Raw genomic sequence first — 57,671 nt, 5'->3', positions numbered from 1 at the left:
TTTGAAAAATATCGGGAATCGTGATCATTGCGGCTAACGAAGTACCCTTTGTCAGCTCCATTGCAACATTACCTAATGCTGGAATAGATGTTCGAAAAGCTTGGGGAAAAATAATTTTGCGAATTACTGTTCCAAAAGATAGACCTAATGCATAAGCCGCATCCCATTGTCCCTGTTCAACCCCTAAAATAGATCCTCGGTAGATTTCGGCAATAAAAGCGCTACTTGTTAAACTAAAACATATACATGCTGTAGTCAATGCATTTAACTGGTAAGGTAAGCCAAAATACACTAGAAATAGCAATACTAATCCTGGAACGCCTCGTAAAAAGGAAATATAAAAACGGGTAACCCACTTTAAAAATTTAGAAGGACGCATTTCTACTACCGCCAGAAAAAATCCAAGAATATTGCCTATTAAAAATGTTATAAGACTAATTCCTAGTGTGTAAGGTAATCCTGTCAGAAGGAACGGCAGGGAGTCAACCATTAACTGGAAATCTAATTTCGGTATATACATTTATTCGCCTAAAGTACTTTCTTCTAGCTTTTCTGAGGGCTTAGTAGAAACATCCGTTTGAAAATACTCTTCAGAAAGTTTTTTCATAGTTCCATCTTTTCGCATTTCTTGCAAGACTTCATTAATTTTTTTTCTCAATGTAACGTTCTCTCTCTTCATTAAAAATCCAGTCTCGTTTGGGTTGAGATAAACACCCTCTAAAATTTTTACGGGAATATCTGGTAATGCATCTATTGACATTTTTTGGAGATAGTAGTCGTTCAAAATAACATCGGTACGTCCTCTAGCCACATCTGTCAAATATTGATTATTTGTGGCATTGTCATATGTCACTAATTTAGCGCCATATTTTTCTGCTATTTTCATATAATTTGTATTGGGTTCTCCAGCCGCTTTTTTGTCTTTTAAATCCTTGAGAGAGGCTATGCCGGAGTTGTCGCTCTGCCTAACAATCATGCTACTAAACGAATATTTAATTGGGGAAGATAAATCAAATTTTTCCTTTCTCTCATTTGTTAAGCTAAAATCATTAGCAGCCAAATCGGATTCACCTTTGGCAACCGACATGATTTGACCATCTACATCGTATTCTTTAAAAGTAGTCTTCAAACCTAAACGTTTGGCGACTTCTGCGATAATCTCTACATCATAACCTGTTAACTCGTTTTCATTGTTATAGTAAGAAGAGGGAAATAACGTTCCAGAGGTTGCAACAACTAATTTTTTTTTATTTTCTACTCTCTTCCAACTTTCATCGTTTGTTACTGTTTTATTTTCATTTACACTACATGCAACCAAAACGAAACCGGATGCAATGGTAGTTAACCAAAAAAATAATTTCTTCATTTAATCCTCCTATGATCCACAATAATATTTCGGTAATAAGAATTTTTGCTCTTCTTCAAACAAGTCCCCTATGTGGAAAAGCAAATCTTCTCTCCCTTTCGACGCCATGAATTGAATTCCTAAAGGTAATCCTAATTTTGATATATGGGTGGGTAGACTGATTGCCGGCTGACCTGTTAAATTGGCGAGCTGAGTAAATGGCGTCATTGCTAGGCTTTTTTCAAACATATTATAAACTAGCTCTTGTAACTGTGTAACAGATAAAGATTTTGCCTTTAGCAAAGTTTTACGAATCTTTTCATTTTGTAAATCAACATTAATTTTAGGTGCAGTATCAGCTGTTGTGGGTGTCAATAATAAATCATACTGTTCAAATAATTGTTCCATTTTATAGGATGCTTGATCCCAGAGTTGAAGTGCTTGTGTATATTGAGTGGCCATTATTTTCAAACCATATTGATAAATACCCCAAGTCATCAATTCCATATCAGAAAAAGTGAGTATCCTTTGAACCTTTTTTTGAATATCATGAAACATTGCAGCAGTTTCTACACCATTCATTAGGTAATAACTATCTATTAACTGGTAACCGTTAAATGGATAACAGATTTCAGTTAGTTCATGCCCCTTTCGCTCCAAAAGTGTGATTGCATTCTGAATCGCTTTTTTCGCTTCATCTGAAACCGTTGTCCCAACAGGAGATTCTGTCAAAAAAGCAATTTTCAATCCCTTTTTTTCTATTGTTGATTGTCGATTCCATTCAGCTTTTGGCGCTTGGTAAGGAGCTGCTTTTTCTGTTCCACGTAAATGATAGAATAACATTTTTGTATCTCTCATAGAAATTGTTAATGCAAAATCAATTGAAGCCCCTTGCCAACTACGCCACCTAACGGGACCTACTGGCATACTTCCTCGCGTTGGTTTTAAACCTATTAATCCACAAAAAGAGGCTGGAATACGAATAGAGCCTCCTCCATCACTTGCACCAGCAATCGGAAACAATCCACTTGCGACGGCCCCAGCAGCTCCACCACTAGAACCTCCAGGTGAATAAGAAGGATTCCAAGGGTTCCTAGCCGGGCCATACATAGTGGAGTCTGAAATGTTTTTGAACCCAAACTCAGGAACATTCGTTTTTCCTAAAGGAATAAAACCTAATTGCTCTAATTTCTTAACAAAGTTATCTGTTGAATTAGCACGATTTTTTTTTAATAAACGAGAACCTGATGTCGATTTCATGCCTGTTTTTTCTTGTCCTAGCATTTTCAAAGGAATAGGCAACCCAAAAAAAGGAGCTTTTGTGTTTTCTAAAATCGGGCACTGTTTTTTAATCATGCGAACATCAAATTCTACAAATGCATTTAATTCAGAATTTACTTTTTTTACTTGTTTTTCTCTATCATCAATCCATTCATTAATTCTTAATTTTTTATTTCGAAATTGTGTAACGTAATATAAACCATCTTTCATAATATCCCTCACTTAAGCTTCGATGTTTTATTATACAATTATTGCTCGATTTTTACGTAAATTTTGCTTACGTAATTTATTTTCCCAAAAGTTCTATTGAAAAATAAAAAGGTCTAGTACAGTTGACATTGTTTTGTTAAGTAAATTTTTTTAGATTCCATCCCCTTATACATGACTAACTTGATAAGCTATTAATAATTTAAAGAGTTTCTCTTCAAAAATGAACGTTGTTTAATTGAATCACTTCAATTTTGGAAGGATTTCTTTTATTGCTTAATTTCTTAAACACTTCTCTGGCATATCTAGCTTAATACTTGATTCATTATATTGAAATAAAAAATTTGTGATGACATGTAAAAGTGACTATATAAAAAATAAATAAATCGCTTGTTTAGTTTACTAAGAATTTTTTATCTAAATAGTTCTTCAAGAACTTTACGAATTTAGTTAATTTGATTATTCTTTTACTAGTTTGAAACATAAAATTTCCTTGTAGCCAGTAAACGTAAGACACTTCCTGTTACTGGGAAATGACAAAAGTGAGGCAATAATCAATAAGCAATTTGGTTATTGCCTTGCTGTTTTTGTGACAGCTACCATGACTAAAAAAATTATTTTTATTAAAGTCTTATCAGAAAGAAAACTATTCTTTGCCTACATTGTTTTTCAAAATCGTAGAAGAATGCTGTTAATTGCATTGGTCATTCTACGTAATTCTTCAGGATATTTAAAGAACAAAGGAAATTCAGTCTAATTGTTTCATGATAACCAATTATTTTTTATTCTATTATTCACCCAATCTACTGAGAGCACCGAATGTAAATTTTTCCGAAGAAGTCTGGTAAATCAGCTGATACTATTTTAAATCTGTACACTCGACAAACTTTCGAGTTTGAAGAGTAAAAAAGTCTTGTTCTAGTTTTTTGAGTACTAAACTATGTTTATCCAATAAAGTTTCCTCGTAATCAGTAAATGTAAGACGCCGATTCTCGTTACAATGAGGTGTTCTTTTTCTATCATACACTAATATGAGAGGGGGTGCATTATGAGAATTTTTTTTATTATTTTGTTCCTATCCGGTTGTTTTTTTACTTGGTATTTTTCCAAAGTGAAACCGGATGAGCCAATGCGGAATCAGTTTCTTGTGTGGGTCAGTGTTGCTTGCCTATATAGAGTATTTTTTTGGTAATCAAGCAAGATATACTTATTTCCTTTTTAGTTTGGGAAATTGTTGAATACTATGGTTTTATGGCATGTTTTCAGAATGAACTGATTGTAAATAATTCACTTGGCTTAAAAGTCAAAATTTAGAAATTTCGATGACTTAACCTGTTTATACAACTAGATACTCTTACTGTTAGTATTAAATTAATCAAAGGAGTAAACTTTTATGCACTTTTTAGGAATATTAGGTTTAATTTTAGTTACAACCTCAGTTGCAGCTCATTTTTCAAAAAAATGTGGAATTCCGGCTGTAGTGGGGCAATTGCTAGTGGGGATATTATTAGGTAACGCTGGATTAAAATGGATTCATCCAGATGTGCTAGTTCATGAGTTTTCAGAAATCGGAGTCATTCTGCTCATGTTTTTAGCTGGTCTAGAGAGTAATCTCTCAATGTTGAAAAAGTACTTCCGACCGGGAATTTTAGTTGCCTTGTTTGGCATCTTGTTTCCAGTCGCAATGGGCGGATTGTTTGCAAAAAACTTCAATCTATCTTTTAATGAATCTCTTTTTATTGGAATCATATTGGCAGCCACCTCTGTCAGTATTTCTGTTGAAGTGTTAAAGGAGTTGAACGTGATGAGTTCAAAGGAAGGACTGACAATACTTGGTGCCTCAGTTGTCGATGATATTTTAGTGGTCTTTCTATTGAGTGTCGGTTTATCCTTTCTCACTGATGGGGAAACAGATGGAGGGGCTCTTGCTATTGTACTTCTGAAACAATTAGGATTCTTTATTAGCTTATTCTTTTTGATAAAGTGGATTATCCCTGGTTTGATTCATTTTTCTCAAAAAATTTATGTTAAGCATTCCACTGTCATTATTTCGTTGATTATTTGTTTAGGTTTGTCTTATATGGCTGATGTTGTTGGACTTAGTGCTGTAATTGGTGCCTTTTTTGCTGGTGTAGCAATTGGGCAGACAACAGTCAAGGAGAGTGTCTTTTCTAATGTTGAGATTTTAGGCTATAGTTTGTTTATTCCAGTGTTTTTTGTCAGTATTGGGCTGGAAGTTAATTTCACTGGGTTTGAAAAACAAGTTTGGTTTATTCTTTTATATATTATTATCGCAGTTTTAACAAAGCTAATTGGTGGTTTTTTGGGAGCTAAGTTAGCTGGCTTTTCGAATGACAGCGCGTTAATGGTTGGCTCAGGGATGATTTCAAGAGGAGAAATGGCGTTGATTGTCTTGCAAATTGGTTATCAAGCCCAACTGATTGATATCGTCTATTATTCACCAATTGTGACTATTATTTTAGTAACTACTTTAATGTCTCCATTGATTATGAAAATTTTTACAAAGAGAATCTATCATTAATTTTTTTGCGTTAGTTATGTTAGTAATAGTGCCATCATTGTTCTTAAAGAAAGATTAAATTTCCTGAAAAATATGAATTTTCCGCATTTGTTCAATCTTGTGATAGTTTTTATGGCTATTAAAAACATATACCAAGAAAGTCGTTGAATTACTAGAAATTATGTTCCGCTAAAAAAGAGAAATGAAAAACTGATAGAGGTTAGTACCTAAGAAAGCATTACAGGTCAATTAGTTATTGAAGGCTCAAACTCCTCCGTGGGACAAACTGAGCTGTCAGATTCTCTTACCACCATCAATGTGTGTTGAGCACATATATAAATAGTTTCTTCTATAGAATAGGATAATGCTTCCCCTTTCCAGTCATTAATACATGGAGGGATTGGAATAGAATGTTTAGCAGAATGTTGTGTCAACTTAGCTGTTCATCAAAAATGCTTGTTGCTTATATGCTGAAAGGGCAAGTGAATCGCAAACGAACAGAAAAAGAAATTGCTACTTTTTCAACGATTATTCCATAGTTATTTTCAAGAGGCCGATAAACAGATGGCCTCTTTTTTATACATAGAAGCCTTCATATAAAGCTGTCAGGTAGTTTTGCTTCGCTTCAAGGGTATATATTTTAGTAACGAACAGAGGATAGTCTTTTTGTATCTAACATTTGGATTATTGATAGGATTGTGTGTTTTAGATAGGTATTAAAAAAATATATATAAAATTAAAATGTGGATTTTCTCTTAATTTTTATGGAAAAATATTTTTTTATCACTTTTCTTTTTCTTAAATTTGATAGTTAGATAGGTCGATAGCTGTTGTTTTAATAACTTTTGTAAGGATTTATATTGTTAACGAATACCTTTTATCCAAAAATATTTAAATAAAAACCTCTATAAGTTCCCTAGGAACTTATCTTATTGTTTGAAATACATTATTATGAATGTCCATTGATAATAATGTTAGATTCAGAGTAATACATACTAACCTTATTTCAGGGAACTAAAAAAATTGAAAGAAGGGATATTTTTGAAAAATAAAAAAATTTTTCAAAAGAGCTTGATCTTAAGTTCAACCGTATTATTAATGAGTAGTACATTGTCTGTGCCAGTACAAGTATTGGCAACTGAAAGTACTCAAGCAAGTGAAGAGAAAGCAACAACAGATTCAGAAGGGAATTCCGAAAATACTGCGGACTTGTCAGGAGATCAAACTCTGAATACAACTCCAGCAACAACTGAGAATTCAACTCAAGAAAGTGAAAGTACTGCCGAAGAAGCACAATCCGAACCCGTTAACTCGGAAAGTAGAGTCGCTGACTCTGTCAATCCGTACCGATTAGGAGATACAACAATTAAAGGAACGACGGATTATTCAGTTACCAAGTATGTGAGATATAGACTGTATGCATCAGCAAGTTCAAGTACTGTATTGTCAACCGTTACAGCTGCTGTTAATACAGATGGAACTTTCTCTATCCCAATTAATCCTGCACTTGTAACTTCAACGAGTATGGTATTGTATGTTGATGGTTCAGGTACAAATACTTTTGTGTTCGAAACCTTAAATAATGCTGTGCAAATTTTGGCAGCAACAGCAGGAACAGTTGTAACTAGCACATACAATATAGGTAACGCTAATGTAACAGGGGCTGTTACAGGAGATGTGACACAAGTTGCATTAAAAGTTAACGGCACACTACAACCTAAAGTTGCAGTATCTGGGACCAACTTTTCAATTTCAGTTTCGTCATTAAATATTACTACAAAAGATACTGTAAGTGTAGTTGGATATGATTCAACTGGGAAACAATTGGATGAAAAAAGTGTGGTTCTATATCAAGGTGAAACGATTAATCCATATCGATTGGGAGATACAGTAATTACTGGGAAAATAAATTCAAATACTACAACTAAATTTGTTCGATCTAGATATTATGCTACAGGGACAGGTGCTTCAACAAATAGTGCATCAGTTGCGGTAAACGCTGACGGAACTTTCTCGATTCCTATTTCGAGTACTTTAATTACTGCCCTTACGCCGGGAGTGCTATATGTGGACGGTTCGACAACTAACACGTTTGTCACTCAAACTTTTAATGATAAAGTTACTCTTTTAGCAGCAACAGCGGGAACGATTACGCCTGATGCGTATACATTCGGTACTCCCAATATCACTGGTAAATTTACAGGAGATGTAGCACAAGTAGCATTAAGTGTGGATGGAGTAACCCAGCCAAAGGTTTCAGTTACGGGGGGAACCTTTACATTACCAGTAGGTGGCTTAATTACTTCTTCAAATGCTAACGTAAGTGTTATTGCTTATGATTCTACAGGGAAACAGTTAGCAACAGCATCTATTGCAATCAAAGAAAATGCCACAGCGGATCCGTATTATTTAGGTGATGCTGTATTAACAGGGCATGTTGGAACAACGGGTGCAAAAGTTGTTTCTGTTTATGTTAACGGTTCTGGGGTAGCGCAGGATGTTCCTGTAAACGCTGATGGTTCTTTCTCAGTAAATGTTGCTGGCAAAATAACCAAATTGACTGATACAGTTCAAGTTAGTGGGCAACTACTGGTTAGTGGAACAACAGCATTTACTAATTTGAGAGTACCAGTATTAGCAGTTCCAGCATCGTTTACAAAAGTAGATGACTATGATTTGGCCAAAGCAACAACGGTTACAGGGACATGGGTTGGTTCAAATGTAGCGAAATCAGGAGTAATCGTTAACGGTACTTTATTGGGTACAAATCCAACATCTGGCGGTAACTTCTCTTACTACACTAAAGGGAAAATTTCGAAACCGACAGATGAAGTCTACGCCGTTCTATACGATGCAAGCGGTACTGAACTAGCAAGAAAACAAGTGAATATCACTGATTCGAATACGGGAACAGTTCTTCCGAGCAGCTATACATTGGGAGGCGCTTCAATTACGGGAACTTACACAGGTGCAGTAGCTCAAGTAGCCTTAAAGGTCAATGGTGTGGAAGGTCAAAAGTCGAATGTAAGCAGTTCAGATCAAACATTTAACGTGTTAGTAAATAATGCAATTACTAATATAAGTGATCAAGCAAGTATTGTTGCTTATGATGAAGCCGGGAAAAAACTGGACGAACAACAAGTAACAATTGTAGAACCATTAGTTGGTACATTAACAGTTAATGAATATACAATCGGAAATCCAGACATTACAGGTACTGCTACAGGAGACATCACCAAAGTGGCTGTATCCATCAATGGAAAACTTCAAAGTAAAATTTCTGTAAATGCAACAGATAATACTTTTAAATGTAGTGTAGCAGGTTTGATTACAGACCCTACGGATATTGTAAAAGTCATTGGCTATGATAGCAACGATCAACAAGTTTCAGAAATTAATGTGACTGTCAATGAGCAATCCACATTAGACGTTGCATCTTATCAAATAGGTGCACAATATGTTACAGGTTTTGTAACGGGCAATATTGCAACAGTTGGTTTAGAAGTAAATGGTGTAGAGAAAGAAACAGTGGGAATTGATAAAACTAGAACCTTCAATCTTACTGGTAAGGGAGTAATAAACAGTAAAACTGATACAGTAAGTGTAGTTGGTTATGATAGCGAAGGAAACAAATTAGTCGAAGAATCTGTTACTTTGACAGACCCAATTGTGACAGCATCGTTTACGCAAGTAGATGACTATGACTTATCAAAAGCAACTACAGTTACAGGAACATGGACAGGTTCAAATGTAGTAAAATCAGGACTAATCGTTAATGATACTTTAGTGGGTACGAATGCAACATCTGGTGGTAAATTCTCATACTATGCTAAAGGCAAAATCACGAAGATAACGGATGTAGTCTATGCCGTTCTATACGATGCAAACGGCACTGAAGTAGCAAGACAACAAGTGAATGTTACTGATTCGAGTACGGGAACAGTTCTTCCGAGCAGCTATACATTGGGAGGCGCTTCAATTACCGGAACTTACACAGGTGCAGTAACTCAAGTAGCCTTAAAAGTCAATGGTGTGGAAGGACAAAAATCGAATGTAAATAGTTCGGGTCAAACATTTAACGTGTTAGTAAATAATGCAATTACTAGTGTAAGTGATCAAGCAAGCGTTGTTGCTTATGATGTAGCTGGAAAAAAATTGGACGAACAACAAGTAACAATTGTAAACTCCGCAGAGCAAGGTCCGTTTACGAGCTTAGACGACTATGATGTAGCGAAATCAACAGCGGTTACAGGGAAATGGACAGGTGCAAATGTAGCGAAGTCAGGCCTAATCGTTAATGGTACGTTACTAGGTACAAATACAACAGCGGGCGGTAACTTCTCATATTACGCTAAAGGGAAAATCACCAAAACAACAGATGTTGTCTATGCAGTTTTATATGATGCAAACGGTGCTGAATTACAAAGAAAACAAGTAAAAGTGATTAATTCTGCAGCTCCTGTAGAAACGGCGTCCTTTACGACAGTAGATGACTATAATATCCTGAAATCAACAACGGTTACAGGGAAATGGACGGGTGCAAATGTAGCAAAATCAGGACTAATCGTTAATGGTACATTGTTGGGTACAGTCCCTGCATCTGGCGGTAACTTCTCATATTACGCTAAAGGGAAAATCACCAAAACAACAGATGTTGTCTATGCAGTTTTATATGATGCAAACGGTGCTGAATTAGCAAGACAACAGGTGAATGTGATTAGTTCTGCAAAATCTTTCTAACAAATAGCAGTTTTTAAAGAATTAGTTGCAGAAATGATAGACTAGTTTTCTAGCCAAAATAAATAAATAATGAATAATTGCTGGACATTACAAGTGAAAGAACGGATTTTCAAATGATCCACCTTGTAATGTCCAGCTAAATTGGAGAGGACCAATTATGAATAAAATAATTTTATGTTCACTTTTTTTGGTGATTTTTTTTGTTGGATGTTCACAAGTTTCAAGTAAAACCACAGAATCATCGAAAGAAAAAGTTAGCAATGTCAAAATATTAGAAAACAAACAACTTGAAGTTAAAGAAGTTTCGAAAGAAAAAGTAGAAAAGAATGATCAAACAGTAAAAATAAATCTTTCAGTTTTAAACAAGGGAAAAAAAGCTGATGGAGTCGGTTCTTTTGAATTCTATCTAGAATCGGAAGGAAAAAAAATAGAAGCTTTGACTGATTTAGAAAGTCTAAATGGAGAGATTGAACCTGGAAAAGAACTAAAAGGCAATATTTATTTTAAAGTTCCTAAAACGTTGGATAAAATCCATTTAGTATATGAGCTAGAAGGTGAAAAAAAAGTGAGTTGGGATTTGGACGTAAAAAATGCTAAATAAATGAAAATATAGAAGGATTGATACATTTTGAAGTTGACAGTATTAGGTTTAGGATACATTGGTTTACCAACAGCCCTAACTTTCGCAAATTATGGACAAGAAGTGGTTGGCGTTGACATAGATGAGACCGTCATTGAAAAGTTAAATGCAGGAGAAGTCCATATTGAAGAACCGGGTTTATACGAAATATATATTGATGTGTGGCAGAACAAACGGTTTAGAGCAAGCGCAACTATTGAGAAATCAGATGTATTTATCATTGCGGTTCCTACCCCGAACAAACATGATAAGTACAAGTCTTGCGATCTCGGGTATGTTGAAAAGGCGTTGATTAGTCTTCTGCCTTATTTAGAGAAGGGGAACACAATAATTATTGAATCAACAATTTATCCGGGAGCGACTGAGAAAGTTTTACAGCCAATAATTGAAGCAGAAGGATATGAAATAGGAAAAGACATATACTTAGCTCACTGTCCAGAAAGAGTATTACCTGGGAACATTTTCAGAGAGTTGGTAGAAAATGATCGTATTATTGGAGGAGTTACTGAAAAGTGTACATGTAGGGTTAAGGATATCTATAACCTCTTCGTTAGAGGGCAACTATTAGGAGCCTCGGCTTCAAGTGCTGAGATGTCAAAATTAATGGAGAATACATTTAGAGATGTCAATATTGCTTTAGCAAATGAGCTGGTTAAAATTTCTGATGAACTAAATTTAAATGCATTAGAAATTATTGATTTAGCCAACAAACATCCACGCGTAAATATTCACTCTCCCGGTCCAGGAGTAGGTGGACATTGTTTAGCAGTAGACCCTTATTTTATCATCGCTGAATCACCTCAACAAGCTCAAATGATATCGAAGGCAAGAGAGATTAATAGTACAATGCCAATGTTTATTGTTGATAAGGTAAAGAGGCTGATGGAAAAATCTAAGGGTAACAGGATTGCATTAATGGGTTTGGCTTATAAAGGCAATGTTGACGATGTTCGTGAAAGTCCAGCTGTTAAAATTTATCAAGAACTAAGCAATCAATTTACAGTGAATGTATTTGATCCATATGTCAAACCGGCTGATTGCAGGAATGATTTACTTAAAACAGTAAGTGGAGCTGATTTAATGTTAATCTTAACAGATCATGATGAGTTCAAACAATTCACTGATGAACACTTGAAGAGGATGAATCAAAAAATAGTGTTCGACACTAGAAATATTTTTCCGGATTTCAGTGAAGAAGTAACCTATTATCATATGGGAAATTTACCGGATTAAAAAGAGCATGTAGAAAGGAAAATATAAAATGAATCAGAATAAAGAATATATTTTTAGGATTTTTGATCTATTTTTTGGAACGATTCTATTGTTAGTTCTTTTTCCAATAATTTTAATCTGCATAGTATCAATAAAATTAGCAGAACCGACAGAGCCAGTTTTTTTTAAACAAAAAAGGGTCGGGAAAAATGGCCGATATTTTTGGATGTATAAATTGAGAACAATGCATTCAAATTCAGAAAAAAAGTTGGAAGAATTGACTAGCGAAAACGAAATGTCAGGACCGCTATTTAAAATAAGAAATGACCCAAGAGTGACGTCTGTTGGGAAAATCTTGAGAAAGTATAGCTTAGATGAGTTGCCGCAGTTAGTAAATGTGCTAAAAGGAGAGATGGGGATAGTAGGTCCGCGACCACCTCTAATTGCAGAATACAATGCTTATACAACTATAGAAAAGCAACGTTTGACTATAAATCCGGGATGTACAGGACCTTGGCAAGTGAGTGGAAGAAATAATGTAGATTTTCATGAAATGGTTCAATTAGATTTGAAGTATATTTGTGAGAGATCAATTGCGTTGAATGTTGTCATTATTTTAAAAACAATTAGAAGGATGACGGTAGATGCGGATGGATGCTGAAATCAATGAGAAAAAAAAAATTTTTAACATCAATATTAACTGTTTGACAATGAAAGAAACACTAAGAATAATCGAAGAGAGCATAGAAAAACGAACGAAGATTCACCATGTGTCTATCAATGCTCACAAAGTCAATTTAATAAACAAAGATTCTTGTTTAGAAGCGATTGTAGATAAAGCTAACTTAGTTAATGCCGATGGAAGCTCAATTTTGTTAGCTGGAAAAGTATTAGGTGTGAATATTCCAGAACGAGTAACTGGAGTTGACCTGTTTATAAATCTTCTAAAAATTTGCGAAACAAACGGTTATCGAGCATATTTTTTTGGAGCAGAAGAAGAGTCTTTGCATTGCATGATTAAGAACATAAAAAGAGATTATCCAAAATTGCAAATTGCTGGTTTTCGAAATGGTTATTTTGAAAGTAAAGATAACGATGACATTGTAAAAAATATGAATGAATCTAAAGCAGATGTTTTATTTGTAGCATTTTCTAGCCCAAAGAAAGAATATTGGATTAACAACAATGAAAGTAAACTTAATATCCCTTTTTTAATGGGTGTTGGCGGGAGTTTTGACATTTTATCTGGAGTAACCAAGAGAGCACCTGGCATTTTTCAGAAGTATGGGCTGGAATGGCTTTACCGATTTATCAATGAACCAAAAAGAATGTTTCACCGTTATTTTTTTGGAAATGGTAAGTTTCTTATTTTATTGATAAAAGAATATGCAAAAAAAAAGAGGAGATCATTTTTAGAAAGGTGCAATTAATAATGAAGATAGTAATGGTTGGTCCAGATAAAAATGCAAAAGGTGGCATCGCATCTGTGATAAACAATTTCGTAGAATATTTTGGTGATCCATCTATAGAAATATTAGATTACATTACTTGGAAAGAAGGTAGTTCTTTTCATCACCTGCTGAACACCATTTTCGGCATTTTAAGGTTTCCATTTTTTATAAGAGCTGAAAAACCTGATATTCTTCACATTCATGTTGCTCAATATGGTAGTTTTTACAGAAAGTCACTCTATTTAATGTTAGGAAAAATGTTCAAACTTAAAATAATTTTACATATGCATGGTTCTCAATTTGAAAAATTTTATGAAAAAGGCTCAGTATTTCGTAAAAAATATGTACAGTATGTATTAAACAAAGCTGATATTTTAGTTGTTCTCAGTGAAAGTTGGAAAGAGTTTTATTCACAAATTACGACAAAGAATATTGAAGTTATTAAAAATTGTGTCTCTGTGCCGCAAAAAAATCTCTACAATAAAGAGGCTAAAGATATAATATTTTTCGGGAACATTGGCGAAAGAAAAGGTGTATATGATATTCTAGACATTGCCTCTGCACTTCAAACAGAGATACCAGAGACTTCTATTTGTTTATATGGCAATGGAGATATTGTTAAAATTAAAAAAATTATTACTGAAGGACATCTCGAGAACGTCATTGTAAAGAGTTGGGTAAGTGAAGAAGATAAACCAGCTATTTATAGAAAGGCTATGATGCATATTCTACCCTCTTACCAAGAAGGGTTACCTATGGCAATCTTGGAAACAATGGCACAAGGTATCCCTAACATCAGCACTTTTGTGGGGGGAATTCCTGAGCTAATAGAAAATCGGAAAAATGGTGTATTAATAAGACCTGGTAAACAAGAGGATCTGAAGGAAGCGATCATTGAGTTAGCAAATAATAAAGCTATGCGTGTTGCTTACAGTGAAGAATCATTTAAAACAATAGAAAATCAGTTTTCAATCAATAATCAAAAGAGTCTGTTTTATAAAATCTACAATGATTTAATGAGAATTGAATATTCTAGTTGAGCAAATAGGTTCAAAAAAGTAAGATATTAAATTTAATTGAATATATTAACAAAATTAAATAATACATATTATATAAAAAGATAATATGTAGTACATATTTTGTTTTAAATGAATGTTTGGTGAACAAGCAAGTATAAGATTATGAAGTATTCGTGGAAGGTGATATAGTGAAGCTAGACTATAATTGAGGTTTAGGAGAAGGAAGGAGGGAGGGAATTTTTGAACAGAAATAAAAATTATGAAAAATATTTAAAACCACTTTCATTATTATTAATCACTTATTGGCTATTTTCTAATGCACTAAATACTATATTTCCTTTTTTTGGGAAATTACCAATAGATGAAATTGTCTACACGATCATAACTGTATCAATTTTCAGGAAATTGGTTGTGAGGACGGTAAAAATAGACAAGAAAGAAAAAATCATTATTATTATATATTTTGTTTTTATTTTTACAGGCTGGGTAAGTTATGTATTAAATGGGCAGCAAAGTTTACAAAGTGTAGTTTTAGATATAATTCTACTTAGTAGATTTATTGTTTGTTATTTTTTTGCAAGGATGTGTTTTAGCGAAGGCTTTTTTATGGATTTGCAGCATAGTTTAAATAAACTAGCACAAATCATTACAGTAGGGTTATTTTTATCATTAATTTTAAATTTTGTGATTCGAATCTGGCCCACAAATTCAATCAGATTAGGTATTGAGACCCAACAACTATTTTTTTCTCATCCAACCTATTTAACAAGTGTAGCTGTCTTTTGTTTAATTGTTTTTTACATGAATAGAAATTCAAAAAATTATGTTTTTATTACGCTTGCAGCAGTGATAGTTATTTTTGGAACGCGTGATAAAGGATTTTTATTTTTAGGGATTTATTTAGTTCTTTTGATACTAAGCAAGATAGGTATTAAAAGTAATATTACATTCCTGCTGGTCAGCACAATATCCTTGATTCCTATCTTTTGGGATACAATAGCTTACAAGCTTATTTCTTCAGACACATCTGCGCGATCATTGTTATATAAAAATGCCCTTCAGATTGCAAATCTCTATCTGCCGATAGGTGCGGGTTTTGCAATGTATGGCTCAAATCAATCAATCAAAAATTATTCACCGATATATAATGAATTGGGTATGAATAAAATATTTGGATTTACAATGGAGAATCCGAATTATTTAACAGATAGTTTTATTGCGATGGTTTTAGGCCAATTTGGATATATAGGTATTATTCTAATGATTGTTATTTTTCTGTTTTTTTTGCTATTGGTAAAAGGGAATAAACTGCGCAATGAATTTGGCTTATTGATATTGATTTATGTTATTACTTCTACGATAACAGAAAATTTTATTAGTTCATCTTTTGGAATGGCCTTTTTCTTCACATTAGGCCTTTCAATTAACAGCGGAACAGAGAAAGATTATGGAGGCGAAGATAAGAAGATGCAAGACATGATAAATTTTGAAAAAATGTATAAAATAGTTATGGCAAAAAAAAAATTATTGCTGACGCTACTTTTTGCAATGACTGTAGCAGGAATGACTTTAACGATATTTGGAATTAAAGGTGAATATAAGTCTACAGTTCAAGTTATTGTTAGACAGAATTTCGAAGGGGAAACAATACAAAATACCGAAGTTCAGGCGAATGTACAACTTGTTAATACATACAATGAGATAATAAAGAGTCCTTTTATTCTAGAAAAAGTGTCGGATCAAATAGATAAGAAGTTTGACGTTCTTCAACTAAGACGAATGATTAAAGTGACAAATGCAACGAACTCCCAAGTAATCAATATTAGTATTTTAGCAAATAATCCTAAAACATCTTCGGAACTTGCCAATTTGGTAGCAGAAACATTTAAAGATAATGCTGCTAAGGCAATAAAAATAGATAGTGTAACAATTCTATCAAAAAGCGAATATGATACAGTTTCGACAAGGAAAAAAAAGAGTGTATATTTTTTGATTGTTTTTTCATTAAGTTTACTGATTTTAGTAGGGATAGTAATTTTAATAGCCGTTTCAGATACAACATTGAAAGTAGAGGAAGATATTATCAATGGGCTTAACCTTGCAGTATTAGGAAGTGTTGTGAAAATTGTGCCTAGAGAGCCTGAAAAAAAAGAGAAGAGGGGAAAAGATGGCAGAAGAAGAAGAAAAAAGAGCTAATATAGAGGAACAATATGTAACATTTCGATCTCATGAGTTCAAAAGGAATAATAGAGAGGAAGGAGATAAATTAGTACTAGTTACAAGACCTCTTTCCGTTGCGACAGAGCAATTCCTTAGTATCAGAACAAGTTTAGATTTTATAGTAGAAGAAGATGCTGTAAAAGTTATGGTAGTAACTAGTTGTGAACAAAATTCGGGTAAGACATTAATTTCAGCAAATCTAGCGATTTCTTTTGCTCGGGGTGGAAAGAAAACGCTAATTATTGATGGCGATTTAAGGAATCCCTCTCTTCAAAGGTATTTCTATTGTGATAGAAATAGAGGTCTCTCGTCAATAGGTGACATATCTCAATTAAAGGATAATATTTTTGAGACAGAGCAAGAAAATTTATATATATTACCTGCTGGTAGTATCAATATTAACCCAGCTGATTACTTTAAAAGTTCAAAAATGAAAGAAATTTTTAATGAACTTAGAATGCACTTTGATATAATAATTGTAGATACGCCTCCTTTGTTGGCAGTTTCTGATGCTTCGGTAGTATCTAACTATGCGGATGGTATAATAGTTGTTTTTCGAAGTGGTAAAACTAAGTTGAAAAATGCAAAAAAAACATTAAGAATTTTGGAACAATCACCGACTCCAGTGATAGGAAGTATTTTAAATGACACGAACGAATTTCGAGATGACTATTACTATAATTATAACTATACAAAATCTTTTTAAGTAGGATAAATTTAATCTGGTAGAGAGTAGAGGACAGTAAAGAATGAACATATTAATAGAAAATGCCGTTCCTTTAAATAACGGAGATGCCGCGCTGATATTTGCGTTAGGTGAAAAATTGGAATCTCTGGGACATTCTGTTATGTATAGTTGTTCAGAATATAAAGTAGTAAAAAAAATGTACCCAGAAAAAAAATGGATACCATCTATTCTTTCCTATAGATGGGTGAACAACATGCCAGTTTTTAAACAGATTTATTATTATTTATCTGTTTTATTTAGAAAAAAGTTAAAAAACCAAGATTTGATAATATCCGCACCAGGAGGATATATTAATAGCTATTATGGATTTGAGAATAAGATGCTTATATTAAATCTATATAAAAAACTGTTAAATAAACCAATAATCATGTTTTCGCAGTCAGTTGGTCCTTTATCAAAAAATGACGAAAAATTACTCGTAAAATATCTACCTATTTTTTCAGAATTTTTTGTTAGAGACTCAATTTCATATAACAGAGTAAGAAGTGTAAGCACCTATTCTAATCTCTTCCAAACCTATGATGCGGCTTTAATGCTTGGGATGACAGATTATCATAATAAAAAAGTTACTAATAGAATAGCAATTTCAGTTAGAAAATGGCAATTCGACAAAAGAGATGAAGTTACTTATCATAATCTAGTAAAAAAAGTTATAAAAATATGCATAGAAAAAGGCTACTCTGTTACCTTTTTATCTACTTGTCAAGGTATTCCAAGGTATGTTGACGATACCATTAGTGCAAAAAAAATTGTTGATTCATTACCAAATATGATGAAGCAATATGTTACAGTTGATGATAGACAATATACATTAAATAGTTTGCGAAGGAGACTGGAAGGTTTTGATTTTATTATAGGAACACGTCTCCACATGTGTATTTTAGGTTGGTTATCAGGGACTCCTGCTTTTAATATTTCTTATGAAGAAAAAGGAAAAGCTTGTTATGAATACCTGCAAATGGATGAATTCTCAATTGATTACAATGAAAGCAATGATTTTTCAAAAAAATTAAATAATTTTTTAGATATGGAAGAAAAGTTGAAAAATAAATACTTTGCTAAAATTAGGGAAATAAACAAAGAAATGGATTTAGCTACAAAAAATATGTTAGAACGTATTCAAAAAAAGGAGGGGGTGGAATAATGATTGACATCCACTGCCATATGTTACCTATGTTTGATGATGGAGCGAGAACAATTGATAAAGCCTTGATAATGGCGAAAACTGCTGTAGAGAATGGTATTACAAAGACAGTAGTGACTCCTCATCACAAAAATGGAATGTATGATAATGAGAAAAGAAAAGTGGAAGCTGGAGTGTTTACTTTGCAAGCAATGCTAGATAAAAACAACATTCCGTTGGAACTGATTCCAGGTCAAGAAGTTCGGATAAATGGCGATATCTTATCTGAGATTGATCAAGGAAAGATTACGTTTATTGGGAAAAGTTCAAACTATTTGTTATTAGAGTTTCCACCGATGTTTATTCCTACCTACTCAGAATATTTATTTGTGAAACTAAAAGAGAGAGGAATTATTCCCATAATAGCACATCCAGAGAGAAATCAAGTTTTTATAAATAATCCAAATAGATTAATTCAATTTATTAATGAAGGTGCTTTAGGACAACTTACGGCTCATAGCTATTTAGGGATAAGAGGAAAGAAAATCAAAAAAATAAGCCGTCAATTTGTTGCCGAGGGATTAGTTCATATAATTGCAACAGATGCTCATAATGAGAAAAAAAACAATTTTTGTTTAGGTGAAGTATATACGGGTATAAAAGATGAGTTTGGTTTGGACAAAAAGCTTCGATTTGAACACAATGCGCAAGCAGTTGTTGCTGGTGATAGGGTAAATAGATAAGGAGGAGATCACTTGAAAATTTTTATAGAAAAGAAAAAAACAATTCTAGTTTCAGTGTTATGTGTGCTGCTTTTAATAACAGGAGGTTTTGTATATTCACTTTATCAAGAAATAAAAGAGAGTGTCGAGAAAACGTATAAAGAAGTTGATTCGAAAAAAGTTCGAGCTCTATCACCAGATGTTAGTCAGAAAGAATCGTTTAATCTATTAATTCTTGGAATAGGTCTAAATGAATTGAGCAATAATGAACATAAATATGCAGATTCAATTAATTTGTTGAGTGTAAGTCCAGAAAAGAAGCAGACAATTGAATTGAGCATTCCTAGCTATTTAAATATTAAAACTCAGGACGGCGAGAATGAAAATATTGCTAGTTTTTATTCTAAAGGAGGAACGGCTTTAGAAATTAATACCATTCAAGATTTTTTAGACTGCCCGATAGATTATTATATTGAAATTGATATGGCAGGAGTTGAACAAGTTGTTGACATAATAGGAGGCATTGAAATTAATAATCACATTGAATTTACTTATCAAGGGACTCACTTTCCGATAGGAAAACAACAACTTAATGGGGAAGACACTATGAAATATATTAAAATGCTTGCCCAAGATCCTCATAAAGAAATAGGAAGAGCCAAAAGGGAACGTGAAGTAATTACGGGGATTTTAGATAAAGGTCTTTCGTTTAAAACTTTGGCGAAATATAAAGATATTTTGGAAGTAGTTTCTAAACACATGAAAACTAACTTATCTTTTAATGAATTATATGATATACAAGTTAATTATAAAATTGCAGCAAATAATGTCAAGCAGATACAAGTGCAAACAAAGAATGAGGAAGTTGATGGAAAGGTCATCCAAGTTCCAGAACAAAATGAAATTGCTAAGCTGTCCGAAATGTTAAAAAATAATTAAAATTAATAATGAATCAATATTCTACAGAGAGAAAAACTGCTTAGCGTGTTTTGAAGTAAGGGAGTAATATTATAGCTTGTTGGTATTGAATTTTACTTTGTAGGGAAATTTATAAACACCAGATTTGTTTAATTATTGAAAGTAGTGAGAGAGTTTTTAAGTTTTTTTCAAATGTATTTTCGCTATTTGTCTAGAGTGAGAGGAATAATAATGAGTTGAAAATTATCTTAACTAATTAATGTAAGGGAATATTTATGAATACAAAGACTAAAAGAAATTTTGCTTATCAGGCGCTATACCAACTATCTCTAATGCTACTCCCCATCGTTTCCATTCCAATAGTTTCTGAAGCGTTAGGTCCTTCAGGGTTAGGTACTTGGAACTATATTAATTCAATAGCCAATTATTTCATTTTATTTGGTGGTTTAGGACTAGCGAATTATGGCGTAAAGGAAATTACTATTGTAAAGGAAAATAACATAAAGCTATCACAGAAATTTTGGGAGTTGCAATTATTTAACTTGTTTTTTTCACTAGGTTCATTAACACTGTACCTAATGGTTGCGAGTTTTACAACCGAAAAATATCTCTTTTTTGTTCAAGCTTTTGCTGTGCTAAGTACGACATTTGACATATCATGGTTTTTTGCGGGAATAGAAGATTTTAAGAAAATTTCGATAATTAATATTTTGATTAAAGTTATTTCATTGTTAGGGATCATATTATTTGTTCATAAGGCAAGTGATGTATCAATCTATTTTTGGATACAAACATTAAGCTTACTTGCATCACAACTTTTACTATGGCCTTTTTTAGTAAAAAAAATTTCTTTCCAAAAAATAGAATTCAAAAACATTTGGGTTCATTTTAAACCATCGCTAGCGTTTTTTCTAGTAAAAATAAGTCTAACTATTTTTACTAATCTAAATAAGACTATTCTAGGTCTGTTTACTTCTTCAACCATAGTAGGAATTTTCTCTAATTCGTTAGTTTTGGTTTTAATGTCTGGAAGCATTATTAATGCTCTTAATGTTGTTATGCTACCTCATATGAGTACTTTAAGTAAGCAGAAAAGGAATGAGGAGATGATAGCAGTATTAAAAAGGAATTTAGATATTCAATTTTTTTTAACAATAGCGATAATGTTTGGAATTATTGCAATAAATAATAAGATGATTCCGTGGTTTTTTGGAGATGAATTTTCTCAGATGAAGTATGTTGTACCCTTAGTAGCACCAACCGTTATTTTTCAACCTATTTATGGTAGTATTTCTCATCAATATTTGATTCCGAAAGGACGGATAGCGGTATATAATACATCTATGCTAATTGGGGCAGGTCTACTCACTATATCGGGACTTATTTTAGTGCCGATAATTGGCATTTACGGGGCGGTAGCTAGTAATTTTATTGGACATTTTTATATTTTTTATTCGAGAATGAGGCATTTAAAGAAGGAAGAAAGCATAGATATTGAAATAAAAAAGAAGATATTATCAGGGATATTAATGCTTGTTATTGTTGTTTTGAGTACAAAGTATCTGCAAGCTACATACATTACAACGATAGTGCAAGTAATGATAGGAATTCCTGTATATTTTATTCTGACTTCTTTGTTGAAAGTAAACCCATTTTATAAAAACGTTACATAAAATAATTGAAGAAATACTATCTATTTGAGTGCCTTAGGTTATAAGGTTTATAAGTGCAAGTTTACCTACTTTGAGTCAGACATATTGTCAATTATAGTGTAAATAAGATATTACTTTGTTCCTATTAGTAATATCTTATACCAGTTATAAAAGAAGATCTGTTTTATTACAAACAGTTCAGGATGAATATACGAAGATAAATTTGTTCTCCTTGTTGACTCCTGTATAATAAAAAAATTGAACGCTAAAGCCAAACAATTTTTTGAACGATTGAACAAGGATGCTATTTGCTCTGTATTAACAGTTGGCTAGCTAGTTAATTGTTCTAAAGCTTTAGCTGGAACTTCTTCTTTAGGGACTTCTTCATAGGTGATAACATGAGCGCCTTTATTTGTTATTTTTAAGTAATGATCTACTTTTAATTCACTGAGTCCCTTGAAACGGATTGTACGAGTCTGACCGTTCTCTTCAGAAGCCAGCTGTTTATAATCCGAAGTACCATATTCATTTACATGTATGGGTTGTTCTGTTTTTACGTAAATATAACTTTCTTTGACTAAAGGGTTTAGTTGATCCAAAACAGCAGCCATTTCCCCTGAAGAATCTTTGGTAAAAATGGTTAGACCAAACAACCCAACGCCTATTAAAAAAATGCCAATTAAACTTTTTTTGATAAAAGACATCACTAAGTAACCTCCTAACTTTATTAGTAAGTAAATTTTAAAGGAATTACTTCTGATTTTTATCCGCCCTAAGGACTATTTTTTCTTACATTTTTGTTATGTGTATAGCGCTTAAGTCTTGAGGGAAATCGAGTGTAAAGAACAAGTAGAGAAAAGAAAACGCTTGACATGGGAATGTTCCCATAGTGTATGCTGAAAAAGATAAAAAGAATGGAGTGAGTATTTTTGAAAATATTAGTTGGAAAAAATTACGAAGCAATGAGTGAATTGACAAAAAATATTTTATTAGGCTATATGTCAAATGATCGTCGAGTAAACATGTCCATTACAGGAGGAAAAACACCTGTTTTGGTTTATGATAAGCTTGTAGAAGTCGTTAAAGATAGTCCTAATTACGATAATGTACATTATTACAATTTTGACGAAATTCCTGTTTCTGGACAAGCAGAAGGGATTACCATTAGCGATTTGAGAAAATTGTATTTGAATCCAGCCAACATTAATGAAGAAAATATTCATCCGTTGACGGTGGAAAATTATACTGAACAAGACCGAGCTCTTGCAGAAGTTGGTGGATTAGATGTGATGTTGATTGGTTTAGGCGGCGACGGGCACTTCTGTGGCAACATGCCTAACACGGTGAATTTCAGTAATTTAACGTATCGAATTGAGATTACAGGAGAAGAATCATGGTTTGAGCCTGGCATGGGAGACATTAAAGAATTTGTCACAATGGGTCCTGTTAGTGTGATGCGTGTTAAACATCTAATTTTGATTGTCAATGGTTCTGCGAAAGCGAAAATGGTAAAAACTGCTTTAACGGGTCCCATTACAGAAGAAGTTCCAGCTTCTATTTTACAATTACACCCGAATTTAACAGTTATTTTAGATGAAGAAGCAGCCAGTGAGTTATCGCTGTAATTGCTTTGCAACTAAGTAAAGAATGAGAAAAGAAACGTAGGTTTATTTTAGACCTACGCTTTTTTTTGTCGAAAATGAGTTAAACTTCAAAAAATAAGACAGCTGCAAATGCTAAAAAAGCAACCAAATCAATTGCCATAAAGCAATATATTTTTCTTTTGAGTGTTAGAAATTTCTGTTTAGTACTATTACTTAGCAAACTAGAGGAATTTCGACGTTTAAATAAATAGAGAATGAAACCACTACCATTTTGACTAGAGCTTGCAATAGCTGACCAGAATTTTGGATGGGAAATCCCTCGATTCGTAGCGTCCAGCAAGACTAATTGATAAGTATAATAAACTAAAAAGAAACTGCAAATGACGATAGTACTACCACAAATAAGTTGGATAATGAATGGGTTCATAAAAAGTCACTCCCTATATTTTCTTTATAATGAGGTAAAAGATTGAAAGTGTGTTGATGCTGATTAGTGAAAAAATAAGATAAGCAATAAGCTGACTGAGGTTTTGCTTCGTTAAAACCAGTACCATCAAAAAAACATTAATTAGTAGCAATAGAGCAAACAATTTTAAAAATCGATTAACTGTCGTGTTTGCCTTTAAATGATGAACCATTTCCTGATCTCCTTTCAATAATTCGTCCAATGACAAGTTGTAAAGCTCAGACAAACGAATGATTCGTTCAATGTCTGGATAGCTACGCCCGTTTTCCCAATTTGAGATTGTTTGACGAGTAATTCCTAATTTTTCTGCAACAAAATCTTGTGTCAGATGCAACTCATTTCTTCGCTCTTTTAATCGTTGGCCAACTTCCATCTTTTACACCTCTATTTTCTATTAGAACCTATATTTATTAAAGCAAATTTCTTTCCCCACACAATCAAAAAGGTTTTACTATCAACGTCAAAAAGCTTTTACGTACTAGTATTGCACTTAGTTTCCATAGAATACTGTTTAGTAAAAGGATAAATGAAAAATTTGTTGGTGTCACGCTATTTATGGTGTCTGATTCAGCCGTGTGATGAAATGGAACGGCTGTGAAGGATGTTCATGATTCTTCTTATCCAGTTAATAGGAGTGATCTCCTAAAATTAGAATATTAGGGGTGGACTCTATGTGATTTACAGTGACTATTTTTTGATTTAAATGGTAGGAGCTAAACTAAACACCTTAAATAGAATATCCTATTTTGAAATCAGCATATGCAAATTATGTTTTGTGTGATACTATTTAGTTGAATACAGAGGAGGAAAAAAGATGAAGTTGATTGTTGTTAAGGACTTTGAAGAAATGAGTCGGGTAAGTTCAGAGATAGTTTTGGGAGTAATGCATCGAAATGAAAGGGTTAACATAGCTCCTACTACAGGAACGACACCAGTAGGGTTATACAAAATTATTGTTGAGAGAATTAAGAATAAGTCCTATTTTAACCATGTACACTACTACAATTTTGATGAGACCCCTTTTAGAGTTTCAAAAAAAGAAGGACGGATCATCACCAATTTGCGCCAAATGTTCTTAACACCAGCAAATATTCAAGAAAAAAATATACATCCCTTAGATCAAAGCAATTTTATGACTAGGGATCAAGAATTAGCTGAATTTGGTGGGTTGGATTTGGTTATTTTAGGACTGGGGGAAGATGGTCATTTTTGTTGTAATTTTCCGGGATATGCCAAATTTTCACAAAAAACGGTGGAAATCCCACTACAAGGGAAACTGTACGAACTTTACAAGGGGGTTTTTGCTGAGGAAAAAGAGATTCCTGAAGCCTTAATCACAATGGGTCCATCAGCCATTTTAGCTTCAAAAAAATTATTGTTGATGGTCAGTGGAAAAGCAAAAGCGGAAATTTGCAAACAGGCTTTATTTGGTGAGATTAAGGAAGACGTACCAGGTTCAATTTTAAGAACTCATCCTGATATTACAATTGTTGTTGATGAAGACGCGGCATCGCTATTCTAAAGTTTAATAAGGAGTGAAAAAAATGAAAAATAAAATAATGACTTTCATGGAAGAAAAAGTGTTGGCATTTGGTAGTAAAGTTGCCTCTCAAAGGCATTTAGCAGCGATTAAAGATGGGATGATGCTGTCCATTCCATTCCTAATTGTCGGTTCCATCTTTCTAATTATTGCGAACTTACCGATTGCTAGTTATATGAATTATATGCAAACAGATCCTCAAGGGATGGTTTTCAAGCAGTGGCTAACCTATCCTGTCACGGCAACTTTTGATATGATTGCGATTATTTCGTTGTTAGGAATCTCTTATAACTTAGCAAAGTCTTACAATTTGAACACGATTATCTCAGTCAGTCTTTCTTTTATCAGCTTCGTTCTAGTAACGCCACTAGTTCATGTCGTAGGAGATACAACCTTAATTGCATTATCGACAAAGTATACTGGGAGTCAAGGACTGTTTGTAGCAATTCTAATCTCCCTCTTCTCGGTAGAAATGTATCGAATAATCACTAAGAAAAATATTGTCATAAAAATGCCAGAAAGTGTACCAGATGCTGTCTCGAAAAGTTTTGCAGCATTGATTCCAGCAGGGATAATCGTTATAATCTTATTAGCGGTAAAAATTGGCTTGGAACAAACGGCTTTTGATAATATCCATAATGTCATTGCTACCTTATTGACGGAACCTTTAACAAAAATAAGTGGTAGTTTCTGGGGAGCTATTGCTATTATTTTATTTATGCAAATCATGTGGTGCTGCGGTATTCACGGTGCAGCGGTCGTTTGGGGTGTAATGTTACCAGTATTGAATGTAATGATGGATGCCAATCGGGTAGCTTTTGAAAATGGACAAGCAATCCCGAATATCTTAACCAAAGAGTGGTTTAACGTGTTCGTTATGATAGGGGGCTCAGGTGGTACGTTAGGGCTAGTTGTATTAATGGTCTTTTTTGCCAAGAGCACCCAATTGAAAGAAATTGGGAAGCTATCCATTGGAGCAGCAATCTTCAATGTCAATGAACCAGTCCTGTTTGGCTTACCAATTGTGATGAATCCTGTTTTGATGATTCCTTTCATTTTTGGACCTGTGATCGTGACTATGATTAGCTATGGAGCAATGTATTTTAATGTCGTCGCTCGTGTTGTAACCGTTGTGCCATTTACGATGCCAGTAGGAATCGGTGGCTTCTTATTAACAGGTGGAAACATCTCTGGTGCGGTTCTTCAAATAGTTAATTTATTGATTTTAACTCTGATCTACTATCCGTTTTTTAAAGCGTATGATAAACAATTATTAAATGAAGAAAATGGAATCACGTCCGTTTAAGTGTAAGTGATTTTCGACAAAATTAGGGGGATAAAATGGCTAAATATAAGCATATTGCTGACGAGATTGAACAAAAAATAATATCTGGACAGTATTTGCTAGGAGCACCCTTGCCAGATCAAGTGAAATTAGCGCAGGAATATGATACAACGAGGGTTACTATTCAAAAAGCGATAAAAATTTTGGTTCAAAAAGGATTAGTGTACAGCAGACAAGGGTCAGGGATGTATGTTAAAAAGAATGCGTTGATTTCAGATCACAGTATGGTAGGCGATTCTGTTAAAGGAACTTCTAAGCGCTTAAATGATGATCGCACAATCAGTACAAAAGTAATAGCTTTTGAAGTGAGATTTCCAACCGAGACAGAGTGTGAATATTTAATGATAAAAAAAGAGGTACCAGTATACGATACCATCCGACTGCGCTTTGCTGACAAAGAGCCCTTTAAGCTAGAATATAGCTTGTTTCCAGCAGATTTGATTTCAGGTATGACACAAGCAACACTAGAGGGCTCTATCTATGATTACATTAGAAATCAATTGCACCTGAATCCAAGTGGTGTGAATCGAGTGATTCGTGCTGCGAAACCTAATGATAAGGAAAAAAAATACCTATCTTTAAAAGAAGAAGACCCAGTTTTAGAAGTGGAACAAATCGTTTATTTAGAAAATGGCACCCCTTTTGAGTATTCTATTTCTAAAAGCCCCTATGATAAAACGGAGTTTGTTATCAATAGAAGCTCATTTAACGATTAAATTGAGGGGGAATCTCTGAACGATAAGTGTTACTATTTTTTATAACCCAAACTTTATTTTTGGGGAATCCTAGCAAAAAAAATGATTGCTTCTTTTCAATGAATAAAGAAATAAAAAAACGTTTACACGTTTAAACTTTTTTGCTATAATTACTGTGAATTGAAGGGGTAGTTACTGAATAGGACATTTAGGCTATACCTTAATAGAGCTGTGCACAATATGGTGTACGGTTGTATTAAGGTATAGCCTTTTTTGAAGGGGGATGCAGTGTTGAAAATAAAAAAAATATTAAATAATAATGCTGTATTGCTTAAAAAGGATGGTAAAGATTACATTTGGTTAGGAACGGGAATTGGATTTAAAAAAAAGGCGGGTGAATCTGCTGATGTAGAAAAACTTGAAAAAGTATTTGTTATGCAGCAAAACACCACAGCAGAACGCTTTTCAGAATTATTGGAAAACATCCCATTAGAGTATATTAAATTATCGGACGATATTATTGAAATGGCCAAAAGCAAACTTTCAATTGAAATGAGTGATACGATTTATGTCTCACTTACAGATCATATTGATAATTCAATCAAGCTTCATAAAGAAGGAATAAATATTGGCAATCAGCTTTCTTGGGAGATAAAAAAATTTTACTCAAAAGAATTTGATGTCGGAATGAAGGCAATTGAAATGATTAAAGAACGTACAGGAGTTGAATTCTCACAATTTGAAGCAGGAAATATTGCTATGCACTTGATTAATGCTCAACTTGGTACAAGTTTTAATCAGTCTGAAGAGGCCCTGAGTATTGCTAAAAAAATCAAAGATATTTTATCGATTATCAGAATGCACAATAAAGTGGAAATAGATGAAGATTCTCTGGCTTATGATCGTTTTATCACTCATTTACGTTTTTTCTTTAAGCGATTGACACGAACAAACAAACAAGAAGAAACGAATTTATTACTCGCTCATATTATAGAAAACTATTCAGCAGCGTATGAAACAGTTTTGCTAATTGAGCAATATTTGAAAGTAACGCTCAATGATGATGAAAAAATGTATCTTTCGTTGCACGTTCAAAAATTAATAACCAATAATTAAGGTGTTACTGGTAAAGCAGGCAAGACTTAAATTAGCTACTTTTTTAGTAGACTAATTTGGTCTTGCCTTTTTTATAGTCTAAAATGAGAGGGAGAAAAAGGATGCAGTATGAAGAATTGATAAGAGGGATCTTGGAAAATGTTGGTGGGAAAAAAAATATTAATGGATTGACGCATTGTATTACAAGATTACGATTTAAATTAAAGAATGAGTCAAAAGCAAATACAGAAGCAATAAAAAAAATTAAAGGAGTCATTACGGTTGTTCAAAGTGGGGGACAATATCAAATAGTGATCGGTAATCATGTGCCGGAAGTCTACAAAGAGTTTATTGATTATACTGGAATAAAGGTAGATTCTTCTGAAAATATTGAAAAACCCAAAGGATTTGTAAACCAATTTATTGATATTATTTCGGGTATTTTTACACCGATTATTGGTGTTCTAATCGCTTCTGGTATGATTAAAGGATTGACAGCATTAATGGTTGCATTCGGTTTAATTAAGATTGGTTCAGGCACCCAAATCATTCTACAAGCAACAGGAGATGGTCTCTTTTATTTCTTTCCGATTTTTTTAGGTTACACAGCTGCAAAAAAATTTGGAGCAAAGCCGTTTATTGGCATGGGAATTGGTGCTGCTTTAGTCTATCCAGCGGTAGCAATGAATGTAGCAAATATGGATCCTTTGTATACGTTGTTTTCAGGGACGATCTTCCAATCGCCAGTCTATTTAACTTTTTTAGGAATTCCAGTGATACTGATGACCTATTCTAGTAGTGTAATCCCGATAATTATTGCCGTCTATTTTAGTGCTAAACTAGAGAAATTGTTGATGAGAGTTATTCCTCGCATAGTAAAGAGTTTCTTTGTCCCTTTTTTGACATTATTAATTACAGTTCCTCTAACTTATTTAGTTATTGGGCCTTTAGCGACTTGGGCAGGATTATTACTGGGGCAAGTTTTATTATCAGTCTATAATTTTAGTCCGATTGTTGCAGGAATTGTGATTGGTGGTTTTTGGCAAGTATTTATTATGTTTGGGTTGCACTGGGGTCTGATTCCAATTGGGATGAATAATATCATGACGTTAGGGTATGATACAATCTTGATTGCAGGTTCTGCAACTCCTTTAGCAACAGCTGGCGTCGTCTTAGGAGTATTCTTAAAAACGAAGAACAAGTCTTTGAAAGAACTATCTTTTCCCGCTTTTCTATCCGCGTTCTTTGGTATTACTGAACCAGCTTTGTATGGGATAACGTTACCAAGAAAGAAAACTTTTTTTGCAACCTTGTTCTCAGTAGCTGTAGCTGGCGGTATTATGGGATTTTTCGGATCAAAATCTTATATTGTAGGAGCTACAGGAATCTTTGCTATTCCTAATTTTATTAATCCTGAAACAGGAATTGATAAAGGATTTATAGGTTATGTTATTGCAGTCAGTGTGGCATTCATTTTGGGCTTGATTTTATCATTGACGATTGCTTATGATCCTAAACAAGACAATTTAGAACAATTAAAAGAAATAGAATCCGAAGAAAATGATGGACTCAATTTAGAGTTAGGAAAAAATGTATTGTATGAGTTACAATCACCCATTAAAGGTCAAATTCTTCCTTTAAATGAAGTGAAAGATGAAGCTTTTTCTTTAGGATTGCTTGGAAAAGGGTTGGCTATTGCTCCAGAAGAAGGTTCTGTCTTTGCGCCTGCAAACGGAACGGTAACTACTTTGTTCCCAACGAATCATGCTTTAGGAATTACAACAGAAGATGGTATTGAAATTCTTATCCATATTGGATTGGATACGGTGAACTTAAATGGTAAGTATTTTTATCCTGAAATAAAGCAAGGAGACGAGGTTCATCAAGGGCAATTACTTTTAACTTTTGATAAGGAAGCTTTAGAAGAAGCAGGCTACTCTTTAGTGACGCCTGTTATTATTTCTAATACCAAAAATTATTTAGATGTTGTTGAAACAGAAAAAAATATAGTGGATTATTCAGATAAATTATTAACCATTATTGCTTAGGAGGAATTATTTTGAAAAAGAATATATTTTTATTTGTTGCTGACCAAATGCGCTCGGATTCAATGGCTCATAGGGGGAATCCAGCATCCATTACCCCTAATTTAGATGCTCTCGTAGAAGAAGGAGTTTCTTTTGAAAATGCCTATTGTCAAAATCCAGTTTGTGTACCGTCTAGAAATAGTTTTTTAACAGGTTTATATCCTCATACAAACGGTCATCGAACCATGCATTATTTGCGACGCGAAGAAGAGCCAAGTATTTTGAAAGAAATGAAAGAGAATGGTTATGAGGTCATCTGGATTGGTAGAAACGATTTTGTTCCTGCGGACAAGCCTAAAACAGAGCATTGCGATGAATACTATGATGGCGAAACTGACGAAAATACGAGAGATGTCATTAGTGATGGAATGAGTCTTTCAATCGATATGAATGAAGATACAAAACGACTATACAAAAAAATGCTTAGTGGTGATACACACTATTCATTTTATATGGGAAAACTTCCCGATAGAGAAGGTTACGGGAAAGCGGACTGGAATTGTGTAGAAAAAGCATTGGAGTACATTGACCGAAAAGGCAAAGAAAAAGAAGGAAAACCATTTTTTGTATACTGTACACTGATGTTTCCACATCCACCATATGCTTGTGAAGATCCATGGTACTCCAGTATTGATCGAAGTAAATTACCAGAAAGAAGACCGAATGTTAAGGACATCCCTAATAAAGCAAGTATGCTGTATGGAATTAACGAAAAGCAAAAACTCAATGAGTGGACAGAAGAACGTTTTGATGAGTTGAGAGGGACTTATTTAGCTATGGTTTCACGTTTTGATTACCAGTTGGGTCTAATTAAGGAAAAACTGAAAGAAACAGGACTGTATGATGAGACAAATCTACTTGTCTTCAGTGATCATGGAGATTATACCGGAGATTATACAATTACAGAGAAAGCCCAAAATTGTTTTGAGGATCCAATTTCGAATGTTCCATTGTTAATTAAGCCTGCTAAAGGAGTTCCAGTTAAACCCAGAATTTCTAAGGCTCAAGTAGAGTTAGTAGATATTCCAGCAACAGTAGCAGAATTGGGCGGATTTGATTTATCTTATACTCAGTTCGGAAAATCATTACTAGCAAGTGTAGCGGGGGCTGAAGAGCACAAAGATGCTGTTTTTTGTGAGGGAGGTCGTATTCATGGGGAGACCCAAGCGATGGAAAGTGGACATGGTCCAGAATCACCTTATTGGCCACGATTATCTACCCAATGTAGTGAAGGACCAGAACATACGAAAGCATTGATGTGCCGTATGGGAAAATACAAATATACTATGCGTCTCTATGAGCAAGATGAATTATATGATTTAGAACAAGATCCAATGGAAATAAAGAACCTTGCAGAACTGCCAGAATATCAAGAAGTTCTTGTTAAGATGCAACAACGAATAACAAGGTTTTACATGGAAACAACTGATTTTGTTCCTAACAAAAGAGACAAGAGATAAATAATTTATTTAGAAGAGGGTGAGACAGAAGTCGTTTTGGGGCGAGAAATTAGACCGAAAAGCACACCATACGCTTTATGGATTGCGTGATTTTCGGGAAATTTCCGAAGACCCAGACTTTTGACTACCGTTTATTCGGATTTAGAGGATGAAACAAAACTGATTATTAGTTTTGTCCCATCCTCTTCATTCTATCTAAAAAGGTTCAAAACAATCAAAAAAATGTGAACATAAAAAATAAATCTCAAAGAAAGTAGGGGAAATGATGCAAAAAATTTTGGGAGGGAGCTACCAAATCGGAACAAATTCCGGTGTGGGGGTACCAACAGATTTGGAAGGACCAGCAATTCAAGTAACGATAAACGATTTTTTGATAGATTCTTTGACCGTGACGAACCAAGACTTTTTATCATTCGTCGAAGCAACAGGTTATGTTACAGAAGCGGAGCGATTAGGTTGGTCATTTGTTTTTCATTATTTTTTAGATGAAGTGACAAAGAAGCAGTCGCAAACAGTAGGGGGATTATCATGGTGGTATGGGGTGAAAAAAGCTGATTGGCGTCATCCAGAAGGAGCTAATTCTACGATTACTGGTCGAATGGATCATCCAGTTACGCAAGTTTCTAGAAATGATGCAGTAGCTTATTGTATCTGGGCTGAAAAAAGATTGCCTACAGAGGCGGAATGGGAAATTGCCGCTAAAGGAGGAAATAATTTTGATCAATATCCATGGGGCAAGGAGTTGCTGATTAATGGTGAACATCGTTGCAATATTTGGCAAGGTGATTTTCCAGATAACAATATTCACGCAGATGGTTTTGACGGTACCGCTCCAGCAAAGCACTACCTTCCTAATGATTACGGCCTTTATCAAATGATTGGTAATGTTTGGGAGTGGTGTGTCAACCCTGGTAGGATTTCACTAGAAACCTTTAACAATATGGATGGCAAGACTTTTTGGAAACAACACCAGCAAGTTGATGATCAATACTATGCAATTAAAGGGGGATCTTTTCTCTGTCATCATACCTATTGCAATCGCTATAGAATAGCCGCTAGAAATGGAAATACAGGGATGTCTGCAAGTAACAACATGGGATTCCGTTGTGTAAAAGATATTTAATCGATAAATGGATTGCTGACCACGATATCGGGCGACAGTCACCTGAAAACGCTAAATTTGCTATACAGTTATTTTTTTCAAAACTACTGGTTTTTCCTGTTTTATGCTAAAATAGAAACATATGTACGTAAAAAGTGTTAATTAGGAAAGGTGAAGGAATGTACGAGTATATTATTGGTCGAGTGACGTTTATTAGTCCTTATTATATTGTGTTGGAAACAAATGGAATCGGTTATCAGGTTTTAGTCAGTAACCCATACCGTTATTCAGGAAAAACAGATATAGATAGTAAAATTTATCTTCATCAAGTTGTAAGAGAAGATGCTCATTCTCTATATGGATTTAGTGATTTAGAAGAAAAGCAGCTTTTTTTAAAGTTAATTAGCGTTTCAGGGATTGGTCCGAAAAGTGGCTTGGCTATCATGGCGTCAGAAGATCATGGCGGTTTAATCAATGCTATTGAAAATGAAGATGCGACATACCTTACAAAATTCCCAGGAGTTGGGAAAAAAACCGCCCAACAAATGATCCTAGATTTAAAAGGAAAACTTGGCGATTTAGAAGCTTCGGAAGCTGCAGTCAAAGCGATGGCGCAAGATGTTCCAGTGCCAACGAGCAATCAATCATTGGCTGAAGCCCAAGAAGCTTTAAGTGCATTAGGCTACAGTGATAAAGAAATTAAGCGAATTACACCGAAATTGGAAGAATTAGGTGTCCAACCAACCGATGAATATTTACGCAACGCATTGAAATTCATGATGAAACGATAAGGGGGCTTTAAAATGACAGAAGAAGAAAGACTACTTTCAGCTAAAAGTAGTGAAAGTGAAGCGTCTCTTGAAAAATCATTAAGACCACAACTTCTGGCACAATATATTGGTCAAGAGAAAGTGAAGCAAGAATTGACCATCTATATTGAAGCCGCCCGCAATCGTGAAGAAGCCTTGGATCATACGCTTTTATATGGACCACCGGGCTTAGGGAAAACAACAATGGCAATGGTGATTGCCAATGAAATGCAGGTTAATATCCGGACAACAAGTGGACCAGCTATTGAGCGACCTGGGGACTTAGTGGCCATTTTGAATGAATTAGAACCAGGCGATGTTTTATTTATTGATGAAATTCATCGTTTACCAAGAGTAGTAGAAGAGATGTTGTATTCTGCAATGGAAGATTTTTTTGTGGATATTATGGTGGGTCAGGGAACAACTGCTCATCCTGTCCATTTCCCTTTGCCGCCATTTACCTTAATTGGCGCAACGACACGAGCAGGGATGCTTTCTGCACCATTACGGGATCGTTTTGGGATTATCTCACATATGGAATATTATAATAATGACGATTTAAGAGAAATTGTTCTTCGTTCTGCCGATATTTTTCAAACAGAGATTGTTGAAGAGGGGGCTTTTGAAATTGCTAGACGCTCTCGGGGAACACCACGGATTGCCAATCGTTTGCTAAAAAGAGTACGAGATTTTGCGCAAGTGCAGTCTGATGGGATTATTAATCGAGAGATTGCGGATCAGGCGCTGACGTTATTGCAGGTGGATCATCAGGGGTTAGATTATGTGGATCAAAAATTGCTGAAAACAATGATTGAGCTATATGGTGGTGGACCAGTTGGGTTAAGCACGTTGTCTGTCAATATCAGTGAAGAAACAGAAACGGTAGAAGACATGTACGAACCTTATTTAATCCAAAAAGGCTTTATAAAGCGTACACCAAGAGGTCGAATTGCTACGTCATTAGCTTATGAACATTTTGGGTATGATTCATTTTATAAGGAATGATACAACGATAAGTGCAGTGACAAACTGTTTTTGAATCACAATGATTCGTTGAGAGGGAGACTATGCTGAACAACAAACTAGGAATTAAGAACCAGGTTCAGTCGGCAAAAATGGAAGAAAAACTTAGTAAAGCGAATGCAAAAAAGCTTTATGATTCAGGGGATATTTATCAACTAGAAGTAGGTACTTATAAAGGTTTAGCAGAAATCCACCGCTACCATTTTGATGATCTCTATGAATTTGCTGGGAAAACTCGTACAGTGGACATTTCTAAAAGATGTTCAGGCATCGTTACAAGTTAGGTAGGAGACAATCTATGGGAAGTAGAAGAAGGTTAGGGAGAAAAGAAGTTAACACCATTGAAAGAGACTTAAAAAAATTTCAAATTATTATTATAGTAGGATTAGTATTTGGAACACTAGGAATATAAAGATAGTAACGATTATCGCTTTAGTGTTCTTAGGATATGGCATTTTTTTAGCACTTAAAGCATGGCATTGTTTAAAAAATCTTAGAAATCATAAGTAACGATAAAAAAGATCAGTAAATTCAGTAACTTAAACATTGTTTAACTATTGAAGAAATACAGCGAAAGGATTTTTTCTTTTCGTTTTTTTTTGGTATTATTAGCATATCAACAAGAAGTGGGGAAAAATGATGAGCGAATCACAAATTACTAAAAAGGCAATTGCGAAGGCATTAATTGATCTATGTGATCGAAAACTATTCAGTAAAATTAGTGTCCAAGACATTACGAAAGAAGTGGGCTTGAATCGCCAAACTTTTTATTATCACTTTACCGATAAGTACGATTTATTGCGCTGGGTGTATATGCAGGATTCTTTGGTCTATTTGGATTCCACCGATTTAAATTTAGACAATTGGGAAGAACAAGCGTTGAAAATGTTAAAAGCAATGAAAGAAAAAAGTGATTTTTACTATAACACAGTTAGTTCAGATTCGGATATTTTAATGAGTGCTTTTTCTGAAATTACCATTAAATTATTCAGTAATCTTTTCGATCAAATGGATGAAGAAAAACAATTATTACCAGAAGATAAAGCCTTCTATGCACGTTTCTTTTCTTATGGTTGCAGTGGCGTTTTAAATAATTGGATTATTGAGAACTATAAAGAGACGCCATTAGAGATTGCGACGCAACTATTTCGTTTAGCAAAGGATACTGAATTTTTTTCTCATCGTTTATATCTGCAAGAGAATGAATAATTGTGACACATTGAGCAAACTGTCTAAAAAGGCGACAGTTTGAAAGTGCTAACAGAAGACTTTTACCGGGAATCGTTGTACTCTAAGTTCAGAAAATGAATCGGAGGGATTCTCATGAAAAAGAGAAACATTGGCTTATTTGCTGTAGGTGCATTAGGTGCGGCTTACCTGACTAAGAAAGTAAAAGAAGAAAAAAAAGTAACTAAGGAAATGGAAGTAGAAGAAGAAATTAGCAGTCGCTATTATGGGGATAAACAAGTCTACCTAATCGGTGGCGGAATTGCTACGATGGCAGCTGCTGCATATTTGATCCGAGATGCTAATTTTAATGGGAAAAATATCCATGTGATTGAAGGCATGTCAATTCTTGGTGGTAGTAATGATGGAATTGGTTCTAATGAAACAGGTTTTGTCGCTCGTGGTGGACGGATGTTAAATGAAGAAACCTATGAAAATTTCTGGGAACTTTTTGACAGCATTCCCTCATTGGAATGGGAAAATCATAGTGTAACAGAAGAAATTTTAAACTTTGACCATCTTCATCCAACACATGCGCAAGCACGTTTGGTGACAAACACACAAGAAATTCTAGATGCCCATACAATGGGATTTGATAACGAAGATCGCATGGCCATGACTAAACTGATGTCAACGGCGGAAGAAAATTTAGATGGCCTCACAATCGAAGAATGGTTCGGTCCTCATTTCTTTGAAACGAATTTCTGGTATATGTGGCAAACAACTTTTGCTTTCCAAAAATGGAGCAGCTTGTTTGAATTACGTCGTTATATGAATCGTATGATTTTAGAATTTTCTCGTATTGATACTTTGGAAGGTGTTACACGAACACCATTGAACCAATATGATAGTTTAATTTTACCATTACGTACTTTCTTAGAAAAACATGGAGTGGATTTCACTTTAAATGAAGATGTAGTTGATTTAGAGTTTGCGTCAGGTGAAGAAATAACAGTCACAGCTTTGAAGCTAGGCAATGGAGGAATGATTGAACTGGCTGAAGAAGATGTGGTTATTATGACGAATGGAACGATGACCGATTGTTCTACTGAAGGAGATTGGAAGACACCAGCCCCAGAAGTAACCGAAGAATCACGCTCCGCTCGCTTATGGCGAAATATTGCTAAGAAAAAAGAAGGCTTAGGAAACCCAGAACCATTCTTTGGGAATGAAAAAGAAACCAATTGGGAAAGTTTTACAGTGACATGTCGTGGCGATAAATTATTGAAGAGAATTGAAGCGTTTTCTGGAAATATCCCTGGTTCAGGAGCTTTGATGACGTTAAAGGATTCTAGCTGGTTAATGAGCACTGTTGTAGCAGCACAACCTCATTTTAAAAACCAAGATGCTGATACGACTATTTTCTGGGGCTACGGAATTTACACTGATAAAGTCGGTGATTACGTGAAAAAACCAATGCGTGATTGCACTGGGGAAGAAATTCTTTACGAATGGATTTGCCAAATGGGTTGGCAAGAGGATTGGGAAGAAATCAAAAAAGATATTGTAACCGTCATTCCTGTTTATATGCCTTATATTGATTCACAATTTCAGCCTAGAAAAATGACAGATCGTCCACAAGTTGTTCCTGCAAATAGTACGAATTTTGCCATGGTTAGTCAATTTGTAGAAATACCAAAAGATATGGTATTTACTGAAGAATATTCGGTCAGAGCAGCAAGAATTGCAGTGTATACATTGTTTGAAATTGACAAAGAAATCATCCCTGTAACGCCTTATAATCGCGATCCTAAGGTTTTAGCAAAAGCTGGGAAAACAATGTTTAGGTGAAATTTAAAATGCGAAGAGAAGTTGGGATAGAAGTGTCTAGCTCCGAAGAACCTTATCAGTATTCAGATGACGGAGTAACATGTCGCTTGCAGTTACGCCTTATTCTGTTCCATTAGCTACTCCATAGAATGATTGCAGTGAATTAGTTTAATTGTATGTAATACTTAGAAGTCAATGAAATCTAAGCGAAGTGCTACTTCTTCCTCACCGTCTATTTGGGTTTCGAGAGGGTAGAAAAAAACTTACGTAATTTTTGTTCCATTTTTCCAGATTCGTTAAAAATTGAAATCATTTGAGAAGTTATTTAGAGTCTTTCAGGGCTTTAAATAGCTTTTTTTGTTTAATAAAAAAAAAAAGTTAAAAATATGAATTACAAACTAAATATACCATTTTCATTTTATATTGATTGCGTTAATTTTATTGGAATGTATAAATAACATAATTTCGGTATTTATATCCAATATGTATGTTTAAAAATGTGTTATTTTATGTTAAGAAATAAAATTATCTAAAGATTGAATACCCATACAAAAAATGAGGTTTTATCGTTTTTTTAATCAGGAAATTGTTCTTGATCCTTCTATCTCTATTTTGGTTAGGAAGAAATATAAATGAGTTTTAATAAAAAACAAGAGATGAATCCCTGTTTGATATTACTAATTTTTTTTTATAAAATACCGAAAAAATATTAGTAAAATAAATTTTTTTCTGTAAAAAAATGAAATAAAAAACTTTATTTATCTATAGATTATCTATTTTTTTTTTGATAAGATAAGGTCGAGGTTGGAAAGTAGCTGAGAAAAATCACTGAGGAATAATTTTGCGATTTTGCTAAGGGTAATTAAACTCATCTGTAGAAAAATTTCTTATGTGTTACATAGTTTTAACTTTCTATCCCAATATTGCCGCTATTTACTGGAAAGTTACATTTGCTTTTTAGTAATTATAGTGACATTATTTTTAGAAATTAGAAATATTTTTTTTGTTGTTTTCTATAGATAAAAAAGTGAAAGTAATTAATAATTTCACTTTTTTGTGCATCATTACAGGATGATATGGGAGGGAAATATCTTTATGGGAAGTCCAATCCATTTTAGGAAATGCAGTCTTGAATCAACTAAAGAAAAGAGGAAACTTTTTGATTAGGATGAAGATCACTTAGTGAAATGATAAGCATTTTTTAAGTGGAGACTGCAGAAACTTGTGGTTTGAAAGAATGACATTAAGTTAAGTATTTAGTTAAAAGTAGGATCAGAAAGATATGGTCTTAATGATTTAAGGCGATACAGTATTTTATCTAGCGATATTATCATAAACATTCTTGTTTTCGATCTAACTTTAAGACAAGTAACTCAAAGGAGGTGTTGCGATGAGAGCTTAGATAAGAAGTTGATTTGAAAATAAGAGAAGAAAGGAGAAGAAAAGTTGAGTATTCCAAAAAAGAAAAAGGGTTACTATATTGTTGGGTTACTTTTATTAATGGGATTATTAATAGGAACATTATATGTTCGATCTAACCAAATTCTAGCGAAGCCTGAAAAAACTCTTCAGTCTAGCAGTAAAAATAGACGTGGCACGCTGCCTGATCAAGAGTCAGCATCAATCAAAAAATTGGATGAAAACTCTAAGAGTTCATTGGAACCGTTGGAGCTTGTAGAAAATGTTGAAGGTTTGAAAGCCAAGGCTAAACCACTCATTTTAACAAAAGAAGCTACATTTCCTGATTTAGCAAAAGTAGCTGAACGTGATCGTCTTTTTTCAGAACTGGTAATTCCTAATACTAAACAGCAAGCCTCTTTTGATTACGTCGATGAAAATGGTTCTCCTATTAAACCTAAAATTGGGACAGTGGGGTTCTATGTTGTCTATGTAGAAATTTCTGAAACGAACAGTGATTCTAGTATTCGTGTGCCGATTCCAGTGACTGTTGTTGATGAAACGACCACGACACTGCTAGAGGAGAGAGTTGCTCTTCAAACAGAAGGTACCGTAGAGAACAAAGTCACGTTATCTTTAGAGGAGATAGCAGGCAAAGCACCAGAAGAGTTAAAAGAACTAGTAAAGAAACGAGCTAAAATCAGTGCGTGGGAAACAGAGACTGGGGCAGAGGTTCCAGTAGCGATCTCTGAAACGACAATTGAAGAATCCGTTGGAACCTATCAGGCTACTTTTGCTGTTTCAGTTGGCGAGGGAGATAAGCAACAGACTGCTACTATGGAAAAAGAGATTGTTGTACAAAAAGCGACTTCCGAACCAGTTGCCAGTCTTAACTCAACAAGGGCTCATCCAACTCGTGAAACTGTTGAGGTTGACTCTAAGGCAGGGATGAGTTATAACTTACCATTTTTGAAAGTCAGTGAATTGACAGGCAAAACAACTGTCGAGATACGAAATTTGATTCAAGAGCGGTTGGCTTTGAAAGCTTGGAGATTAAGTAACAGGAATCCATTAAATCCAAAAATTAGAAGTTCTAACGTTACATCTTCTAGTCAAGGTGAGTGTGTAGCTGATATTGAAATTGACTTTACTGGGCAAAAACTTATTCATAAAGTCAAAGTTTTAGTTGTACCAGATATAGTGTTCGATAAAGATTCTGCAGTAGGATGGGAAAATATTCCTGGAGGAGCTAAGGATGGATTTGTTACGAATCCAGTGAATGGCTCTAAAATAGGTTTCCTTACAAGAGGTTTGAATGACGATATGGATCTTTGGAAATGGAGTGATATAGGTTTTAGGGTTGAAGATAAGGCTGGAAGAGGCTACGTTTACAAGGATGGAAATTATCGTGTAACAACAATTCCCGGTATTAATAACCAAGTCATATATTCCAAGCCTGATGATTCTGCAGAATTGCCACTAGGTATTTGGGGGCGAAATAGAGGTCTGGGACGTAAAGATGAAGACAAGAAGGAAATAACCACTAAATATTTCTTACGAAAAAATAATCGGCTGAAAGAATTGTTGTTTGACAGTAAAAATCAAGTGTTATATGTCTACGACTTAGGTTTAAGTCGTAATTTAAATTTTTTCGTCAGATTGGACATGTATAACTTATCTAGTGATGTGAAGAGTTTTGCTATGTTAGAGAATGTTGATACAGACTATTATACTGATAATGTGCCAATTTATGCTTTGGAAAATAATGGCGGGTTCTATCTGGAAAAAAAGGGAGCTACAGATGCAGATAATAAGCGCTTTAGTATTAGGTTGAAAAATGCTAAAGGTGATTGGCTTTCAGATTATCAGAAGTTTTATGCAGGAGATTATCACGCCATGAAGATGTTTAATGGGTATAATTATTTTGGGAACGACTTTAGTAAAGCTGGTCTAGAAAATAAAAAGTATAATCAGGGAGACGTCATTATTACGAACACAGATTCAGCATATGCACTCGGAGCACCTTGGAAGGATATCCAACCCAATGAAGCATTAAAAACCGGTTATGAGGTTTTTGCAGGAAATGAATTGCCTTATATGAATTTACAATTGAATCCGAAAATTTTTAATGTCTATCGAGATAGAGAAGGTTCATTTGATGTGAATTATAGCTTAAGCCGAATTCCGACAAAAGATGCTACAGGTAAAATTTACGCAGTATATCCAAATGGGGAGGAAGGAAGTTTTCCTTTTGTAGGAGATGATGAAAAAACTGCAGCGGGAAAGCTGACAATTCCAAGAAATGTCTTGCCAAATGAGATGAACGGGGAACTAGGCTCAGTTAAAACGTATGCTACGAATTTAGTGGCAGTACATGAAAATCCTAAATCATCAATGGATGGCTTGCCATCGCAAGATCAAGCTGTCGTAATCAACGTTTATAATTTAGGCGGTAAACCAATTGGACAAGTAGTTAAAAAAGGTAGTACCTGGAATAAAACTGCGGAGTCTTTAATTAAAGATCCTGTCGTTCTACCTGGACATAAGGCGAAGTTTGAGTACGAAGATTCGAAAAATCCTGTGGATACCTCTAAAGCAGGTCTTCAACTTATTAAAGTTCGCATGACCGACCAAAATGAACCGACACAGACTGTTGTTATGGAAGTTCCGGTACTTGTAACGGAAGAGACACCACCAACTACGGGATTGGTTCTTGAAGCCAATGATTTTTCTTTATCTAAAACAGAAGTGGCAGGTCTAGATAAGCAGAAATTAGACGCTTTCATCTTGAAGAAATCAAATTCGGTTACTTGGGACATTGCAACTGGGTTAAATGATGGCATTGAATTATCAGTTAGAGAAACGACTTTAACAAACAATCCAGATCCTCTCAAGAGTTATACAGCGACGCTTCAAGCGAAAAAAGGATCTGTGGTTAAGACGAAGAAGATTCAAATTTATTTAAGTGCAAAGTTAACGGTTGAGTTTGTCGATGAAAAGGGAACTTCACTTGAGACAGCATATACCGATGTCAGAGAGATTGGGACTAGTGTGGATGTCAGCCAAATAAGTGGAGTGGCAACGATTTTAAAGAAACTCAAAGATAATAACTATGATTTAGCACAAAATCCAGAAAACGAAACAATCACAATTGCAGTTGGTGAAAACAAGGTGATGTATCAATTTAATGGAACTTTAAAACTGCTTTCGGCACCAACTGTTTTGGATTTTGAAATGAAACAGGCAACGATTAACGCAGTCCGATACAAAGCACCAAAAATTATAGGCAAATCGTTAGTTGTTTCAGATACACGGGCTGAGAAAGTTAAGTGGAATCTGAAAGCTAAAGTGAATCAACCTTTGACAAGCTTAGAAGATAAGCAAGTGAAGATGCCAGAAGCTATTAAGTACCAATACCAAGAAGAGGTCTTGACTCTAACCGATGAAAATACCACTATCTTCAGTCATTTGAATACTGTATCAGGACTTTACGATGTGACGAAAGAACGCTGGTCCAAAGGGGACGGCTTTATGTTGGATTTAGCACCAGGTGCGGTTAAAGCTCTTGGGAAATATCAAGGTAAAATAACGATTACTTTAGAAAATGCAAAGTAGAAGGAAGGAAAAACAAATGAAAAAACTCAATGTACAACGCATATTATTTACCTTCCTTCTTTTCTTTCTGGGTTTAACGCTATCTAATGGCATTGTTCATGCTGAATATGGAGCAGAAGTTCCGACCAATGGAGAAATTGTCTTGTATGACAACGCAACTTCAGAGTCAACTAAAGAACCGAAAACTTCTACTTCTACTGGTACGTCTACTTCGGCTGTAAAAAAACCGAAAGGGAAACTCCCTTCTACTGGTGAACTTGTTGGAAACGGGCTAGTGATAGGCGGGCTTATGCTGGTTTTAGTTGTCGGAGGCCTCTATTTCTGGAAACGAGGGTATCGAAATGAAAGAAAGGAGCCGTGATGAGATGAAAAAAAATCATTGGATTCTTTCCCTAGTACTTTTAACGACTGGACTAATGGGGGTATCTTCTTCTGTTTATGCAGAGACTAAAGAAGCAGGCGAGATGGGAATTTCATTTCAAGGTCTCATTGATCCCAATTACGGTATAGTCGACCCAGAAAATCCCAAAAGTGATTTGAAGCTTGATGGCGAGTATGGTCACTCGACTGGACCGTTACGGATTGATTTTGTACCGAGCCTTTCATTCAGTCGAAATAAAATTGCTACAGATGAGGTAAGTTACGCTTCTGATGCGTTAGTCTTCAAAGAAATGCTAGCTTGCAGAGGTCAATTTATTCAAGTTTCGGATTATCGAGAAAAGCAAACAGGCTGGAGCTTACAGGTTCGTCAAGAAACACAGTTTACGAATCAAAAGAAAGCAGATAGCCAGCTTGATGGGGCGGTTCTTTCATTTGATAACTCCTGGGTGAATACTAGAAATGGGACGAGTCAACCACCAGATGTTTCCAAAGAAGTAATTCGGTTGAGTAACATAGGAGAGACGTACACCTTAGCGAAGGCAGACAAAGGTACGGGTGGTGGAACATGGAGTGTTTCTTTTGGAGCCTCTATGGATTACGAAGACGCAACGTCAACTGTTAAACCTCGCTTAGATGAACAAGGAAAAGCGATAATAGATGCGACTAACAATAATCAAGCAGTCTTCATGAATCAGGCCGTACGGCTAACAATTCCTAGCGGAACCAAGAAGGAAGCAGGAACATACAAAACGGTGTTAACTTGGATTATTTCCGAGTTGCCATAAATAAAACAAAAAAATAGGAGGAAACACAAATGAAATTCACACACAAATTATGTAGCGTTGCTTTGCTGGCAACTGTAGGGGTAGCGATAGCTGTTCCAAGTATTACGAAAGCGGATGATACCACTTTTAAAGGTGATATGGACATCCAATTCACTAGAAATACAGCGGACGATACAGATACAACGAGACCTACTTTAACAGATTCAAATGGTAGCTTAGATACAGAAATTATCTCTGGTACGATTACACGTCCATTGAAACCAGTTGTTTTTGGGATTCAAGATGTAACACCTTTAAGCTTTGGGAAAAATGCAATCGTAACAGACGGAAATGACCGTGTGTTCTGGGCGAAAAACTATACTGAACCTAAAGGAATTATGGCTAACAACGTTGCAATCAAAGATGTTCGTAGTACGTTAAACCATAACTATACATTAACAGCTCAAATTACTAAACCAATGACAGTTAAAGTAAAAGAAGGGTCTGAAACAGTTGATCGTAAATTAGATGGGTCAACATTGTTGTATCGTAACATCGGACGTAAAACAAACGTAGCTGAGGAAATTGCGTTACCAGCGAGTGCGGTTGTTGCGAAGGCAGTAGTAACCGAAGATGAAGCTACTACAATTGTAGACAACAATGGAGCAGATAAAGACAAAGGACAAGGGCAAACATACATCCATTTTGGTAAACTGAACGCAGCAGGAGATCTTAATTCTACTAAATCAGTGAGCTTAACTGTAGGTAAAGAAAAATCTATCTTCGAAGGAAACTACACAGGTGAAGTAACTTGGGTAATGACAGCCGCTAAATAATCAAATAAACAAAATGTAACAGATATGACATGTGTATCGATTCTGTAGAATTGGTACACATGTCATATGAAATTATGAAGCAAGAGGGGAAATTAGTGATGAAACAACAGGTTAAAGTTAGCTTAGTGGGATTCTTATACATAATATGTCTTTTACTGACAGTACCACAATTAACATATGCTAAAGAGGATGTGCCAGCGATTGGGTATAGCTATAAAATCATTAAACCAGAGAACCAGATTGGTGGGGCTGGATATTTTGATTTACGCATGACTCCTGCGCAACAGCAAACCGTTGAAATTGAATTATACAATATCACAGATAAGGAATTAGTCGTTAATCTATCTGTTCATAGTGCTAAAACCAATAGCAACGGTGTGATTGAATACGGACCAACGAAACTTCCTGTAGACCCTTCTCTAAAATATGATATTAAAGATATTGCGAAGGTAGCAGATAAAGTGACGCTTGCAGCCAAAGAAACGAAGCGTGTGCCTGTTGAAATTACGATGCCAAATGAAAGGTTTGATGGATCTATTTCAGGAGGTATTTACTTACAAAAAGATGAGACAACAGAGGAAAAAAAAGCAGAAAAATCCGCTAAAGGCGTTGTGAACAAGTACGCATTTATCGTAGGGCTATTACTAAGTGAGACCGATGTCAAGGTTCAGCCAGAGTTAGGTTTTAATAAAATTGAAGCAGGAACTACCAACTATCGAAATGCCTTTCTGCTTAATTTCTCTAATACTCAGCCAACGTATGTGGAAGGGATGACTGTCGATACTCAAATTTTTAAAAAAGGTTCAAATGAAGTTCTCTACGAATCGAAAAAGGAAAATTATCGCATGGCTCCTAATTCGTCTATGACGTTTCCAGTACATCTAAATGGTGAATCTTTTGTAGCAGGTAAGTATATCGGTCGTATTTTAGTGACAGCAGGAGATAAGAAGTGGTCATGGGAAGAAGAATTTGAAGTCACCAAAAAAGATGCTGATAAATATAATGCAGAGGATGTTTCTTTGATACAAGACAGAGGTATCAATTGGAAATTGATTCTTATCGTCGTAGCAAGTGTTCTGTTCTTGCTAATAGGCAGTTACTTCATAACGCGAGTATTCTCGAAAAAAATGAAAAAGAAGAATCGCAAACGTAAAAAAGTAAAAAAGCGGACTAAGTGAGTGAGGAAAGGAATTAGAAGATGACGATACTGAGCTGGATTTTTGTGGTCTGTCTTTCTACTTTTCTCATCATGTCCTGCATAGGGCTCTTTTCTATCGGACTTTTTTTTAAAGCAACCAAACGATTAGAGATATTAAAACTAAAGCGACCTAAAAAAAAGGCACAACGTAAACGGTGGTTGCGGGAAAAACATAAAGAAGAAAAAAAGAAAAACAGACAGTTGAGACAAGGGATAATTCTGATTTTAGTAGGTGGGCTTTTGCTGGGTGGAGGAATGTATGCACGGTATTATGAGCAGACCAATCTTTCGTCAACAGATGGGACTATAATGGTGCAAACCTATTTTATTACGAATGAAGTGAATAAACAGTTAGTGGATCTGCAAAATGGAACACCTGGAGAAGAGAAAAAAGAAAAGCTGATGGAATTAAGTTCATTATTAGCCTCCTATGGAAGTTCTTCTCCTTCTAGTAGCTTATCCACAGAAGGGCAACAGAGTTTAAATCGTTACTATGTACAACTAAGGGAGTTTGGTACGAATCTCTATTCATTAACGATTCCCCAATTAAACAATGAAGACACGTTATCGGCGTATTTAGAGGATTTAGTGCGTATCAAGCAAACCCAGAAAAAAGTTTTTAAACAATTCAGTGTGAATGAGGATGCCTTAAAACAGAAAAAATAAAAGGGGTTTTATCATGAGTGAAAAAAAACAGATGAGTTCTCACTCACGCCCTAATAAAAAAGAAAAACAGAAGAATCGTGTGAAAGCTAGTTCTTCTCATAATCGTAAAAATAAAGTACGAACGAATCAATCAAATAAGAATTCAGATCTAAAAAAAAGGAAGAACGTAAAAAAAAGAAAAAGGCCACTGGGGAAAAATAAAACGATTCAAAAGCAAAAAAGAAAGAAGCGCATGAAACGTACTTTGGTAGAGCTTGCGGTAAGTGTAGGGATTTTTGGTGTTCTTTTAACCCTTTTCTCGATTTTTGTCTTTTCATTTACTAAAGTACAAGGTTATTCTATGACGCCAACTTTGAGTGATGGAGAGTGGCTTTTTATTAATCGGTTGGCAAAACCTAAGCGTTTTAAAATGGTTATTTACAAAGATCCTAAAAGTCGAGAAACCTCTGTCAGGAGAGTGGTGGGATTGCCAGGAGAGACAATATATTATAAAAAAGATCAATTATATGTGAATGATCGTGATGTGTATGAACGCTATTTAGAAATCGAAGTTCAGCGAGCAAAAAATAGCAAAAGCTTATTTACTGAAGATTGGACTCCTTCTGAATCACCTATTCCTAAAGGAAAGTATCTTGTGTTGGGGGATAATCGTCCCTATGCATCAGATAGCCGTGAGTATGGCTATATTGATGAGAAAGCGATTGTTGGTGTGGTAGAAATGAGAGTAATGCCTATTCATCAACTTCAACAATTCTAAGCTCAATAAATGGAAAAAGAGAGGAGACTGATTCAGATCAGAATCCAACGTTTAAAAGAGAAAATACCAGTATCAAAAGACAACTTAAAGGATCTGTTAAAAAATGGCCTCTTTCTATTCATCCTTTTTTTCAGTATCCTTTTTCTGATAACCATAAAGACACATTTAGTTAGTGGGAATTCAATGTTGCCAACTTTACAAAATAAGGATCGTTTGTTTGTTGTTAAAAACAAGGAACCAAAACGTTATGCTTTAGTGACATTTCAACCAAGAGAAAAACAGGGTGAATCTTATGTAAAGCGGGTCATTGGTATCCCAGGAGATCGAATTTGGATGGATCAGAATACTGTCTATCTGAATCACCAAATGGCAGCAACAAACCCGACTCCTCCTAATGAAAAGAACCTTTCAGGTGTTGAATTGCCAGATGGTACGCTGAAAGTAAGGGTGACGTGGGAAGTTGCGGCTAAATTAAAGGGAATGTCAACGATTCCTTCTAATTCTTTTTTTGTTTTAGGAGATAATCGTAAGAATTCCACTGATAGCCGAGAATTAGGGCTGATTGATCAAGATAAAATCGAGGGAGTCGTGACCTTTAGGTACTATCCATTGGCTCGACTAGGCTTGATAGAGTAAAGAAGAGTGAGGGAACAAATGGAGCAAAAACAAGAAAAAAATTTTGTGAAAAAGAAGCTTCTAGCGATAGCGATTTGCTTTCTTCTTCCAATTATTATCGTAGCAATCAATTATTATCGGATAGGGATTTATCCAACTAGTGATCGGACGATTTTAGCCAGTGATGGGTTTGGACAGCTGGTCAATTTTTATTCAGGCTTTAACAATCTTTTGCACGGAAAGCAGTCTGTTCTTTATACATGGAACGGTTCGTTAGGGCTAAATTTTATTTCTCTGATGAGCTATTATACCAATAGCCTGTTCAGTTTTTTAGTTTATTTTTTTGACAACCTCTATATGCCTGATGCAATGTATGTCATTTTGCTTACTAAAATTGGTGCCATGGGTGTGGCTTTTTATTGCTTTGCTCAGCAGGTTTTTCGGGTACCTCAATGGATAAAAGTTTCCATGAGTGTTTGTTATGCGTTAATGAGTTTTACTGTAGCCTATTCAATCATGTTAATGTGGATGGACGCAATGATCTATCTACCACTTATCTTGTTGGGCATTCATCGATTGATGGATCGTCACAAACCAATTTTGCTATTTACTGCATATTTATTATTATTTATCACAAATTACTACATGGCCTTCATGGTGGGCGTATTTAGTTTCTGCTACTTTGTGTTTCGCTTGTTAACGGAGTGGCAACAATATAAAAGTTCAGTAGTTCCTTATTTAGTCACTTCCTTTTTAGCTGGTGGGGCCTCAATGATTATTATCTTGCCTTCCATTATAGATTTACGAACAAATGGAGAAAAACTAGATACGATAGACACATTTTTTACAAACGATGTGGGACCGTGGGATTTTATCATTAAAAGTATGTCTGGTGTTTACGATACGTCGAAGTTTGGCAGTGCTCCATTTATTTACATAGGACTTTTACCGCTCCTATTTTGTCTTTTTTATTTTGTCAGTAAAAAAATTCCGTTAAAGAATAAACTGCTGTATGGTAGTTTCTTGTTGTTTATGATAGCGAGTGTTTATATTCAGCCCCTGAATTTATTCTGGCAAGGAATGCATTCCCCAAATATGTTCCTATTCCGTTATAGTTTCTTATATTCTACCTTGATTTTGGTTTTAGCAGGTTTTGGGCTAGAGAAATTTGAAAAGCAGGATATTAATTTGTTAGGAAATCTTGCTTTGGGTCTTATAGGAGTTTTTGTTTTAGCCGCTGTTCTATCGAATAAAAAGAAATACGGTTATATTACACAAGAATCTTTAATTTTGACGCTAGTTCTTTTAGTTATTTACTTGCTACTCCTTCTATTAAAAGAGAAAGTGCCTCGAAATAGTTGGTTGGTTCCATTTTTATTTATGTTGTTTATTAGCGGTGAGTTGTTTTTTAACACACAACAAATGATGGCAGGAATTGACAAGGAGTGGGGATATACAAGTAGAAAACAGTATACAAAAGCCTACATGCGGGTAGCGCCACTGGTACAAGAAATCCAATCAAAGGACAAAGGGTTTTATCGGTTGGAAAATCTAGATGCAATCAGTCGGACGGATAGTTTTAATTATAATTATTCAGGAGTAACAATGTTTTCTTCTATTCGTAATCGACACTCTTCGCAATATTTAGATAAATTAGGGTATCGTTCGCCAGGGACAAATCTAACTATTTCCTATAATAACAATACGATTTTGATGGATGATTTGTTGGGGGTAAAATATAATATAGCGAAAAACGATCCTAGAAAATATGGGTTCAAAAAAGTAGCTAGTAATGGGAATTACGCTCTTTATGAAAATAAGCAGGCTTTGCCGCTAGGCATAGTGACAGATACAGGAATTTATGAAACAAAGAACAACACGAATCAAACCTCTTTGGTTCAATATCTTTCCCAGCGTCAAGCACCGTTGTTTCAATTTACAGATTTGAAAGAGGTCGCTCGTAAAAATATGTCCATTCGTGAAGCGGGAGATTTTACTTATTATTCGGAAGAAACCAATATGGGAGAAGAAAGAACAATTACATGGGAAGTGAATGTTCCTGAAAAAACACAAGCCTATTTGACTTTAGATGCTAGAGAATCTGGAGGGCTGGATGAAGGACTTGTGACTGTTAGTATTCCAGGTTATAAAACAACGGATAGGCTGAATTCTAGTGGTTCTTATTATAATATGGGGTATTATGAAAAAGCTCAGAAAGTAACAGTAACAGCAACCTTTAAAAAAAGTTCTCTCACTATGTTAATTCGCCCTTCAGTGCTCATTTTGAAGACGGATAAGCTTGATGAGGCAATTGAATCAATAAAACAATCAGAAGTTGTATTTAAGGTGAAAGGAAATCAGGTACAAGCAAAAGTAAATGTAGATAAAGAACAGGTTGTTTTTACAACGATTCCTTATGATGAAGGGTGGCAAGCCAAAATAGACGGAAAACCAGTCAAGATTAAGCCTATTCAAGATGCCTTGATTACTGTGAAGATTCCTAAAGGAAGTCATAAATTAGAATTAACGTATTATCCAAAAGGGATAAAATTGGGAAGTTTCTTATTTGTTATCTGTCTTGTGCTATTTGCCTTTTATACCCATTGGTATCAGAAAAAGAAGCAAAAAATAAGTAGTGAGGAGATTACATCATGAGAAAAATGAAACTGAAACTGACCATCCTCCTTTTAGGTGTGGCTATTTTTCTTTTAAGTGGTTGCACGCAAAAATTAGATAAAGCAAAGCAATCATTTGATCATCAAGGTATTTCTTATGAAATGCAGCTTCCGGGGGGATGGAAAAGGGATAAAGAAGTGAGAAGTGACTATGGACTTCAAACAGTCTTAAGTGCAGAAGATACGAAGAGTAATTCCTATTTATTTATCACTAGTATTCCTGTTAAGGAAGTTCAGTATAAAGGTTTTGGAGAAGAAACGAGAGAAAAAATAAAAGAACGGTATAATTACAAAAAAACCGAAGATGTATATATGAAAGAAATAAAAATTGGCGATGCTCCAGCATATAAATATACTGTAAATACGTCCTATAAGGATAAGAGCGTGTGGGCTCATTTATACTATATTTGGACTGAACATGGCTTTGTACAGATGACGTTTTATTCAGCAGACGATAATTCCTATGAAAAACGTTCAGAAATAATTGACGAGGCGGTAGCTACTTTTAAAGAAGTTGATTTTGATGAAACGAAAGCTCAGAAGGGCTTAATAGATCAGGAAAAAGAAGAGGGAGACGTCATCACTATTGAAAATAAGAAGTTGAAAATGGAAACGACAGGTGTTCGTCAAATCACAGGAACCGATAATAAGAAATTATTAGCTATTCGTTACACCTTTACCAATTTGGCACTTGAAGCCGTCCAGCCCGCTGTTTGGAAAGAATATGTCGTAGCAAAGCAAAATGAAAAGCCCCTTAGGTTTGGTGAATTGCCAGAGGATACTTCATTTCTAGATGTGAAGGAATTGGTAATGGCACAATCTAAAGAACTCAAACAAGGAGAACAAGTTGAAAGCGTCGTTTTATACGAATTGTTAGATAAAAGCAGGATTGAGTTGAGCTTCTCTCAAGAAGAGTTTCCAGAAAAAGAGCCTGTAGGGGTGGTGATTCCAGAATGAGAAGGAAAAACATAGTTTTAAGTGTTTTTGTTTTCTGTTTTTTATTAATGATTAGTGCTTGTGGACAAGTTAATCGCTATAAAAAATTTTCTAAGGATGATCAGAATTTAAGTTGGTCAGGTAAGCGGAAACGTTCTTTTGGTGATTCAGATTATTCCAATCTAAAAAATGAAAAAGAGGCATTGGCGTTACTCCAAGATAAATATCAACTAGTTCTTCCAGAGTATTACGAGGCAACAAAAAAAATGCTTGGAAAAGAACTAACTTCAGACACAGTTAAAGAGGGAACCGCCAAGTATTCGTTGTTTACCAGAAATAAAGAGTTGAAGTTTCATACCATATATCCATACTATAAGGGAGAGGAACTACAAGCTTTTTCAGAAGTTATTATAACGTATGCTTATTTAATCGATAAAGAACAGGCTTACGTAAAATCACAAGTCGTAACGGTTAAAATTTCTCAAATCAATGGGAAACTACCTAATGATAATTTGAATGAGTTAATTAAAGCAGTTGGTACAAACATGAAGCTAACAGATAAGCAAATCACTTCTGGTCTAGCCGGGTATGATTTGAAAATAAAGGAAAGTAAGACACCTATCACAGATGATTACTTGCCTATTGTTTCAAATTCAAGTGGATTGTACAAAGATCAGGAATTATTAAAAGAAATTGCTGCAGTCTATGACCAGTCAGGGAACTTCAGAGAACTGTATGCAGAAGTTTCGGATCAAATAGATTAAACGAAGTTAGTGAAAAAATAAAACATTTAGACACCATTTATTTGGATTTAGGGATGAAACAAAACTGATTTTTAGTTTTGTTTCATCTTTTTTTTTATTTTTCATTGCAAATGGACAATTAGAAAGACTATGGAATTGCCTCAAGGAGTAAAGTTGGTTTAGCATTCGAAAGTATAATTTTTTCCTCTACGGTTGTTGGTGTCTTAGTAGGAAGACTATCTAATTGGTCGGTAAACGCTATATTTAAGTGGATAAAAGTTGACGTTAATACAGTAATAATAAGAAAATGAGCGATTTTTGCATCGTAGAATACCCTTGTGATTTATATTTTTAAACAAAAATAATATATGTATGATAAAAAGCTTCCAGAAAAATATGGATTCAACTTAATTAGGAGAATTTTGCTACTAAGTTCAGATAATCTAGTATTGAACCCATGTAACCTGTTACGCAAAATGGAACAAAATACATCCCGATTTCTTTAAAATCAACAAGTCTGTAAGCTCTTCCAAAACCGCTATTTCCAAGTTATGATGAATTTGTCAAAGGAATACTCGAGGCTCCGACAATTAAATAAAAGGATAGGTGGAAATGGACATGAAAAAAAGAGATTTTGTAGATACAAATGATTTTACGAAAGCAGAAATAGACTATCTGATTAAACTGGCTTTAAAATTAAAAGAATCTATCAAAAACGGTTATTACCCACCAATATTAAAAAATAAAACATTAGGGATGATTTTTGAACAATCCTCTACGCGTACGAGAGTTTCATTTGAAACGGCTATGACACAACTTGGCGGACATGCCCAATATTTAGCACCAGGCCAAATCCAGCTTGGTGGGCATGAAACATTGGGTGATACAGCACGTGTTTTATCTCGTTTAGTTGACATCTTAATGGCTCGAGTAGAACGTCACCAAACAATTGTTGATTTAGCAAAGGATGCGACGATTCCAGTGATTAATGGAATGAGTGACTACAATCATCCAACACAAGAATTAGGCGATATCATTACCATGACCGAACATTTGCCAGCGGGAAAAAAATTAAGTGACTGTAAAATTGTTTTTGTTGGGGATGCAACGCAGGTTTGTGTTTCAACAATGTTTATGGCAACAAAAATGGGCATGGATTTTGTTCAATTCGGTCCTAAAGGATTCCAAATCAAAGATGAAACGTTAGCGATTGGTCTTAAAAATGCAGAACTTTCTGGTGGTAGCGTACTTGTTACTGAAAATGCTGAAGAAGCTATGAAAGATGCTGATTTCATTTATACAGATGTTTGGTATGGTTTATACGAAGCTGAACTATCAGAAGAAGAAAGAATGGCAACGTTCTATCCTAAATATCAAGTGAATAAATCATTAATTGATATGGCAGCTCCTCACGTGAAATTCTTACACTGTTTACCTGCAACTCGTGGGGAAGAAGTGACAGACGAAGTGTTGGATGCTCCTTATTCAGTGGTGTTAGATGAAGCGGAAAATAGATTGACGGCAATGCGAGCCTTGTTAGTTTACTTCATGACACCTTATTTAAACTATGCTAGTGAAGCAGAAGCTTGTCATTATCAAGGAGAGCTAGATTTATTACTAAGAAATAAAGTTGTAGACGCTTAAATAAAAACAAATTGCTTAGAAAAGAAAAAGAGAGTTCAGTTTATTGAATGAATGTTACTCTCTCTTTTCTTTCCTTTAACGAAAGGTGCGTATGAAACATGAAAGAAAAGAAAAAATTTCGGTTGTTTGACGCAGTGTTAATGGCGGTTGTTGTTATTCTGGTTGTCGAATCTGCAGCTCCAGCCGCCGCAGTAGGCTCGTCTCAATTTTTTTGGTGGGGCATCCTATTAGTACTATTCTTTTTACCTTATGGTTTGATTTCAGCAGAACTTGGTACAACGTATACGGGTGATGGTGGGATTTATGACTGGGTAAAAATGGCCTTTGGTAGGCGTTGGGGAGCGCGTGTAGCTTGGTTTTATTGGATTAACTTTCCAATATGGATGGCAAGTTTGGCTGTATTATTCACTGAAGTGATGGTTCAGATTTTTAATTTAACAGTAAGTACACCGGTTTTAGTTGGGATTCAACTTTTGTTTATTTGGATCGTCACAATTATTAGCTGTTACCCGGTAAGCGATAGTAAATGGATATTAAACCTTGCAGCTTTCGCTAAGGTTGCGATTATGGTTTGTTTAGGAGTATTGGGTATTTATCATGCAGTTACAAAAGGAATGGCCAATGATTTTTCAGGTAGAGCGTTGTTACCAACCTTTGATTTGAAAAGTTTAAGCTTTATTTCGGTTATCTTGTTTAACTTTTTAGGATTTGAAGTGGTTACAACATTAGCAGATGATATGGAGAACCCTAAAAAACAAATTCCGCAAGCCATCATTTACGGAGGAATTCTAATTGCTTTCTTCTATCTCTTTGCTGCATTCGGCATGGGCGCTGCGGTACCAGCAGATCAATTATCTACTTCGGGTGGATTAATCGACAGTTTTATTTTACTAGTAGGTGGATTAAATCCATTTATTGTGATTATCGGCTTGTTATTTATGTATACCTTAGCGGCTAATTTAATTTCATGGGCATTAGGGGTAAATTACGTTGCCTTTTATGCTGCCAAAAATCATGATCTACCACAAGTCTTCGCTAAAGAGAATCCTAAAAATGAAATGCCGGTAGGTGCTTCAATGGTTAATGGGATTGTCGCTTCAATACTTGTTGTTGCAGCACCTTTTATTCCAAATGAAAATATATTCTGGGCATTCTTTGCCTTAAACGTTGTCGCTTTGTTAGTTTCTTATATTATGATGTTTCCTGCTTTCTTGAAGTTAAGAAAAATAGATCCCGATCGAGAACGTCCCTTTAAAGTACCTGGGGGACCAGGATTATTAAAAGTGATAGCGTATGTTCCTTTAGTCTTATTGGTAGTGACCCTATTCTTTTCAGTGGTTCCTTTGTCTTCAGAAGAGATGGGTGAAAAAGTGCCAATCCTAATCGGAACGATAGCTGCTACTATTATCGGAGAAATTTGTATTCGCTTAGGCGATAAAAAGTACAAAGAAAAACAGCAAAATGAAAAAATAGAGTAAGGAGAAATAAAAAATGAAAACAATTGATAGCTCACCAAAAAAAGACGGCTTCCGTATGCCTGGTGAATTTGAACCGCACCAAGGAGTTTATATTATTTGGCCAGAGCGTCCAGATAATTGGCGTAATGGAGGGAAACCTGCTCAAAAAACATTTGTAGATGTTGCAGTAGCGATCAATGAATTTGAACCAGTGACGGTAGCTGTTTCACCAGAACAGTACGACAACGCTCGGCATATGCTGCCAGAAGACATACGCGTGATTGAAATTGCGAACGATGATGCGTGGGTACGAGATTGTGGACCGACATTTGTAAAAAATGATGCAGGCGAAATCCGTGGAGTAGACTGGGCATTTAATGCATGGGGTGGATTAGAGGATGGACTATACTTCCCATGGGATAAAGACGATCAAGTTGCTCAAAAAATCTGTGAAGTGGAACGAAAAGATCGTTATCGCTTGAATGATTTTGTTTTAGAAGGGGGCTCAATCCATGTTGATGGAGAAGGAACATTAATTACAACGGAAGAATGTTTACTTTCTGCTGGACGAAATCCTCAATTGTCAAAAGAACAAATCGAACAAGTGTTGAAAGAATACTTATCGTTAGAAAAAATCATCTGGTTAAAACGTGGCATTTATTTAGATGAAACTAATGGACACGTAGATAACATTATCAATATCGTGAAACCTGGAGAAGTTGTTTTAGCTTGGACAGATGATGAAAATGATCCCCAATATGAAATTTCTAAAGAATGTCTAGAAATCCTAGAGTCTGAAACCGATGCAAAAGGTAGAAAACTAAAAGTTCATAAAATGTATGTACCGAAACCAGTATTAATCACAGAAGAAGAAAGTTTGGGGGTTGATGCAGTAGACGGTACATTACCAAGAGAACAAGGAGATCGTTTGGCGGCAAGCTATGCCAATTACTATACAGCCAATGGTGGTGTTATCTTACCGTTATTTGATGATCCAAATGATAAGAAAGCATTGGATTTATTAACAGAGCTTTATCCTGATCGTAAAGTGGTCGGTGTTCCTGCAAGGGAAATTTTATTAGGTGGCGGAAATATCCATTGTATTACACAGCAAGTACCGAAATGAGGGAGCCAGTGATGAAGAAAAGAATCGTTGTTGCGTTAGGTGGTAATGCTATTCTAACGAATAATCCTAGCGCACAAGGACAACAAAAAGCTTTAGCTGATACAGCGTATTATCTAGCTGATTTTGTAGAAGCTGGGCATGAATTGATTATTACTCATGGCAATGGACCTCAAGTGGGAAATCTATTACTTCAACAACAATTAGGAGCAACACTTCAAAATCCGGCAATGCCTTTAGATACAGCTGTTGCAATGACACAAGGAAGTATCGGATATTGGCTTGAAAATGCGCTAGTGGATGAATTGAAAAAAAGAGGAATTTCTAAATTAGCTACAACTATTTTGACACAGGTTGTGGTTAGTGAGGAAGATCCAGCTTTTCAATCACCAAGTAAACCAATCGGACCATTTTTAAGTGCAGAGGAAGCGGATCAAGAAAGTGAAAAAACAGGTGCCGTTTTTAAAGAAGACGCGGGACGTGGTTATCGTAAAGTCGTTCCTTCACCAAAACCCATTGATATTGTCGAATATCCTGTTATTCAACAGTTAGTAGAAAGTGGTGTTGTTACTATAGCTGGCGGTGGCGGTGGTATTCCAGTGGTTATTCGTAACGGACAATACAAGGGAATAGAAGCTGTGATTGATAAAGATTTTGCTTCTGAAAAAATTGCGGCTCTTGTTCATGCAGATATGTTAGTTATTTTGACTGGGGTAGACCATGTCTGCATCAATTATAATGAGCCGAATCAAAAAGATTTAACAAAAGTAACGGTAATGGAGATAGAAAACTATATTCAACAAAATCAATTTGCGCCAGGAAGTATGTTACCGAAAGTAGA

Annotated in this window: 47 protein-coding genes and 1 pseudogene (2 of these 48 cut by a window edge); 42 read left to right on the top strand and 6 right to left on the bottom strand. The window is 34.9% G+C overall.

The window, feature by feature from the left end; translation table 11 throughout:
* The 3 genes in view from BCR26_RS17875 to BCR26_RS17865 are tightly spaced (at most 9 nt apart) and all read right to left on the bottom strand, a layout consistent with a single transcriptional unit that may run on beyond the window.
* Window positions 1-520: the 5' portion of an amino acid ABC transporter permease gene (locus BCR26_RS17875; RefSeq protein WP_069700311.1), read on the bottom strand. Its footprint begins 149 nt before the window's first position; the window shows 520 of its 669 coding nt (coding positions 1-520); the start codon lies at window positions 518-520; its stop codon lies beyond the left edge, outside the window.
* Window positions 521-1,366, bottom strand: a complete 846-nt coding sequence (locus BCR26_RS17870) for a transporter substrate-binding domain-containing protein (protein ID WP_069700310.1) — start codon at window positions 1,364-1,366, stop codon at window positions 521-523.
* Between the two features lie 9 nt (window positions 1,367-1,375).
* Complete coding sequence (locus BCR26_RS17865; protein ID WP_069700309.1) at window positions 1,376-2,836, bottom strand: amidase; 1,461 nt, start codon at window positions 2,834-2,836, stop codon at window positions 1,376-1,378.
* A 1,390-nt stretch (window positions 2,837-4,226) separates the two neighbouring features.
* Here BCR26_RS17865 and BCR26_RS17860 point away from each other — a divergent pair.
* The 14 genes from BCR26_RS17860 to BCR26_RS17800 all read left to right on the top strand — a co-directional run bounded on the left by BCR26_RS17860 (window position 4,227) and on the right by BCR26_RS17800 (window position 21,820).
* Window positions 4,227-5,375 carry a cation:proton antiporter gene (locus BCR26_RS17860; protein WP_069700308.1) on the top strand — a complete coding sequence of 383 codons (1,149 nt, stop codon included), beginning with the start codon at window positions 4,227-4,229 and terminating at the stop codon, window positions 5,373-5,375.
* A gap of 389 nt (window positions 5,376-5,764) precedes the next feature.
* Window positions 5,765-5,893, top strand: a complete 129-nt coding sequence (locus tag BCR26_RS19165; protein WP_275950749.1) for a hypothetical protein — start codon at window positions 5,765-5,767, stop codon at window positions 5,891-5,893.
* 559 nt (window positions 5,894-6,452) lie between these two features.
* Window positions 6,453-10,094 carry an immunoglobulin-like domain-containing protein gene (locus BCR26_RS17855; protein WP_211272320.1) on the top strand — a complete coding sequence of 1,214 codons (3,642 nt, stop codon included), beginning with the start codon at window positions 6,453-6,455 and terminating at the stop codon, window positions 10,092-10,094.
* A gap of 157 nt (window positions 10,095-10,251) precedes the next feature.
* Entirely contained in the window at window positions 10,252-10,695 is a 444-nt protein-coding gene (locus BCR26_RS17850) for a DUF4352 domain-containing protein (protein WP_069700306.1), read from the top strand.
* A 27-nt stretch (window positions 10,696-10,722) separates the two neighbouring features.
* Window positions 10,723-11,967: a nucleotide sugar dehydrogenase gene (locus tag BCR26_RS17845; protein WP_069700305.1), complete on the top strand. Its 1,245-nt coding sequence runs from the start codon at window positions 10,723-10,725 to the stop codon at window positions 11,965-11,967.
* Between the two features lie 28 nt (window positions 11,968-11,995).
* A complete protein-coding gene (locus BCR26_RS17840; RefSeq protein WP_069700304.1) occupies window positions 11,996-12,607 on the top strand; it encodes a sugar transferase in 612 nt (203 codons plus the stop codon).
* 49 nt (window positions 12,608-12,656) lie between these two features.
* Complete coding sequence (locus BCR26_RS17835) at window positions 12,657-13,376, top strand: WecB/TagA/CpsF family glycosyltransferase (protein ID WP_245677031.1); 720 nt, start codon at window positions 12,657-12,659, stop codon at window positions 13,374-13,376.
* A gap of 2 nt (window positions 13,377-13,378) precedes the next feature.
* A complete protein-coding gene (locus BCR26_RS17830; protein WP_069700303.1) occupies window positions 13,379-14,437 on the top strand; it encodes a glycosyltransferase family 4 protein in 1,059 nt (352 codons plus the stop codon).
* Window positions 14,438-14,656: 219 nt separating this feature from the next.
* The gene (locus BCR26_RS17825) at window positions 14,657-16,612 is read left to right on the top strand and encodes a Wzz/FepE/Etk N-terminal domain-containing protein (RefSeq protein ID WP_069700302.1); all 1,956 of its coding nucleotides are present in this window, start codon (window positions 14,657-14,659) and stop codon (window positions 16,610-16,612) included.
* Complete coding sequence (locus tag BCR26_RS17820) at window positions 16,584-17,342, top strand: CpsD/CapB family tyrosine-protein kinase (protein WP_084387202.1); 759 nt, start codon at window positions 16,584-16,586, stop codon at window positions 17,340-17,342. Before BCR26_RS17825 ends, BCR26_RS17820 begins: the two co-directional genes overlap by 29 nt.
* A 43-nt stretch (window positions 17,343-17,385) precedes the next feature.
* Window positions 17,386-18,528, top strand: a complete 1,143-nt coding sequence (locus tag BCR26_RS17815; RefSeq protein WP_069700301.1) for a polysaccharide pyruvyl transferase family protein — start codon at window positions 17,386-17,388, stop codon at window positions 18,526-18,528.
* Window positions 18,528-19,250 (top strand): tyrosine-protein phosphatase, encoded by a 723-nt coding sequence (locus BCR26_RS17810; RefSeq protein WP_069700300.1) that lies wholly within the window; start codon window positions 18,528-18,530, stop codon window positions 19,248-19,250. Before BCR26_RS17815 ends, BCR26_RS17810 begins: the two co-directional genes overlap by 1 nt.
* 12 nt (window positions 19,251-19,262) lie before the next feature.
* Window positions 19,263-20,168, top strand: coding sequence for an LCP family glycopolymer transferase (locus BCR26_RS17805; RefSeq protein ID WP_069700299.1), 906 nt, complete (start codon window positions 19,263-19,265; stop codon window positions 20,166-20,168).
* A gap of 254 nt (window positions 20,169-20,422) precedes the next feature.
* A complete protein-coding gene (locus tag BCR26_RS17800) occupies window positions 20,423-21,820 on the top strand; it encodes a lipopolysaccharide biosynthesis protein (RefSeq protein WP_069700298.1) in 1,398 nt (465 codons plus the stop codon).
* Between the two features lie 308 nt (window positions 21,821-22,128).
* Here the strand turns inward: BCR26_RS17800 and BCR26_RS17795 are convergent, their stop codons facing one another.
* Window positions 22,129-22,503 carry a YxeA family protein gene (locus BCR26_RS17795; RefSeq protein WP_069700297.1) on the bottom strand — a complete coding sequence of 125 codons (375 nt, stop codon included), beginning with the start codon at window positions 22,501-22,503 and terminating at the stop codon, window positions 22,129-22,131.
* 225 nt (window positions 22,504-22,728) lie between these two features.
* On the opposite strand from BCR26_RS17795, the gene BCR26_RS17790 reads away from it, so the two are divergent.
* Entirely contained in the window at window positions 22,729-23,424 is a 696-nt protein-coding gene (locus BCR26_RS17790) for a glucosamine-6-phosphate deaminase (protein ID WP_069700296.1), read from the top strand.
* Between the two features lie 79 nt (window positions 23,425-23,503).
* Here the strand turns inward: BCR26_RS17790 and BCR26_RS17785 are convergent, their stop codons facing one another.
* Both BCR26_RS17785 and BCR26_RS17780 read right to left on the bottom strand, forming a co-directional pair.
* Entirely contained in the window at window positions 23,504-23,830 is a 327-nt protein-coding gene (locus tag BCR26_RS17785) for a hypothetical protein (RefSeq protein ID WP_069700295.1), read from the bottom strand.
* A gap of 13 nt (window positions 23,831-23,843) precedes the next feature.
* Window positions 23,844-24,242: a helix-turn-helix domain-containing protein gene (locus BCR26_RS17780; protein ID WP_069700294.1), complete on the bottom strand. Its 399-nt coding sequence runs from the start codon at window positions 24,240-24,242 to the stop codon at window positions 23,844-23,846.
* Between the two features lie 441 nt (window positions 24,243-24,683).
* Here BCR26_RS17780 and BCR26_RS17775 point away from each other — a divergent pair, with 441 nt between their 5' ends.
* The 27 genes and pseudogenes from BCR26_RS17775 to arcC form a co-directional block, all read left to right on the top strand.
* The gene (locus tag BCR26_RS17775) at window positions 24,684-25,391 is read left to right on the top strand and encodes a glucosamine-6-phosphate deaminase (protein WP_069700293.1); all 708 of its coding nucleotides are present in this window, start codon (window positions 24,684-24,686) and stop codon (window positions 25,389-25,391) included.
* A 22-nt stretch (window positions 25,392-25,413) separates the two neighbouring features.
* Window positions 25,414-26,715, top strand: coding sequence for a PTS cellobiose transporter subunit IIC (celB, locus tag BCR26_RS17770; protein WP_084387201.1), 1,302 nt, complete (start codon window positions 25,414-25,416; stop codon window positions 26,713-26,715).
* Between the two features lie 35 nt (window positions 26,716-26,750).
* Entirely contained in the window at window positions 26,751-27,470 is a 720-nt protein-coding gene (locus tag BCR26_RS17765; protein WP_069700292.1) for a GntR family transcriptional regulator, read from the top strand.
* 270 nt (window positions 27,471-27,740) lie between these two features.
* Window positions 27,741-28,565 carry a PRD domain-containing protein gene (locus BCR26_RS17760; protein ID WP_069700291.1) on the top strand — a complete coding sequence of 275 codons (825 nt, stop codon included), beginning with the start codon at window positions 27,741-27,743 and terminating at the stop codon, window positions 28,563-28,565.
* Between the two features lie 101 nt (window positions 28,566-28,666).
* Complete coding sequence (locus tag BCR26_RS17755) at window positions 28,667-30,592, top strand: beta-glucoside-specific PTS transporter subunit IIABC (protein WP_069700290.1); 1,926 nt, start codon at window positions 28,667-28,669, stop codon at window positions 30,590-30,592.
* A gap of 11 nt (window positions 30,593-30,603) precedes the next feature.
* Window positions 30,604-32,091, top strand: coding sequence for a sulfatase family protein (locus tag BCR26_RS17750; RefSeq protein WP_084387200.1), 1,488 nt, complete (start codon window positions 30,604-30,606; stop codon window positions 32,089-32,091).
* Between the two features lie 265 nt (window positions 32,092-32,356).
* The gene (locus tag BCR26_RS17745) at window positions 32,357-33,214 is read left to right on the top strand and encodes a formylglycine-generating enzyme family protein (RefSeq protein ID WP_069700289.1); all 858 of its coding nucleotides are present in this window, start codon (window positions 32,357-32,359) and stop codon (window positions 33,212-33,214) included.
* 158 nt (window positions 33,215-33,372) lie between these two features.
* Window positions 33,373-33,984: a Holliday junction branch migration protein RuvA gene (gene ruvA / locus BCR26_RS17740; RefSeq protein WP_069700288.1), complete on the top strand. Its 612-nt coding sequence runs from the start codon at window positions 33,373-33,375 to the stop codon at window positions 33,982-33,984.
* Window positions 33,985-33,996: 12 nt separating this feature from the next.
* Window positions 33,997-35,007, top strand: a complete 1,011-nt coding sequence (gene ruvB, locus BCR26_RS17735; protein WP_069700287.1) for a Holliday junction branch migration DNA helicase RuvB — start codon at window positions 33,997-33,999, stop codon at window positions 35,005-35,007.
* A 62-nt stretch (window positions 35,008-35,069) separates the two neighbouring features.
* Window positions 35,070-35,282 (top strand): annotated as a pseudogene (locus tag BCR26_RS17730) (protein adenylyltransferase Fic); the annotation flags it as partial.
* Window positions 35,283-35,664: 382 nt separating this feature from the next.
* On the top strand, window positions 35,665-36,234 hold the full coding sequence (locus tag BCR26_RS17725) for a TetR/AcrR family transcriptional regulator (protein WP_069700315.1): 570 nt from the start codon (window positions 35,665-35,667) through the stop codon (window positions 36,232-36,234).
* Between the two features lie 114 nt (window positions 36,235-36,348).
* Window positions 36,349-38,043: an oleate hydratase gene (locus tag BCR26_RS17720; RefSeq protein ID WP_069700286.1), complete on the top strand. Its 1,695-nt coding sequence runs from the start codon at window positions 36,349-36,351 to the stop codon at window positions 38,041-38,043.
* Between the two features lie 1,425 nt (window positions 38,044-39,468).
* Entirely contained in the window at window positions 39,469-43,035 is a 3,567-nt protein-coding gene (locus BCR26_RS17715; protein ID WP_069700285.1) for a hypothetical protein, read from the top strand.
* Between the two features lie 16 nt (window positions 43,036-43,051).
* Complete coding sequence (locus BCR26_RS17710; protein WP_069700284.1) at window positions 43,052-43,396, top strand: LPXTG cell wall anchor domain-containing protein; 345 nt, start codon at window positions 43,052-43,054, stop codon at window positions 43,394-43,396.
* A 4-nt stretch (window positions 43,397-43,400) separates the two neighbouring features.
* Complete coding sequence (locus BCR26_RS17705; protein WP_069700283.1) at window positions 43,401-44,201, top strand: WxL domain-containing protein; 801 nt, start codon at window positions 43,401-43,403, stop codon at window positions 44,199-44,201.
* A gap of 29 nt (window positions 44,202-44,230) precedes the next feature.
* Entirely contained in the window at window positions 44,231-45,016 is a 786-nt protein-coding gene (locus BCR26_RS17700; protein WP_069700282.1) for a WxL domain-containing protein, read from the top strand.
* Between the two features lie 98 nt (window positions 45,017-45,114).
* Window positions 45,115-46,194: a WxLIP family cell surface protein gene (locus BCR26_RS17695; protein WP_069700281.1), complete on the top strand. Its 1,080-nt coding sequence runs from the start codon at window positions 45,115-45,117 to the stop codon at window positions 46,192-46,194.
* Between the two features lie 20 nt (window positions 46,195-46,214).
* The gene (locus tag BCR26_RS17690) at window positions 46,215-46,880 is read left to right on the top strand and encodes a hypothetical protein (protein ID WP_069700280.1); all 666 of its coding nucleotides are present in this window, start codon (window positions 46,215-46,217) and stop codon (window positions 46,878-46,880) included.
* A gap of 13 nt (window positions 46,881-46,893) precedes the next feature.
* Window positions 46,894-47,637 carry a signal peptidase I gene (gene lepB, locus BCR26_RS17685; protein WP_069700279.1) on the top strand — a complete coding sequence of 248 codons (744 nt, stop codon included), beginning with the start codon at window positions 46,894-46,896 and terminating at the stop codon, window positions 47,635-47,637.
* 9 nt (window positions 47,638-47,646) lie between these two features.
* On the top strand, window positions 47,647-48,273 hold the full coding sequence (lepB, locus tag BCR26_RS17680) for a signal peptidase I (RefSeq protein WP_069700278.1): 627 nt from the start codon (window positions 47,647-47,649) through the stop codon (window positions 48,271-48,273).
* A gap of 18 nt (window positions 48,274-48,291) precedes the next feature.
* Window positions 48,292-50,907, top strand: coding sequence for a YfhO family protein (locus BCR26_RS17675; protein ID WP_069700277.1), 2,616 nt, complete (start codon window positions 48,292-48,294; stop codon window positions 50,905-50,907).
* On the top strand, window positions 50,904-51,884 hold the full coding sequence (locus BCR26_RS17670; protein WP_245341779.1) for a DUF5067 domain-containing protein: 981 nt from the start codon (window positions 50,904-50,906) through the stop codon (window positions 51,882-51,884). The genes BCR26_RS17675 and BCR26_RS17670 overlap by 4 nt, the downstream gene beginning before the upstream one ends.
* The gene (locus BCR26_RS17665) at window positions 51,881-52,627 is read left to right on the top strand and encodes a hypothetical protein (RefSeq protein ID WP_069700276.1); all 747 of its coding nucleotides are present in this window, start codon (window positions 51,881-51,883) and stop codon (window positions 52,625-52,627) included. Before BCR26_RS17670 ends, BCR26_RS17665 begins: the two co-directional genes overlap by 4 nt.
* A 597-nt stretch (window positions 52,628-53,224) precedes the next feature.
* Window positions 53,225-54,250: a putrescine carbamoyltransferase gene (ptcA, locus tag BCR26_RS17660; protein WP_069700275.1), complete on the top strand. Its 1,026-nt coding sequence runs from the start codon at window positions 53,225-53,227 to the stop codon at window positions 54,248-54,250.
* A 98-nt stretch (window positions 54,251-54,348) separates the two neighbouring features.
* Window positions 54,349-55,728: an APC family permease gene (locus BCR26_RS17655; protein WP_069700274.1), complete on the top strand. Its 1,380-nt coding sequence runs from the start codon at window positions 54,349-54,351 to the stop codon at window positions 55,726-55,728.
* Between the two features lie 13 nt (window positions 55,729-55,741).
* On the top strand, window positions 55,742-56,833 hold the full coding sequence (gene aguA, locus BCR26_RS17650; RefSeq protein WP_069700273.1) for an agmatine deiminase: 1,092 nt from the start codon (window positions 55,742-55,744) through the stop codon (window positions 56,831-56,833).
* An 11-nt stretch (window positions 56,834-56,844) separates the two neighbouring features.
* Window positions 56,845-57,671, top strand: partial view of a carbamate kinase gene (arcC, locus tag BCR26_RS17645; RefSeq protein WP_069700272.1) — the 5' portion only. 112 nt of this gene lie beyond the right edge of the window; only the first 827 of its 939 coding nucleotides appear in the window; the start codon lies at window positions 56,845-56,847; its stop codon lies off the right edge, out of view.

The organism is Enterococcus rivorum (assembly GCF_001742285.1).
Taxonomy (GTDB): Bacteria; Bacillota; Bacilli; order Lactobacillales; family Enterococcaceae; genus Enterococcus_L; species Enterococcus_L rivorum.
Note: the sequence above shows the minus strand (reverse complement) of the source record. Positions and strands in the feature narration are given on the sequence as shown.

Coding starts and splice junctions, on each gene's coding strand:
- BCR26_RS17870 (WP_069700310.1), bottom strand. CDS start 1,366: ATGAAGAAATTATTTTTTTGGTTAACTACCATTGCATCCGGTTTCGTT.
- BCR26_RS17865 (WP_069700309.1), bottom strand. CDS start 2,836: ATGAAAGATGGTTTATATTACGTTACACAATTTCGAAATAAAAAATTA.
- BCR26_RS17860 (WP_069700308.1), top strand. CDS start 4,227: ATGCACTTTTTAGGAATATTAGGTTTAATTTTAGTTACAACCTCAGTT.
- BCR26_RS19165 (WP_275950749.1), top strand. CDS start 5,765: ATGTTTAGCAGAATGTTGTGTCAACTTAGCTGTTCATCAAAAATGCTT.
- BCR26_RS17855 (WP_211272320.1), top strand. CDS start 6,453: ATGAGTAGTACATTGTCTGTGCCAGTACAAGTATTGGCAACTGAAAGT.
- BCR26_RS17850 (WP_069700306.1), top strand. CDS start 10,252: ATGAATAAAATAATTTTATGTTCACTTTTTTTGGTGATTTTTTTTGTT.
- BCR26_RS17840 (WP_069700304.1), top strand. CDS start 11,996: ATGAATCAGAATAAAGAATATATTTTTAGGATTTTTGATCTATTTTTT.
- BCR26_RS17835 (WP_245677031.1), top strand. CDS start 12,657: ATGAAAGAAACACTAAGAATAATCGAAGAGAGCATAGAAAAACGAACG.
- BCR26_RS17830 (WP_069700303.1), top strand. CDS start 13,379: ATGAAGATAGTAATGGTTGGTCCAGATAAAAATGCAAAAGGTGGCATC.
- BCR26_RS17820 (WP_084387202.1), top strand. CDS start 16,584: ATGGCAGAAGAAGAAGAAAAAAGAGCTAATATAGAGGAACAATATGTA.
- BCR26_RS17815 (WP_069700301.1), top strand. CDS start 17,386: ATGAACATATTAATAGAAAATGCCGTTCCTTTAAATAACGGAGATGCC.
- BCR26_RS17810 (WP_069700300.1), top strand. CDS start 18,528: ATGATTGACATCCACTGCCATATGTTACCTATGTTTGATGATGGAGCG.
- BCR26_RS17800 (WP_069700298.1), top strand. CDS start 20,423: ATGAATACAAAGACTAAAAGAAATTTTGCTTATCAGGCGCTATACCAA.
- BCR26_RS17795 (WP_069700297.1), bottom strand. CDS start 22,503: ATGTCTTTTATCAAAAAAAGTTTAATTGGCATTTTTTTAATAGGCGTT.
- BCR26_RS17785 (WP_069700295.1), bottom strand. CDS start 23,830: ATGAACCCATTCATTATCCAACTTATTTGTGGTAGTACTATCGTCATT.
- BCR26_RS17780 (WP_069700294.1), bottom strand. CDS start 24,242: ATGGAAGTTGGCCAACGATTAAAAGAGCGAAGAAATGAGTTGCATCTG.
- BCR26_RS17775 (WP_069700293.1), top strand. CDS start 24,684: ATGAAGTTGATTGTTGTTAAGGACTTTGAAGAAATGAGTCGGGTAAGT.
- celB (WP_084387201.1), top strand. CDS start 25,414: ATGAAAAATAAAATAATGACTTTCATGGAAGAAAAAGTGTTGGCATTT.
- BCR26_RS17765 (WP_069700292.1), top strand. CDS start 26,751: ATGGCTAAATATAAGCATATTGCTGACGAGATTGAACAAAAAATAATA.
- BCR26_RS17755 (WP_069700290.1), top strand. CDS start 28,667: ATGCAGTATGAAGAATTGATAAGAGGGATCTTGGAAAATGTTGGTGGG.
- BCR26_RS17745 (WP_069700289.1), top strand. CDS start 32,357: ATGCAAAAAATTTTGGGAGGGAGCTACCAAATCGGAACAAATTCCGGT.
- ruvA (WP_069700288.1), top strand. CDS start 33,373: ATGTACGAGTATATTATTGGTCGAGTGACGTTTATTAGTCCTTATTAT.
- ruvB (WP_069700287.1), top strand. CDS start 33,997: ATGACAGAAGAAGAAAGACTACTTTCAGCTAAAAGTAGTGAAAGTGAA.
- BCR26_RS17725 (WP_069700315.1), top strand. CDS start 35,665: ATGAGCGAATCACAAATTACTAAAAAGGCAATTGCGAAGGCATTAATT.
- BCR26_RS17720 (WP_069700286.1), top strand. CDS start 36,349: ATGAAAAAGAGAAACATTGGCTTATTTGCTGTAGGTGCATTAGGTGCG.
- BCR26_RS17710 (WP_069700284.1), top strand. CDS start 43,052: ATGAAAAAACTCAATGTACAACGCATATTATTTACCTTCCTTCTTTTC.
- BCR26_RS17705 (WP_069700283.1), top strand. CDS start 43,401: ATGAAAAAAAATCATTGGATTCTTTCCCTAGTACTTTTAACGACTGGA.
- BCR26_RS17700 (WP_069700282.1), top strand. CDS start 44,231: ATGAAATTCACACACAAATTATGTAGCGTTGCTTTGCTGGCAACTGTA.
- BCR26_RS17695 (WP_069700281.1), top strand. CDS start 45,115: ATGAAACAACAGGTTAAAGTTAGCTTAGTGGGATTCTTATACATAATA.
- BCR26_RS17690 (WP_069700280.1), top strand. CDS start 46,215: ATGACGATACTGAGCTGGATTTTTGTGGTCTGTCTTTCTACTTTTCTC.
- lepB (WP_069700279.1), top strand. CDS start 46,894: ATGAGTGAAAAAAAACAGATGAGTTCTCACTCACGCCCTAATAAAAAA.
- lepB (WP_069700278.1), top strand. CDS start 47,647: ATGGAAAAAGAGAGGAGACTGATTCAGATCAGAATCCAACGTTTAAAA.
- BCR26_RS17675 (WP_069700277.1), top strand. CDS start 48,292: ATGGAGCAAAAACAAGAAAAAAATTTTGTGAAAAAGAAGCTTCTAGCG.
- BCR26_RS17670 (WP_245341779.1), top strand. CDS start 50,904: ATGAGAAAAATGAAACTGAAACTGACCATCCTCCTTTTAGGTGTGGCT.
- BCR26_RS17665 (WP_069700276.1), top strand. CDS start 51,881: ATGAGAAGGAAAAACATAGTTTTAAGTGTTTTTGTTTTCTGTTTTTTA.
- ptcA (WP_069700275.1), top strand. CDS start 53,225: ATGAAAAAAAGAGATTTTGTAGATACAAATGATTTTACGAAAGCAGAA.
- BCR26_RS17655 (WP_069700274.1), top strand. CDS start 54,349: ATGAAAGAAAAGAAAAAATTTCGGTTGTTTGACGCAGTGTTAATGGCG.
- aguA (WP_069700273.1), top strand. CDS start 55,742: ATGAAAACAATTGATAGCTCACCAAAAAAAGACGGCTTCCGTATGCCT.